Source organism: Serratia sp. 2C06 (genome assembly GCF_050037615.1).
Taxonomy (GTDB): Bacteria; Pseudomonadota; Gammaproteobacteria; order Enterobacterales; family Enterobacteriaceae; genus Serratia; species Serratia ureilytica.
In genome coordinates this window covers 4,253,754-4,309,384 of the sequence record NZ_CP188299.1, presented here as the reverse complement: position 1 = coordinate 4,309,384, position 55,631 = coordinate 4,253,754, and the positions used below count along the sequence as shown (strand labels likewise).

The window sequence follows — 55,631 nt, the reverse complement described above, 5'->3', positions numbered from 1 at the left end:
GCAGGTTGACCTGCTGGATGCGGCGGCGACGCGGGACGCGCTGCGTCCGCTGAGCGCGATTAGCCACGTTTTCTATGCCGCCTATCAAGATGCTCCGGATTGGGCGGGGCTGGTGGCGCCGAACCTGCAAATGTTGCAACACGTTGTCGAAGGGCTGGAGCCGATTGCGCCGGCGTTGGAACATATCAGCCTGATGCAGGGCTATAAAGTTTATGGCGCGCATTTGGGGCCGTTTAAAACGCCGGCGCGTGAAAGCGATGCCGGGCATATGCCGCCGGAGTTTAACGCGGCGCAGCAGCAGTATCTGGAGCAGCGCCAAACAGGCAAGCGCTGGCGTTGGAGCGCCATTCGCCCGAGCGTCGTGGGGGGCTTCTCGCTCGGCAACCCGATGAATCTGGCGTTAAGCATCGCGGTTTACGCCTCGATCAGTAAAGCGCTCGGGCTGCCGCTGCGCTTTCCCGGGAAGCCGGGCGCTTACCACAGCCTGTTGGAAATGACCGACGCCGGACTGCTGGCACGCGCCACGCTCTGGGCGGCGACCGAACCTGCGGCAGCCAATCAGGCGTTTAACATCAACAACGGCGATCTGTTTCGCTGGAGCGAAATGTGGCCGAAAATCGCCGCGTACTTCGGGCTGGAATGTGCGCCGCCGTTGCCGATGACGCTGGAAAACATGATGGCGGACAAAGCGCCGCTGTGGCGCGAGCTGGCGCAACGGCACTCCTTGACCGAGCCCGATTACCGGGCGGTGGCCGGCTGGCGTTTCGCCGATTTCGTCTTTTCCTGGGACTACGACATGTTCGCGGACGGCAGCAAGGCGCGGCGTTTCGGTTTCCATCAGTTTGTCGAAACCGAGGCCATGTTTTTCTCGCTGATCGATGCATTCCGCCGTCGCCGCATCATTCCCTGAATGCGGCATAAATTTCCCCACAGCCCCGCTGCGGGGAAAGGTCTCAGAACGTCAGCATGATTTTGCCGATGTGCTCGCTGGATTCCATCAGCGCATGCGCGGCGGCCGCCTCTTCAAGCGGGAAGGTTTTAAAGATTTGCGGTTTCAGCACGCCGCGCTCCAGCAGCGGCCAAACTTTCTCGTGCAGCTCGGCGGCAATCTGCGCTTTGTCCGCGACGCTGCGCGAACGCAGCGTCGAACCGGTATGGGTCAAGCGTTTCAAGAGCAGCGGCATCAGGTTGAGCTCTTTTACCACGCCGTTTTGCGTGCCGATTTGCACGATACGGCCTTCCATCGCTGCGGCCTGATAGTTCTTGGCCACATAGTCGCCGGCGATCAGATCGACGATCACGTCGGCGCCTTTGCCGTTAGTGGCGTCTTTGGTGCGGGCGACAAAGTCTTCGTTGCGGTAATTAATCGCCACGTCGGCGCCCAGCGCCAGGCTCGCCTGACGCTTCTCTTCTGAACCGACGGTGGTGATCACCTGGGCGCAGAAGGCTTTCGCCAGCATGGTGGCGACCGTGCCGATACCCGAGGTGCCGCCGTGGATCAACACGGTCTCGCCGGCTTTGAGGTGACCGCGCTGGAACACGTTGACCCAGACGGTAAAGAAGGTTTCCGGCAGCGCGGCGGCCTCGGTCAGGCTCAGGCCCGCCGGAACCGGCAGCGCATTGCTTTCATGCACGGCGCAGTATTGCGCATAGCCACCGCCGGCGATGAGGGCGCAAACCCGATCGCCGATTGCGAAGCGGGTCACGCCTTCACCGATGGCTACCACTTCGCCGGCAATTTCGAGGCCGGGAATATCCGAGGCGCCGGGCGGTGGCGCATAGTTCCCCTGACGTTGCAGCACGTCGGGGCGGTTAACGCCGGCGGCGGCGATTTTCATCAGAAGTTGGCCCGCTTGCGGAACCGGCACCGGACGTTCGGCGACGACCAGAACCTCGGGGGCGCCGGGTTGGCTGATCTCAATCGCTTTCATCGTGTCGGGCAGCGGTGCATTCGTTGACATGGTTACTCTCCTCATCGTGGCGGACGCGGTTATCAGGTGGCGCGTCCACAATAAAGTCTGCTGTTAGCTTAGCGAAATCGAATGAGGTGCGCGTGGTCGAATAGAGCGGTTTTGCGAGGAAGAGAAGGAGACGCCGCCGCGATGGGCGGCTGGGCATCAATCGTTAGGGGGGATGCGGAACCCTTTCAATGAAACGATAAAGTGTTCTTTTCCCTTGGAGATCTTGGCGCCTTTATCGCACCACAGGCTGGCAAGCTGGAAGAAATCGTCGCTGCCGATGTCGTAAGCCAGTTCGATTTTCTTGGCTGTGCCGGCGCGGATGAGCTTTTCTGCTTCCTGGTGGTTTGCAGCTTTAATTATGGTCATGGGCGAAATCCTTGGTGTTAAGCCAGAACGGATAATCGCTAATCATCATATGGCCATATTGTGACAGTTTTGTGATGAAAGGATGACGGTAACCGCAGGCGCGGCGTGCGGCGTGCCGCGCCTTCGCGGTGAAAATGCGTTGTCGGTTACCGATCGTGCGGGCGGACGAATGCACTTTTCTTCTGAGATTTGAAGTGTTTATAGAGCGCATAGCCCGCAATGCCGGCCAAGACGGCCAGGAGGGTAAGAGATCCTGTGGCCATGAACATCACCTCCGAATAAGAATGGCAAGGAGGCGTATTTGTGACATTCATCACTTTGCAGGGCAATGAGACCAATCTGTAATCGGGAAGGTGTGATGCGAGAAGGGCAAAAAAAAGCGCCTACTATAGGGAGGCGCATAAAGATTTGCAACACAGCTTGTCATGTTCAACACCAGGAGGGGTGGTGAACTGACGCCATTCTAAGCGGCCGTGATTGCGTGAGGTATAGGCATTCTCCGAAAGCGTCATTACCACTCATAGCCTAACTGAATGTTGTAATCGGGATCCTGGTTGGTGGAATAAGGATCGGATTGGCGGCGGCGATCGGTTTTCTTCACCGGGCCGTCATACGCGGGATAAGGTTTGGTGCGCGGCTTGCTGCAGCCCGGATGATCGCACTCGATGTCGACGCGAAAACCGTTTTTATCTCGCGCCTCTGCCCAAGTGATCGGCGGTTTCTCGGCCTTGGGCGCGGGCCCAGGCGACGTCGGCGGCTTGGGCGCAGGGGCGACGCTGGGATCGGGGGCTTGATAATTCAGCTCCAGCGCGCCAAGCGGAGCGCTGTAAGCGGCAAAGGCCAGCAGGGCGGCGGCGCTGGCGGCCGGTAATGTGAGCCATCTCGGCATGGTGGGTCTCCCTGGATGATTACGCCGGGCAACTATAAAACAGTAAAACGAGAATTACTATCATTTGACTGCGGCGTAATGGGGATTCAGCTGGCGATCCCGTAGGCAGACGGGGTCAAATCCTGTGCGTTTAGCCGAGATTAACGCCCCTGCACGGCGAAAAAGGTTGCTATTGCCGCTCGCTCGTGAGTTAATGATGTCGGCCTGTGGTACAGACCTATTTATGCACGACATTTTGAGTAAAGTAGTTCAAATTTAAAGCGTTATCCCGGATAGCCCTTCTCTGACGAATTTCCTTTCCAGTGCCTCCATAAGTAACTGATGACCGGCTATCTCGCCCATGGCGGCTAACATTATTATTGAAGGAAATTAGACATGTCCAACATGATCAAAGGTCAAGTGAAGTGGTTCAACGAAGCTAAAGGTTTTGGTTTCATCACCCCAGCAGACGGCAGCAAAGACGTATTCGTACACTTCTCTGCTATCCAGGATCAAGGCTTCAAGACCCTGGCTGAAGGCCAGAACGTACAGTTCTCTATCGAGAACGGTGCGAAAGGTCCATCTGCGGCTAACGTTACCGCTATCTAATTGGCGTCTACCGCTGATTGAATAAAACCCGCCGAGGCGGGTTTTTTTATGCCTGCAATTTGACGGCGCATAAAAAAAGCCCGCAAGTCTGCGGGCAAAAGTTCCTTGTTACTTCTTCATTTGCAAGCGCTTCTCTGGGGGGGAAACGCCTGAAGACAGGTTACGCGAGGCCGGCTTAAGATTCTGCGGTCAAACCGTTAAGAAAGTGAAAACCCAGGCGGCTGCTACGCTGATAGCAGAGACCGGCAGGGCTGGGGCGGTGTCCTTCACCCGGGGTTTTGTAATACACTGATGCCAATCGCAAAGAATGGGGAAGGGTATGCAGGTTAACGATCGAGTGACGGTAAAAACAGATGGTGGCCCACGGCGCGAAGGCGTCATTCTGGCCGTAGAGGTTTTCAACGAAGGTACCATGTATCTGGTGTCTCTTGAGGACTACCCGGCGGGCGTGTGGTTTTTTAATGAAATCGACAGCCGTGACGGCACTTTTGTGGAGCCTTGCGGCGCGCCCGGGCAGTAACTTCGAACAATCTCATTAATTTGCTAACGAAACTGTCTATTTTGAGATTATTTCAATACGGTAAGATTTTTTTTATCGACGACATAAAAATACCCGTTGCGCCAGCGGGGGATAACGCAGCAGGTATTCTTTTGGTTATCCCAGCGTTTGAGAACCGGATTACGTTATCACCGGAAATTAACGATGGGTAAACAAAGTGGGGGCGTTCTCTACGGTTCAGCGGCTATTGACGAATATTCCACTAGTCAATGTGTCGGTCAAACGGACAACGTGGTAAATGATCTGCTTGTTGTGCGTTTTTATTTTCCGCTTGATGTTTCCCTTGTGGGAAGAGACCGTTTTGGCCTTTATTTGCATCTGGTCTGATATCTGGATGGTGCCTTGCCCGGACATCCACATGCGTAACATGTTCGATTCAGTTTGGCTCAGCGTCACCGGCGTTTGATCCAGAGAGGATTTCTCCACCCGTAGGGATTTTTTCTCGAGATAATGACTAAGTAGCTGATTCATAGTCTCTGGTTTGATGGATTTTGACGATATGATGACGTTCTTGCGAACATATAAATAATCGTCGAAATGTACATTGGTAATAGCCATGAAGATGAAGAATAACGTATCCGGGTGCAGTGAAATCACCCGTTTTATTCGCTCCGTGGCGTTTGCTTCATGGATGAAGCAGTCCTCGTTAATAAACACCAGGCTAGGATTCAACTTACTGCATTTTTCATGCAGGCTGTCAATGTCCTCGATGGCATTAATATGGCGCTTCTTCACGCCATGCGAAGTCAGATAGTCGGTTAACCCCAATCTGGTATAGCTACATGAATCCATGATAATCGTTGGCATATCGCACCCCCACTTAAATCCGTTTTACTGCGGTAATATGAGAAAAAGCCTAAAAAGCCGAAAGGCAAAATGGAACAATAATTCAGTGTAGCGAGTGTTCTATCAATAAACACGACGGCACTCAATGATATTTTCATACTAAACTTATTAATCGCATGAATCTATAAGTTTGGCTTAAGTCAGAGCGATCCGCTACTCGCCCGGCGTCGGCATGATGGGCCTGATTCGCGCTTGGCGCCCGCGCCTGCCGGCATTGTCTGCTGATAATCTGTTCATCATGTCACGAAACAAAATTTTAGTTTGCTAGGAAAAGTCTTAAAAAAAATTCATGTGTCTTTTTTTTGAAGTCTTTTAGCGTGCTTTTTAAGTGCTCAAAAAGCACTCGCTCCTGGGTTCTTCTATTTTTAATCATAAAAATCATTGCGTTATGATTGTCTTGGCACCTTTCGCTAATGATAAGCGCTTCTGTTTTTATCATAACAACAAACAAAAGTTAACATTATTGCTGGAATGTGTAGCTTAATTGTTGCCATAAATCACCATTTTACAATAGGTTATGTGGATATTTATTTCATATGAAATCATTTGTGTGAATGTTTATCGGTGATTGAGTGATTTTTCTAAACTATCGTCTTGCCAGCCGGTCGGCAGGGGCGGCGGCAGGTCGGAGTTGTTTCTGACCCGTGCCGGTTTTAATTTGCTCTTGCACCTTTCAAAAACAGGAAGTCGCGGTGAGACAAAATCAATATGGGCAGCCGATAGGCGATGCCCTCCCTCATTGGCAGCCGGCAGGCATGCCCGGGCAAGCGTTACTGTCAGGGCGGTTTTGCCGCCTGGAACCGCTGAACCTCGCACGTTGGGGCGACGAGCTTTATCAGGCTTATCAAACCGCCTAGGACGACCGCGACTGGACCTATCTGTTTTGGGCGCGGCCGCAGACGCGCGAGGATTTTCAGCATTACCTGCAGGCCCTGGCGTCCAGCGCCGACAGGCGCACGATGGTGGTGATCGATCAGGCGAACGGGCGCGCGGTAGGAACCTGCGCTTTTTTGCGCATCGATCCCGCCAACGGTGCGGCTGAACTGGGCACCATCAACTGGTCCCCGCTGATGAAGCGCAGTGCGCTCGGCAGCGAGGCCATTTTCCTGATGCTGCGCCATTTGTTTGACGATCTGGGTTACCGGCGCTGCGAATGGAAATGCGATAGCCTCAATCTGCCTTCGCGTCAGGCCGCCGAGCGTTTTGGCTTTCGCTATGAGGGCACGTTCCGTCAGGCGGTCGTCGTCAAAGGACGCACGCGCGACACCGACTGGCTGTCGATCATCGATGGAGAATGGCCGGCGCTGCGCTCGGCGTTTGCCGCCTGGCTGTCGCCGGATAACATCGGCGACGACGGGCGGCAAGAACGGCGTTTGCAGGCCTTCCAGCCCGGGTGACGCGCCAGGCGTTTAGGCCGTCTCCGTCAGGCAATGGCGCAGCGAGTCCAGCGTCAGGCGAATGTCCTGTTCCTCCGTCATCCAGTTGACCAGCGCGGCGCGGATCCCCGGCTGGCCGTTATAACGCGTAGGGGTGCAACGCGCCACCCCATGCCGGCTAAGGCGTTCGAGAAAGCGATCGCGCGCCGCTTCGCTGTCGCCCTGTGGATGACTGAGGGCAAAGCACACCACGTTCATATTCACGGGCGCCAACAGATGGAAACCGTCCTCGGCCGCTAACGCCGCTCCCAGCGCCTGCGCCAGTTCGACATTGCGCTCGACGATATCTCGTATGCCGCTGCGGCCATAGGCTTTCAGCGTCAGCCAAAGCGGCAGGGCGCGGAAGCGGCGCGAATTTTCCGGCGTCAGATGCAGATAGTTGTCTGGCCGCAGCGTCGGTGCTTCCAGGTAGGCCGAATGGTTCTGAAATACCTGCATCTGCAGATCCAGATGGCGGGTAAATTGGATCGCGCTGTCATAAGGCACGTTCAGCCATTTGTGCGCATCGACGGTGATGGAATCGGCATGCTGCCAGCCCTCGAGCCTTGGGGCGTAGAGCGGCGAGCAGGCCGCCACGCCGCCGAATGCCGCATCGACATGCAGCCAAAATGGATAACGCTCTCGCAGCGCCAGCAGTTGCGGCAGATCGTCGAAAGCGACGGTATTGACCGTGCCGGCACTGGCCAGTACCAACGTTGGCTGGCCTGCGCTAGCGGCCAGCTGCCGCTCCAGCGCCGCCATATCCATGGCTTCAGACTCCGGCAGGCTGGCGACGATCGTCAATGCCTCGCGGCCGATACCGAGCATGCTGAGCGCCTTCACGCTGCTGGAATGCGGATTGGCTCCAAGAACCCGGATCGGGCCCAACGCCGCCAGGCCTTGTTGGGCGATATCCACGCCGCGCTGTTGCCCCAGCCACTGCCGACCAATGGCCAGCCCGGTGAAATTGGCCATGGTCGCGCCGCTGACCAGGCTGCCGCTGAACGTTTCTGGCAGGCCCAGCAGGGATTTCAATTGCGTCACGGCCGCCAGCTCGATCGTGGCTGCGATGGTATCATGGCTGAGCAGGCTATTTTGGTCTGTCACGCTAACCAGCCAGTCCGCTGCGACCGCCGCCGGGGTGCCGCCGCCGGTGACGAAGCCGAAATAACGCGGGCCGGCGCTGGCGGAAATGCCGGCCTGATAACGTTGCCAAAAGCGCTCCAGCGCCGCCAGGGCGCCTTCGCCGTTTTCGTCGAGCCGATCGTCGCCCGGTTGCAGCTGCTGATGCTCGAGCGGTGGGCAGACCGAGCGTTGCTGCAGCCCAGCCAGGAAATCTTCCGCCAGTTGGCGGGTGTGATCGAGGATCTGCGGAAACTGTGCGAGGTCCTGTTGTAAACGTGGGTGCATGGCGGCTCCGAAAGCGTCAGGGATGATGGGGTAAACATAGAACATTTGCCTGCCGGTCAAAATCGATGAAAAATAACCTTTTTGGATAGCCTGGTTAACCAATGATGAGTGAACGCATTCCCTTGCATGTCTTGCCGACCTTTGCGATCGCCGCCAGGTTGGAAAATTTGCGCGCTGCGGCGCAACAGGTGCATTTGACGCACGGCGCGGTCAGCCAGCAAATTCAGCTGTTGGAGCAGGCGGTCGGCTCTCCGCTGTTTGAACGGCGCGGGCGCGGTGTGCGCCTGAATGCCGCCGGGCGAGAGTTGCTGGCGGCGGTAGAGCCGGCGCTGCAGGCGCTGCAGCAGGGCGTCGCCCGCGCCCGGCGAGCGGCGGCAAGCCAGACGCTCCGCATCAGCGTGTTGCCGTCTTTTGCCCATTACTGGCTGCTGCCGCGTCTGTCGGCTTTTCATGAGGCCTGTGCCGATATTGCGCTGGATATCGATGCGTCGCTGGCGCTGCAGGATCTGTCGCAGCGGGGGTTCGATGCGGCGATCCGCATCGGCAGCGGTCAATGGGCGGGGCTGCAGGCGCAGCGCATCGCCTCGGGGGACGTGTTGCCTGTCGCTTCGCCGGATATGGCGCGAGAATGGGGGGCGGCTTTCGAGAACGGTGGCGATATTCCGTTGCTCGAGCACGACGTCAGTCCCTGGCGCGACTGGTTCAACGCGCAGGGGCGCCCGTTATGCGGGCGGCAACAGGCGTTGTTCAACGATGCCGGATTATTGATTCGCGCGGCGGAGCAAGGGTTTGGCATCGCGTTGGCGAAAAAGCTGCTGGTGCAGGATGCTCTCGACGCGGGGAGGCTGGTGGCCTTGGCCGCGCCCTGTCGCCTGAGCGATGACGACGTTTATCTGGCATGGCCGCAGACCGCCGGGTTGACGCCGGCGGTCACCCGCTTGCTGCAGTGGCTTCAGCAGCAGTTGGCGGCGATTTAGCGGCGTAGCCATTCCGGTTGCGAGGTGCCGAGCGTGGTCGCCGGCAGCGCCCATTGCAGCGCCGTGCCCTGCAGACTCAACGGCGCGCGCAGGCGTTGCGCGGCCCCCCAGTGAGTCAGTTCCGTTTCAGGGTTCTCGTCGGCGCTTCCGGCCGGTGTCAGCGGTTCCGGCCGATAATGCGTCGGGTAGGGATGCGCCAGCAGCAGCTGCGCCGTCCGCGCCAGCGACAAGCGCGCGCGATAGCCGGTGCCGCGGTACAGGCGCTGCGTCATACCGGTCAGCACCGCCGCCGCCATCAAATAGCCGGTGGCGTGATCCAGCGCCTGTACCGGCAGCGGCACCGGCAAACTGGCGCTGCGCCAAACCATGCCCGCCTCCGCCAGCCCGCAGCTCATCTGCACCAGACTGTCGAAACCGCGCCGGGTGCGCCACGGCCCGCTCCAGCCGTAGGCATTCAGGCAGACGTCGATCAGGCCCGGCGCCAGCGCGTGCCTTTCCTCCGCGCCATAGCCCAGTTTCTCCAGCGCGCCGGCGCGGTAGCCGTGCACGATCACGTCGGCGTTTCTCAGCAGGTGCTCAAACGTATGGCGATCGCGCGCATTGGTCAGATTGAGGCGCGCGCTGCGCTTGCCCAACATCACTTCGTGTTCGACCCCGGGCTCATCCCACCCGTAAGGGTCGATACGCAGCACGTCGGCGCCCAAGCCGGCGAGAAAACGCGTGGCGATCGGCCCGGCAAGAATGCGCGTCAGGTCCAGCACCCGCACGCCGTGCAGCGGCCGGGCGACGGGTAGCGTCCAGCCGGGCGATGGCGCTTCCGGCTGCAATGCGGTGTGGATCAGCGGTTCGAGCGCCACGCTTTTACCCTGAATATGTTGTCGCCACGCGGCCGCCGAACGCATTTGGGCTGCGCAGCCGCCGGCCGCGATCACCGCTTCCTCCAGCTCGCTTTTTTTCCAGGCCATCACACGTTCCGCCAGCGCGCCTTTCTTCGATGCCGGGCCCAGCACCTGTTCCACCGCTCGCCGATGGTGTGGCGCATTGGTATGCAGGCGTATCCAGCCGTCCGCCGTGGCGTAGTCGCCGGCCAGCGCGTCCCAGGCGGCGGGCAGCGTCCAACCCAGCGGGCGTAGCGTCCAGCCGAACCAAAGCGAGGCCAGGCGTTGATCGACCCAAACCTGCTGCGCGGCGGCGCCCTCGCGCCGCAGCAGCTCGGCGCAGGCTAAACCTGCGGCGCTCCAGGCGGCGGTGGCCAATTCGGTCACGGGAAAAGCCGAAGGCAATGCGCCGGTGCCGCTTACGGTGAGGCGATCGGCGGGGGCAGGGCATTGCCCGAGGCTTTGCCAAATCTCGTCGAGCAGAGTGTGGATCAGGGGAGTCATCGGCCGCTCCTTGTGGGTAAACGGAAATATAGCCTAGCGTAGCCCACTGTCGGCGGCCTTGCTAAGGTGCGACGTCGAGAGTGCGGCCGTCGGCCAGTTTGGCGCGTACGCTGTGGGGCGCCACGCCGCCGAAAGGTTGCGCGCTGAAATTGGCGGTCAGGGTCGATCCGTCGCTGAACGTCGTCTGTTGCACCCAGCCGTCCCGATCGAGCCAGCGGAAGTCGGTTAACGCTTTATCCCACAAGGCTTGATGCAGCGGCCGGAAGGCGGCATCGGCGCGTTTTATCGCCGGTAAGCGCGCCGCCAGAGTGGTGCGGCTCAGGTGGAACATCGGCGCGGTGTTGTACAGCTGGCTGAGCAGGCTGCGGGTGGTCTGAACGTCGCTGAACTTCAGATTGTCGTAATTCCAGTGGTGGCTGCTGACGATAGCATCGTGGAAAACGGCCTGATACAGCGGCAGGCGGTAACGCGGATCGAATTCGACGGTACGGTAGGGCTGTTTCACTTTGGCGGGGCGGAAGAAAAACGCCGGTTGGGCGTTGGGCCACCAAGCGCCGAGATAATAGGGCGAGGATTTATCCTGATTCATCTGTTTATCTCCCCAGCCGAATCCCCAGGTTTCCATGCCGTGGGCGAACATCAGGCTGCGCGCGGTCACTGCGTTGCCATCCTCTGAGCCCAGCGGCAACTTAAGGGTGGCGCTGAACCAGGCGAGCCGGGCGTTGCGGGCTTCGGCCATCTGCGCCGCGCCGGTTGGGTGGTCGGGCTGATAGTCGTCGGACACCATGCCGGTGCCGTCCACATCGAGAAACAGGCTGTTCAACCCGGCCAATTGCACCAGTTCGCGCATGCGCTGTTGAGAATAGGGCAGGACACAGCCTGGATTGAGGTAATAACCCTGTTTACCGAAGCCGGGTTTCCTGCTGCCGTCTGCACGCACGATGGCGCAGGATTCCCGCAGCGTCGTCGGCAACTGCGCGGTGAGCCAGCTGTCGTTGACGCCGCGCGCGATGGCGGTATCGTAGGAGTCGTAGCTGGCGATCAGATAACCGGCCGCTTTGGCGGCGGCTACCGCTTGCGGGTGCAGGAAGGCGGCGGTCCAGTTATCGGTGCCCAACCACAGGCGCGGCAAACCGGCCTGGCGCAGCGCGTCGATCAACGGTTTGGCCAACCCTTGCCCCCAACCGTCCGCTGGGGTTAACCAGCGTCCCAGCTCCCGTTGCGCCAGCGCCCGCACTGCGGCGGCCTGGCGCTGTTGCGCCTGCAGAAAGTTGGCGTCATCCGGCGTCGCGCCAAGCGCGAACTGCGCCGTCAACGCCCGGTTGATGCCGTCGATCAGGGGCTGTTGTTGCCAGCCCTCCGGCGTTTTTCCCGCCAGCCGCAGCAGCAAGCTTCTGCTCTCGGCGTCCATCTTCTGCCGCAGCGCTTCGGCGGCGGGAGAGGCGAAGTAGTGCAGTAATCCCGGCCAATCCTTGACATCTTCCGCCGCCAGCAATTGGTCGCCCCACAGATAGATATGGGTAGCGCCGATCAGCTTTTCGCCTTCGGGCGCCTGCTTGATCTTCTCGCGCAGGCTGCTGAACCGGCCGTTTTGTTGCAGATAGTCGCGGTAACGGCGGGCGCCGGACAGCGGGGCGTTGCCGACGTGCAGCAGCACCTCGAATGCCTGTTGTTGATTGAAGCGATTGAATTGGTGGCTGGCGCGCATCGCCAGCTTTTCCTGCGCGGTGGCGAAGGCTATCTGGTTACTGAACGGCGTCAACATCAGCCAGCTGTAGACCTTACCCTGGTGTTGCAGGCTCCACAGCGGCAGTTTCAGATCCCAGTTGGTATCCAGCGGCGTCATTTCCGTCGTCAGGTAATGACGCCAGACCGCGTTGTCCAGCGGGATGCGGCTGCCTTCGCCGATCGGCAACAGCAGCGTTTCCCCCTGCGGCATATGATACCAGTTCAGGGTTTGCGGCCGATCGCTGCTGAAGCTCAGGCGCAGATCGCCGCCTTCCAGACGGGCGCTGACGTTGATTGCGCGTTGCGGCCATCGCCAGCTGGCGCGTCGTGGCGTTGCGGTAAGATCCGTTACCTGCTGCGCAGGCTGCGCCAGATTGATCGGCACCGGGCCTGCGGCGATATGCAGCGTGGCAGGGTCGAGTTCAAATTGCACGTCGCCTTGCTGCAGCAGTAAGGCATCGGCGGGAAAACTGATGAGCAGCGCCAGCGCGAGCGGGGAAAACCGTTGTTTCATCAGGGGCGTCCTTGGAAGATGAAAGAGGGCAGTTTACCGATAAGCGCACTGTCGCCCAATGTCGCCATCTTCTATTTGTGACATCGAAATATAAACGCCGTATTCCAGTTTATTTTTCGTTTAATAAATTAGCCTTTACTTCATTACCCGACGTCACTATACTCAGCCAAAATTTCAGTGGAGAAACCCAATTGGACAGTTGTAGTTGTAATAAAACAAATAAGGCAAGCTGACCAATTCTCTTCTGATTTGTTGCTTGCCGTTATCGGCGGGCAGCACCCCTCTCCAGTTATTTCTGAGCTGTGCATACCCGAATAAGAAACGTTTCCTGATGCCTGACGGTTTCAGGTGAATTGAGTTGGACGTTATTATGGTATTCTGCAGCCACAGCCTTTTCCCTCCAGGCACAGCACGCTGATTCGCTGATTTATTTTCAGCGCGATTTCGCGTGTGCTAAACAGCACATGATTTTATCTCCTGCGGTTAATTAAGGGGACAGTCATGGCTATGACTCCTTTCGTTTTGAATTTATTGCTGGCGATGTGCCTGGGCGCGGTCATTGGCGCCGAACGCCAGTGGCGCCAACGCATGGCCGGCCTGCGCACCAATGCGCTGGTGGCGACCGGCGCGGCGGTCTTTATTCTCAGCTCCATGTCCACCGATCCGGCCAGCGCCGGCCGCGTGGCGGCGCAGATCGTATCCGGTATCGGCTTCCTCGGCGCCGGCGTGATCATGCGTGAAGGGCTTAATATTCGCGGCCTCAATACCGCCGCCACGCTGTGGTGTTCGGCGGGGATCGGCGTACTGTGCGGCCTGGGCCAGCATTGGGATGCGGTGGTCGCTACGCTGGTGATCCTGTGCGCCAATATCCTGCTGCGCGAAGCCGCGCAGCGCATCAATCTGCAGCCGCATCAGCAGGCGACCGATCTGGAACTGTGCTATCGCATTCAGGTGACCTGCGGCGAGCAGGACGAAATTCTGGTGCGCACCCTGATCCTGCAGGCGCTGAACGGCGTCGCCTTGCGGCTGCAATCCTTGCGCAGCGCCGATATTTCGAGCCCGGGGCAATTGGAAGTGTGCGCGGAAATTACCGCTACGCCGGCCGCGCAAAAAGAAATCGAAGGTATTGTCTGCCGCGTCAGTCTGGAAAAAAGCGTGAGTGCCGTTCGCTGGCGCGTCGCGTCCGAATTACCGGTCTGATTAATGATATAAATATTGATTAACTTGATTATATGTTCAGGTTTATTCATGCACGCCTTGAATAACGCTGAACATTAAGGAGGCGTTATGGACGATGACCCCGGAAGGAAAATGATCCCAGCGTGGCTGACAGGGTAATTCCGCCATTTAGTCACGCTAATAAAAAATTCCAAGCTGCGCATAGTCACCTGTTTATCGGGCGGGGCTTCGCTGTGCGCAGAACTAAAATAAGAGAATAGCGTTATGACTCAGATTAATGAAAGAACGCGTCGCCGTGATAAAGACGCGGTGACCTACGCCATTGCGCAAGAGGCCACCAACAGCATCGCTCAAACGCTGGCGAACCTGAAGTGCAACCGCAACGGCTTGACCCAGGACGACGCCGATGAGCGGCTGGAGCAGTTCGGCGCCAACCAGGTCGCCCATGACAAGGCGCCGCATGCCTTGATCCAGCTGATCAAGGCCTTCAACAACCCGTTTATCTTCGTGCTGATGGTGCTGGCTGCGATCAGTTTCTTTACCGATTATTGGCTGCCGCTCCAGAGCGGTGAAGAAACTGAACTCACCGGCGTCATTATCATCCTGACCATGGTCACGCTGAGCGGGCTGCTGCGTTTCTGGCAGGAATACCGCACCAACAAAGCGGCGGAAGCGCTGAAATCGATGGTGCGCACTACCGCCACGGTGCTGCGCCGCAGCAGCTACAGCGCGCATCCGCTGACGCTGGAAGTGCCGATCCGCGAACTGGTGCCGGGGGATATCATCCAGCTCTCCGCCGGTGACATGGTGCCGGCCGACGTGCGTCTTATCGCCTCGCGCGATCTGTTCATCAGCCAGGCGATTTTGACCGGCGAGGCGATCCCTATCGAGAAATACGATGCGATGGGCAACGTGGCGCAGAAGTCGAGCGAAGGGGAAGTGTCCAGCGAGAACGCGCTGCTTGAGCTCTCCAACATCTGTCTGATGGGCACCAACGTCGCCAGCGGTACCGCTACGGCGGTGGTGGTGGCGACCGGCGGGCGCACCTACTTCGGCTCGTTGGCCAAATCGATCGTCGGGACACGGGCGCAGACTGCGTTCGATCGCGGGGTGAACAGCGTCAGCTGGCTGTTGATTCGCTTCATGCTGGTGATGGTGCCGGTGGTGTTGCTGATCAACGGCTTCACCAAAGGCGACTGGAGCGAAGCGGCGCTGTTCGCGCTGGCGGTGGCGGTCGGCCTGACGCCGGAAATGCTGCCGATGATCGTCAGCTCCAACCTGGCGAAAGGGGCGATCGCCATGTCGCGTCGCAAGGTGGTGGTGAAGCGTCTGAACGCCATTCAGAACTTTGGCGCCATGGACGTGCTTTGCACCGACAAGACCGGCACGCTGACCCAGGACCGCATCATTCTCGAGCACCACATCGACGTCAACGGCGCCAGAGATAACGAGGTGCTGCACCTGGCCTGGTTGAACAGCTTCCATCAGAGCGGCATGAAGAACCTGATGGATCAGGCGGTGATCCGCTTTGGCCGCGGCAAACCGGGGATTGAAGCCCTGGGGCGTTTCAGCAAGGTGGATGAGCTGCCGTTCGATTTCGTGCGCCGCCGTTTGTCGATCGTGGTGGCGGATGAGAATGGTCGCCAGCAGCTGATCTGTAAGGGCGCGGTGGAGGAGATGCTGGAGATCGCCACCCACGTGCGCGAAGGCGATCAGACGCTGGTGCTGGACGACGCGCGCCGTGCGGCGCTGCAGGCGCTGGCCCGCGAATATAACGAAGACGGTTTCCGCGTGCTGGTGCTGGCGACGCGCGAGCTGGACGCGCAACGCCCGGCCGAACCGCTGAGCGTGGCCGACGAGCGCGACATGGTGGTGCAAGGGCTGCTGACCTTCCTCGACCCGCCGAAGGAGAGCGCACAGCAGGCGATCGCCGCGCTGCAGGAAAACGGTGTGACGGTGAAGGTGTTGACCGGCGATAACCCGGTGATCACCTGTAAGATTTGTCGCGACGTTGGTCTGGAGCCGGGTGAACCGCTCTCCGGGCTGCAGATTGAACAGATGGATGACGAAGAGCTGGCGCGCGAAGTGGAACAGCGCACGGTCTTCACCAAGCTGACGCCGTTGCAAAAATCGCGGGTGCTGAAAATGCTGCAGGCCAACGGCCATACCGTCGGCTTCCTCGGCGACGGCATCAACGATGCGCCGGCGCTGCGCGACGCCGACGTCGGCATCTCGGTCGACACCGGTACCGATATCGCCAAGGAGTCGGCGGACATCATCCTGTTGGAAAAGAACCTGATGGTGCTGGAAGAGGGGGTAATCAAAGGGCGCGAGACCTTCGGCAATATCATCAAGTACCTGAACATGACCGCCAGCTCCAACTTCGGCAACGTGTTCTCGGTGCTGGTGGCCAGCGCCTTCATCCCGTTCCTGCCGATGCTGGCGATCCACCTGTTGATTCAGAACCTGATGTACGACATTTCTCAGCTGTCGCTGCCGTGGGACAAGATGGACAAAGAGTTTCTGCGCAAACCGCGCAAGTGGGACTCCAAAAACATCGGGCGCTTTATGCTGTGGATTGGGCCGACCTCGTCAATCTTCGATATCACGACGTATGCGCTGATGTGGTACGTGTTCGCCGCCAACAGCGTGGAACACCAGGCGCTGTTCCAGTCCGGCTGGTTCATTGAGGGGCTGCTGTCGCAAACGCTGGTGGTGCATATGTTGCGCACCCAGAAGATCCCGTTCATTCAGAGCACGGCGGCGCTGCCGGTCTTGCTGACCACCGGGTTGGTGATGGCGCTCGGCATCTACATTCCGTTCTCGCCGCTCGGCGCCCTGGTTGGCTTGCAGCCGCTGCCGTGGGAATACTTCCCGTGGTTGGCCGCTACGCTGGTCAGCTACTGCGTGGTCGCACAGTTGATGAAGCGTTTCTATATCCGCCGCTTCGGCGAGTGGCTCTAAGCCGCCTCGGCGTTCACTTCGGGGGCGAAATTCTTCGCCCCCGCACCGCTACAGCAGTTTGTTGACCAGCAGGCCGAGCATGATGGTCAGCGTGAAGGAAAACAGCGTGCCGAGCAGCACATACTCGGTACGCATCTTATCGTCACTTTGGCGCAGATCGCCGAAACGGAAGATAGATTTGGCCGCCAGCAAAAAACCGATCGCCGGAATTTGCCCCAGCAGCACAAAGGTCAGGATCAGCGTTCTTTCCAGATAGCCAATCTGTTTGCCCGCGCGCAGCAGCGAATCGTTGTCGGCCTTGGCCGAAGGCGGCATTTGCGGCGTCCAGCGCGCCAGCAGTTGCCCAATCAGCAGGCTCATCGGCAGATAAATCAGGCTGTAGGCCACCAGCACCAGGCCGGTTTGCCAACTCCCCAGTTGCCGTCCCAACGCCGCGAGCAGTTCACCGGCATTCGGCGTCAGCCCCAGCCACAGCAAGGCGATCACCGCCAGATGCAATCCCTGATCGAGCAGAAAGCTGCGGGCCGGGCTCAGGCGGATCATGGCGGTGACTTTCAGCAAATCGATCAGGTAGTGGCTGACGGCGATAACCAGCAGGCTGACCAGCACCTGCAGTGAAGACAGTCCGCCGTGCAGCAGGCCGAAACCGGCCACCACCCAGGCGGCCAGCACCCCATGCAGCAACGCGTGCAACAGCAGAAAACGCGAACGCGCGCGATGTTGGATTTTATCTTCCACCCAACTCAGCGGCTGCAGTGGAAAATCCGCCAGCAGATGGACGATCAACAGCCAGGCCAGTAAAGGCGCATAGGTCAGATCCATAGTCAGACGATCCTGTTAATGGCGTGAATAAACCGCATGATCTCCTCATAGGCTGCGCGTTTGAGCGTGGCGGAGACCGTGGAAGCGGCTTTTTGCAGCTGCTCGGCTACGGCCGCGCCGCTGTCGGCGAACATTCTCGCCTGGACGATGCGCGCTTCGGTCTGCGACAAGCGGCCAATGACATGATCTAACATCGGCAGCAGATCGCTGACAATGGCGTTTGTCCGATCGTTGTCGGTTTTCAGAGCCAGGCGGCAATTTTTCGTCATGGCGTCCAGCGCGCTGCCGGAGTTGATAAAGGCGCTGCCGTAACCGGCGGCGTCGGGCCGTTGGCTACCCAGCCCGACGGCGATGCGCGCATCCCAGTGCGCGGCGCCCATCGCCCGTAGCGCAGTGCGAATATACACCGCCAGCAACAGCCCGTCCTCCGGCGCGGCCTGCGCCTGGAAGGCATCGCCGCGAAAGATTTCCACCTGGCGCAGCCGCCCGTCGCGCTGCAGCCGATCGAGCAGGCTGTGCAGCCCGTTGAGGTAGTTGACGGTGTCTGACCGGCGAGAATCGACCAGATCGCCGCTGATTACGCTGATTGGCGTCGGCATGGCGTGATCCGTTGTGGATGGAGGATGACTATAAATTCGCACCTGAATACGAATATGTCAATAATTCGTCTCTAAAGGCGAATTTTCTGGGTTTTGGTCGGTGGAGGCGAAACGTCGGGGGCGAAGAGAAAGGGAGAGAGACGGCCGGGAATGCGCGGACCTGTCAGGCCCGCCACCGGCGGCGTAGACGGAAAGAGGCCGGCGACCGGCCGTTCAGAAGCTTTTGACCAGCACGTCACGCGGCATTTCACTGCCGTGTTTCAGCAGGTGCTCAAACGATCTTTCGCTGCTTTTCAACTGCTGCAAAAACTCCTGCGGCGACAGATCGTGCTTTTTGCCGCTCATGTAAGCCAGCGCCAGTTCTTTTGCCTGATAGCGGGAGAAATTGTACATAGTGTCCTCGATACGGTGAATGTCAGTGCTCACGATTGTAGCGAAAGAGCACATAATGAACAGCCGCTTTGGCGTATGGAATCGATAGCCGAAACTTAACTTGCCGGTTGCAACAGCTCATCGCACAGGCGTTTGATGACCTGGGTTTGCGGCAGGCCGTTGTGCAACATCTGGCGGATATGCTCCGCATCGCTGATGCCCCGGCGCACATGGCGCTCGACCGCCTGCAGCACGGCCCGATCCTCCTGCCGCTCGGCGAAGCCGCTCAGCGAGTCGAGGGTGTGCAGGATATGTGCGGTCAGGCTGCAGCGGCGCAGCGTGGCGGGATCGACATATTCGGCGGCGAAACCGCTGCGATAGGCGTTGATCTTGTTGTAGTTGGTGAAGGCATCGTACTCCGGCGCGATCGGTGTGCGGTGTTGCAACAGAAAATCGGCCAGCAGACGGCAGTAACCGACCAGCAGCGTGGCGTGCGCGAGGCGCAGCGGCGTATCGCAGATGCGGATCTCTACCGTGCCCAGCTCCGGTTTCGGCCGCGCATCCCAGTAAATATCCTTGACGCTGTCGATGACGCCGGCGGCATGCAGCCGGTCATAGTAGGCGTTGAATTCGCGCCAGCTGTAGATGTGTTCCAGGCAGCCGTAATTGGGGAAAGAATTCTGTGCGCTGAAACGGGAGCTGGCAAAGCGCGTATCGACGCCCTGGTACAGCGGTGACGAAGCGCTGAGCGCGATCAGCTGCGGAAAATAGGGCGTCAGCGCATGGCACAGGTACATCGCCTCGTCTCCGTCGTTGACGCCGAGGTGGATGTGTTGGCCGAATACGCAGGCCAGCTTGGAGAGATAGCCAAAACGGCTGGCCAGCTGCCTGTAGCGCGCGTTGTCGCTGATGACCTGCTTGCGCCAGTCGTTGCTCAGGTGGCGGCCGCCGCCGCAGACGTCACAGCCCAGGCTCCGTGCGCTGCGCCGGACGGTATCGGTCAGGGCGCGCAGCTCGGCGTGCAGCGCATCGAGATCGCGGTGCACCGAGCTGTTCAGTTCCACCATCGACTTGGTGAGCTCATGTTTGACGCGTCGGCGGTCGCCGACCGCGCTGACCACCCGGTCAGCCCGATCCGTAAGATCGTAGTGCTCGTCATCGACCAGCTGCAGCTCTATTTCGGTGCCGATGGAGAGTCTTTCCGACGGTTTGAATGTGAGCGGCATGGCGCCTCCTTCCCATAAAAACAGCGTAAGATAAGTATAAGTTGTTGGGCTGGGGATAACGCCTTGCGTTTTATATTTGCTTTTTCGAATATGAAGGTGATATTTTCACGAGCGATTTGTCGAGCAGATAAAGGTTAACGGGAGTGCGACATGACGTCATTGACGCCGCTGAAGCTGTTTAAAAACTTGTCGGGTGAGACGCGTCTGACGCTGGTGCTGGTGCTGCGCCACGCCGGCGAGCTGTGCGTGTGCGAGCTGTCGGGCGCACTGGCGCTGCCGCAGCCAAAAATATCAAGACATCTGGCGATGCTGCGTGAAAGCGGGCTGTTGCTCGATCGGCGCGATGGCAAGTGGATACATTATCGCCTGTCGCCGCATATGCCGGCCTGGGCGGCGGCTATTATTGAGCAGGCTTATCAGTGCCGATCAGAACAGATGATGGAATTGGCGCAACGCGCGGCGAAAGGTTGCCCGTAACGATAAAAAATTTGCCTTAACATATCCGGAAAAACATATATGTAAACTTGAAGAAGCAGCGAGGCGACGATGATAGTGGCAGGGACAATCTTTATTCTGACGTTGATTTTGGTGATTTGGCAACCGAAAGGGCTGGGCATCGGTTGGAGTGCGTCGATCGGGGCGGGATTGGCATTAGTGAGCGGCGTGGTGCACGTCGGTGATATTCCCGTGGTGTGGCAGATAGTCTGGAATGCGACCGCGACCTTCATCGCCGTCATCATCATTAGCCTGCTGCTGGATGAAAGCGGCTTCTTCACCTGGACCGCCTTGCATGTCGCACGTTGGGGCAACGGCAAAGGTCGATGGCTGTTTACCTACATGTTGCTGCTAGGGGCTGTAGTGGCAGCGTTGTTCGCGAACGACGGCGCCGCGTTGATTCTGACGCCGATCGTGATCGCCATGCTGTCGGCGCTCGGTTTTCGTCCTGCTGCCGTGCTGGCTTTCGTCATGGCGGCGGGCTTTATCGCCGATACTGCCAGCCTGCCGCTGGTGGTGTCCAACCTGGTAAATATCGTTTCAGCGGATTTCTTCCGGCTGGGCTTTACGGAGTATGCGGCGGTGATGGTGCCGGTCAACCTTGCCGCCGTCGCGGCGACGCTGGTGATGTTGCATCTGTTCTTCCGCAAGGATATTCCGCAGCGCTACGCATTGACGCGTTTACCGGTGCCACGGGAAGCGATTCGCGATCGCACGACGTTTCGGACCGGCTGGGCCGTATTGGCGCTGTTGTTGATGGGTTTTTTCGCCCTGGAGCCGCTCGGCGTGCCCGTCAGTTTGGTCGCCGCTTGCGGCGCCCTGGTTTTGCTGGCGGTGGCGAAACGCGGGCGAGCGATCGATACCGGTAAAGTGTTGCGCGGGGCGCCCTGGCAGATCGTCATTTTCTCACTGGGCATGTATCTGGTGATCTACGGGTTGCGCAACGCCGGTTTGACCGATTGGCTTTCCGGTGTGCTGGACGCGTTGGCACGGCAGGGGCTGTGGGCGGCGACGTTTGGCACCGGTTTCCTGAGCGCATTTCTCTCTTCCATCATGAATAACATGCCGACGGTATTGGTGGGGGCGTTGTCTATCGACGGCAGCAGTGCGGAAGGCGTCATCAAACAGGCGATGATTTACGCTAACGTTATCGGCAGCGATCTCGGCCCCAAAATTACCCCGATTGGCAGCCTGGCGACGTTACTGTGGCTGCATGTGTTGGCACAAAAGAACATCGTCATTACCTGGGGCTATTATTTCCGCGTGGGGCTGGTGATGACGTTACCGATTTTGTTTGTCACCCTGGCCGCGCTGGCATTGCGGTTGTCCGTTTTGCCCTGACCGGAGAAACCGTCATGAGCGACATCAAGATTTACCATAACCCGGCCTGCGGCACGTCGCGCAATACGTTGGCGTTGATCCGCAACAGCGGCGTTGAGCCAGAGGTGGTTTTGTATCTGGAAACGCCGCCAAGCCGCGAACGATTGATTGCGTTGCTGGACGAAATGGGCATGACGCCGCGCGCGTTGCTGCGCAAAAACGTCGAGCCTTACGCCGAGCTGAAGCTGGACGAAGCCGGCTGGCGCGATGATCAACTGATCGATTTCATGCTGCAACAGCCGATCCTGATCAACCGCCCCATTGTGGTGACCCCGCTCGGCACGCGTTTGTGCCGTCCGTCGGAGGTGGTGTTGGAGATTCTGCCGGATCCGCAGCGCGGCGCCTTCAGCAAAGAGGACGGGGAGCCGGTGATTGATGCGCAGGGCCACAGGATAACCAACGGCTAATCGCTGCGGCCCCGCATTTCATCCAATCAGTGCAGTTCGGCGCCGCTGCGATCGGCCAGCGCTTCCAGCAGCGGGGCAGAAGGCACGAAGAACAGGGTGCCGGTCACCGCGTGGCTAAAATCGAGCAGCCGATCGTAGTTGCCGGCCGGGCGGCCGATAAACATGTTTTCCAGCATCTGCTCGATCGGCTGCGGGGAGCGCGCATAGCCGATAAAGTAGGTGCCGAACTCGCGCAGGCCGGGGCGGCCGAACGGCATGTTGTCGCGCAGAATTTTCACCTCGTTGCCTTGCTCGTCGGTGATGGTGGTCAACGAACTGTGCGACGACGACGGTTTGACCGCTTCATCCAGCTCGATGTTGGACTGTTTATGGCGGCCGATGATCTTCTCCTGCGTTTCCACGCTGAGCGAATTCCAGCCCTGCATATCGTGCAGGTATTTCTGCACCAGCACATAGCTGCCGCCGCTGAACGCCGCGTCTTCGTCGCCGATCACCGTGTAGTCGAAGGCTTCGTGCCCCTCCGGGTTCTCCGTACCGTCGACGAAGCCGATCATGGCGCGCTGATCGAAATAACGGAAGCCGTGCACCTCCTCGATCACCGTCACGGCGTCGCCGAGCTTGGCGGTCAACTGAGAGGCCAGTTCAAAACACAGATCCATTTCATCGGCGCGGATGTGCAGCAGGATGTCGCCAGGCGTGGCGACCGCAACGCGCTCCCCGCTGCCGATCGGGCTGAACGGATGCAGCTGGCGAGGGCGCGGCGCGCCGAACAGCGTATCCCAGGCCTCGGAGCCGAAGCCGCAGACGCAGGTGAGATTGCCCGCCGGCGCGCGTTTGCCGACCGAACGTACCACGGCGGCGATATCGCCGCACCAGGCGCGCACCGCCGCCAGATGGGCGGGAACGGGCGACAGGGTGGCGACGATGAAAATGGCATGGCGCGTGACCGGCGTGAATACGGCTTGCGGCGGGGTGTTATTTGCATTCATTGCATTCGGCTCCAGTGTGTTCGGGTGAAATAGATCAGATCAAATTAAAGTGCTCGTCGGGTTTCATCGGCGGTGGCAGCGGGCTTTGGTCGTTCATTTCCAGCAGGTTGCGCTCGATGGTGTTGCAAATGGCGTTTAACGGCAGATGGTTGGCCGACACGCCGAACGGATCCTCCAGCTCTTCGGCCAGTGAGTCCCAGGATAAGAAGGTATAGGAAATGAACACCGAAACAAACGGTGTCATGTAATGCAGATCGGTCACCAGGGCAAAAGGCAACAGGCTGCAGAACAGGTAAACGGTGCGCTGCAGGATCAGGGTATAGGCGAACGGCACCGGGGTGCTGGCGAGCCGTTCGCAGCCGCCGAGGGTGTGAGACAGTTCGCTCAGCTTATCGTCGATCAGCCCGAAGGTGATGTCGCTCAGCAGGCCCTGACGGCGCAATTTGCCGATTTCCTGGCCCAGCATCAGCAGGATGCGGTTGGTCGGCATCGGGCTGGCGATCACCTCGGCCAGCTCGTTGCCGGTGAGATTGTGGTACAGATCGGCGGTGGGGTCGGTGCCGCGCAGCTGATGCTTCAGGCTCCAGCTAAAAGCGATCAGCAGCTTGGCGACCTTTTGCTGCACCGCCGGTTCGTCCGGCAGCAGGCTTTTGATCTGGCGCAGCAGGGTGCGTTCGGTAATCAGCAGCGAGCCCCACAGGTTGCGCGCTTCGACAAAGCGGCTGTAGCCGGCGTTATTGCGAAAGCCGAGAAAAATGGCGATGGCGATGCCCAACAGGCTGAACGGCGCGATGGTCAAATGCACGCCGAGCTGTTCGTACCATTGGTAGCTGATCACCGCCACTATCGACATCAGCACGTTCAGCGACAGGCGAAAGGTAATTTTTGACAGCACGGAACCGTGCCAGGCGAACAGGCGAAAAAACCAGTTCTGGTGCGGGCGAATTATCATAACGTGGGTGCTTCCTGGTGTCCTGCTATTGAGAATAGTCGATTCTTATCCGGCGGCGCTATGCCGCCGTTGTCGATTGCCAGAGCCGTTGCGGGTGCGTATAGACGGTGGCGCGCCCCGGTTTGCTGAAGCCCACCAGCGTCAGGTTGCTGCGCTCGGCCACTTCCACCGCCAGACGGGTGGCGGCGGAGACGGCGAACAGGATCTCGACGCCGCACATGGCGGACTTTTGCACCATTTCATAGCTTGCGCGGCTCGAGACCAGCGCCGCCCCTTGCGACCAGGCCTGTTGGCTGCGGTAACCCAGCAGTTTGTCGAGCGCCACATGGCGGCCGACGTCTTCACATCCGCCGCTGAGTGCGCCGTCCGGCTGGATCCAGGCCGCCGCATGGGTGCAGCCGGTCAGTTTTCCCACCGTTTGCACTTCCTGCAGTTGAGCCAACGCCCGGTCGAGTTGGGCCAAATCGAAACGTTGGGTGAAGGGCAGCGGTGCGATGGGCTGAGCAACCTCCTGCAGCTGCTCGACCCCGCAGACGCCGCAGCCGGTGCGGCCGGCCAGGCTGCGGCGCTTCTCTTTCAGCTGCATAAAGCGGCGGCTCGAGAGCTCTACATGCACTTCAATGCCGTTGCAGGCCGGTTGTTGACGGATGTCGTAGATATCGTCGGGAGAGGTGATGATGCCTTCGGACAGCGAAAAACCGATGGCGAAGGCCGCCAGATCTTTTGGCGTCGCCATCATCACCACGTGGGAAATGCCGTTGTACACCAGTGCGACCGGCACTTCTTCCGCCAGCCAATCCTGCTGCGCCTGAGCCAGATCGGTGCGCTGCCAGACCGCATGGCGAGACAGGCAGGCCTGTTCGATGTCGTCGGTTTCTGCGAGGAGTAGGTGCTTGTTCATAACGTTCTCGTGACCGTCGGTGACGAGGCGCCGACGAGGATGAATTCTTATTAGCAGGTGTGGGGATTATACAGGATTCTGATCCCGCTCGCGTAGGGAATCACGCCCTGCAGGTTATCCACAGTTTTGGTGGATAACGTGTGTGCAAGGGGCAGTGAAACACTTAGCAGGCGTAAAAAAAAATCGCTCAGAAAATTATTATATTACGCGACAAAGCGCGATCCGCAGGGGGATAGGGGGTTGCACGCGTTCGCGTTTTGTTTATGCTTTACTGTATAAATATACAGTTTGGTTATGATTATGCTGAGCAATTCAAGGTTGTATGCTTTTTCACCAGGTGAGCCCCTGACGTTACCGCTGTTTGCCGATCGCGTGGCCTGCGGTTTTCCCTCCTCGGCGCAGGACTATGTCGAGAGCCGGCTGGATATCGGCAAACTGCTGGTGCGGCATCCTAATGCCACTTATTCGTGCGCGCCAGCGGTGAGATGGAGCGAGCAGGATGGATCAGGCACTACCGACAGATTAAGAAACTGAGCATCCGAGAAACAGCAGACGCGACAGGCTACAGTACTTCCCAAGTTTGTCGCATTCAGGCCTTCTATAAAGAAGTTGAGACTGATTAAAAAGCAGCCTTAATGTACAATAATTTTCGATATCCAAACTGACCCCATGAACAATCAATGAGTTAGAGGTGAAAGATGATTTCATACAAAAAAATCATACCTGCTCTTGTCATATTCGCTTTATCTAATGCTGTGGCATATGCGAATGATTTCGACAAATCAAATGAAGCGATGGCAATTTCAGCAATAGGTTTTTCTGGCTCAAATGCTCGTGTTGCACATGATGTTTGCGGGGCAACCAATGAGAAAATTGATAAATATAAAAAACAAATAAAAGACTCATTAACTAGAACATTAAAGTATGAACAGTCAGGATTCGATACGCATTGGGATAATGGTTGGAAAAATGCTGATTTTTTGGTTAAGTCATTAAGTAATGATGAAGCTTATAAAAAAGAATATTGCCGAGAGATTTTAGATGGAATTAATAATCCTGAAATGAATTAAGGATTATTCCTTATTCGGGGTTCTACGCCGGAACCCCAGATTTTTCCGTCCGCTAAAATTATCCCCGGTTGAGCAGCTTTATACCGTCAGCTCGCAGTGGACCATCAGGGGAAATGTGGCGGTACAGCGTTTGTCGGGTTATCCCAAGCTCCTGGCATAACGTACTGACTTTCGTCTCTGGCCGTCCCATTGATGCCATTGCCAGTCGCAATTTTATTGGCGTCATTTTGTAAGGCCGTCCGCCGTTCCTCCCGTGGGCTCTTGCTGAGGCAAGGCCTGCCGCTGTTCTTTGCGGCGCTGTACGCAGCAGAGACCGACGGCCGCGCGCGACTGGCTCGACTCCCGCTTAGTCCCGCCCTCTGGTCAAATGCAGGCTGACGTGTACAGCCTGCAGGCAGAGGATTTCGTCTGGCAACCGGTATCGCCCGCCGTCGGCGCCGTTCGCAATGACAATCCCTCACTCATCCTGCCCATCGATACGCCAACGGTCTGAGTGCCGCATTATCCACAGTTTTGGTGGATATCATGTGTGCAAACACACGTGAAGAACGCCAAAAGCTGCAGGAAAAATCGCTCAGAAAATTATTATATTACGCGGGAAAGCGCGATCCGCAGGGGGATTGGGGGTTGCACGCGTTCGCGTTTTGTTTATGCTTAACTGTATAAATATACAGTTTGGTTATGATTATGCTGAGCAATTCAAGGTTGTATGCTTTTTCACCAGGTGAACCCCTAACGTTACCGCTGTTTGCCGATCGCGTGGCCTGCGGCTTTCCTTCCCCGGCGCAGGACTATGTCGAAGGCCGGCTGGACATCGGCAAGCTGCTGGTGCGGCACCCCAACGCCACCTATTTCGTGCGCGCCAGCGGCGAATCGATGATCGACGGCAACATTCGGGACGGCGATCTGCTGATTGTCGACAGCGCCCTGACGCCGGAGCATGGCAATATCGTGATCGCTGCGGTGGACGGTGAATTCACCGTCAAAAAGCTGCAGTGCCACCCCGACGTGCGGCTGTTGCCGATGAATCCCGCCTACGCGCCCATCGTGTTCGACGACGAAGCGCAGCTGGAGATTTTCGGCGTGGTGACCTTTATCGTCTACGCGGCGCTGTAGCCATGTTCGCCCTGGTAGACGTCAACAGCTTCTACGCTTCCTGCGAGACCATTTTCCGGCCCGACCTGCGGGGGCGGCCGGTGATTGTGTTGTCCAACAACGACGGCTGCGTGATCGCCCGCAGCGCCGAGGCGAAGGCGCTGGGCGTGCCGATGGGCGCGCCTTATTTCAAGATCAAAGAGGAGATGCGCCGTCGCAACGTCGCGGTGTTCTCCTCCAACTACGCGCTGTACGCCGATATGTCCCGCCGGGTGATGGACACGCTGGAGGAGATGGCGCCGGCGGTGGAGATCTATTCACTGGACGAAGCCTTTCTGCGGCTGGACGGCGTGGCGCGCTGCGAGGCGCTGGAACCGTTCGGCCAGCGGGTGCGCGATCGCATCCGGCGCGAGCTGCATTTGACGGTCGGGGTCGGCATTGCGCCGAGCAAAACGCTGGCCAAGCTGGCTAACTTCGCGGCCAAGAAATGGCGCGGCACCGGCGGCGTGGTGGATTTATCCGATCCGGCGCGCCAGCGCAAACTGCTGGCGTTGCTTCCGGTGGAAGAAGTGTGGGGCGTGGGCCGCCGCCTGACGCGCCAGCTGCAGGCGATGGGCATTCACACCGCGCTGCAGCTGGCGGACTGCGATACCCGGCTGGCGCGTAAAACCTTCAGCGTGGTGCTGGAGCGCACGATACGTGAGCTGCGCGGCGAGTCATGCCTGCAATGGGAAGATGAGGCGGCGGCGAAAGAGCAGATCATCTGTTCCCGCTCGTTCGGCCAGCGGTTGACGCACTACCCGCACATGCGCGAGGCGATCTGCAGCTATGCCGAACGCGCCGCCGAAAAGCTGCGACAGGAAAAGCGCTATTGCCGCAACGTGTCGGTGTTTATCAAAACCAGCCCGCATTCGGCGGGCGAAGGCTATTACAGCAATATGGGCACCGCCCGGCTGCAAACGCCGAGCAACGACAGCCGCGACATCATCGCCATGGCGGTACGTGCGCTGGAGAGCATTTGGCAGGAGGGGCGGCGTTATCTGAAGGGCGGCGTGATGCTGGGGGATTTCAGCGCCGCCGCCATGGCGCAGATCGACCTGTTCGACGACTGCCCGCCGCGCCGCAACAGCGAGCGCCTGATGGCGACCCTCGATCGCCTGAATCAGGAAGGGCGCGGGCGCGTGTGGTTCGCCGGGCAGGGGATCGTCAAGCCGTGGCAAATGAAGCGCGACATGCTGTCGCCGGCTTACACCACCCGGCTGGCGGACATTCCCGTGGTGCGGCTGGGGGAGCGGGCGCCGCGCGCTGCCGAATCGAAGGAAGAAAAACGCCGCGGGTGATAACCGGCGGCGTGGGTAGGCTATGCGTTACTTCGCCGCCGCCGGATCCGGCTTATTGGGGGCGATGCCGTACAGCGCCATGGCGCGGTTGACCTCGCTGCGGGCGATACGGCCTTCGTCTGCCAGCAGTTTCAACGCGGCGAGCGCGATGAAATGGCGGTTGACCTCGAAGAACTCACGCAGCGCCTCGCGGGTGTCCGAGCGGCCAAAGCCGTCGGTGCCCAAGGCGATAAAGGTGCGGTCGGGCAAGAACGGTTTGATCTGATCGCCGACGATCTTCATATAGTCCGTCGCTACCACCACCGGGCCGGGATGCGCCGCCAGCAGGCTTTGGATATAAGGGACTTTCGGCGGATCTTCCGGATGCAGCAGGTTCCAGCGTTCGGCCGCCATGCCGTTGCGGCGCAGCTCGCTCAGGCTGGTGGCGCTCCAGATATCGCTGGCGACGCCAAAGTCCACGGCCAACAGCTCCGCCGCCGCCAGCGCCTCGCGCATGATGGCGCCGCTGGCGACCAGCTGAGCGCGCGGGCTCTCTTGGGTTGTCGCTGCGCTCTGTTTGAGCAAATACGCCCCCTGGATAATCCCGTCCTCTACGCCCGCCGGCATCGGCGGCTGCGGGTATCCCTCATTGAGCAAGGTGATGTAGTAGTAAATATCCTCTTGCTCAACGAACATCCTGCGCATGCCGCTCTGAACAATCACTGCGAGTTCATAGGCATAGGTCGGATCGTAGGAGACGCAGCTGGGGATCACGGAAGACAGCACGTGGCTGTGGCCGTCGTCATGCTGCAAGCCTTCGCCCATCAGGGTGGTTCTGCCGGAGGTGGCGCCGAGCAGGAAACCCTTGGTGCGCGCGTCGGCCGCCGCCCAGGCGAGATCGCCCACCCGCTGCAGCCCGAACATGGAGTAGAAGATATAGAACGGGATCGTCGCGACATCGTGGTTGCTGTAGGCGGTGCCGGCGGCGATCCAGGTCGATATCGCGCCGGATTCGTTGATGCCTTCCTGCAAAATCTGGCCGTCTTTGGCCTCTTTATAGTAGCTGAGCTGCCCGGCATCCTGCGGGGTATATAGCTGGCCGAGCCAGGAATGGATGCCAATCTGGCGGAACAGGCCTTCCATGCCGAACGTGCGCGACTCGTCCGGCACGATGGGCACGATCAGTTTGCCGATGTTGGGGTCTTTGAGCAGCGCACCGAGGATATTGACGAAGGCCATGGTGGTTGACATGTTGCGCTCGCCGCTGCCCTTAAGGAGACTGTCGAAGCGCGATAACGCCGGTATCGCCAGCGGGGTGGATTGGCCGAAGCGGGCGGGGATGTAGCCGCCCAGCGCGGTGCGCGTCGCGGTGATGTACTTCGCCGCCGCGCTGTCGGGCTCGGGCTTCAGATAAGGGATCGCTTCCAGCTGCGCATCGGGGAGCGTCAACCCCAAACGATCGCGGAAGGCTTTCACCGCATCCTGGCTCATTTTTTTCAGCTGATGGTTGATGTTCTGCCCTTCACCGGCTTCTCCCATGCCGAACCCTTTGACCGTTTTGGCCAATACCACCGTCGGCCTGCCCGGGGTATGCATCGCCTGATGGTAGGCGGCGTACACCTTTTGCGGATCGTGGCCGCCGCGGTGCAGCGCCCAGATCTCATCGTCGCTCAGATCGGCGACCAGCGCGAGCAACTCCGGGTACTTGCCGAAGAAATGCTCCCGCACATAGGCGCCGCTTTGCGACTTGAAGGTCTGGTAATCGCCGTCGACGCACTCCATCATGCGCTGCATCAGCAGCCCGGAGCGATCTTTTTGCAGGAGTTTGTCCCAGCCACTGCCCCAGATCACCTTGATCACCTGCCAGCCGGCGGCTTTGAAGGTGCCTTCCAGTTCCTGAATGATCTTGCCGTTGCCGCGCACGGGACCATCCAGCCGCTGCAGATTGCAGTTCACGACGAAGATCAGGTTATCGAGCTTTTCTCGCCCGCCCAGCGCAATTGCCGCCAGCGATTCCGGTTGATCCATCTCGCCGTCGCCGAGAAACGCCCACACCTTTCTCCCCTGATGCGGTTTCAACCCGCGGTATTCCAGATAGCGCATATAGCGTGCCTGATAGGCGGCGGTCAGCGGCCCCAGCCCCATCGAAACGGTGGGATATTGCCAGAAATCCGGCATCAGCCTGGGGTGCGGATAGGAAGAAAGGCCGCGGCGCGCGGATTCGCGGCGAAAGTTGTCGAGCAGCTCCTCGTCGATGCGGCCTTCGAGATAGGCGCGGCCGTAAATGCCGGGGGCGGAGTGACCCTGGATATACACCATGTCACCGGCAAACTCATCGGTGCGTCCGCGGAAAAAGTGCGTGAATCCCACGTCGTAAAGCACCGCGGCCGACTGGTAGGTGGCGATGTGTCCGCCGACGTTGGAATGTTTGCCGGCGCGCAGCACCATCGCCATGGCGTTCCAGCGAATAAACGCATTGATGCGCGCTTCCGCGGCCAGATCGCCGGGATACGTCGGCTGCTTATAGACCGGGATCGTATTCACGTACGGCGTGGTGACCATGCTGAAGAAATCGCCGTGTTTTCGCTGATCGGCTTCGGCCATTCTTTCCAACAAAAAATGCGCGCGTTCACGGCCGTCGATGTCGGCGACGCCTTCAAATGCCTCAAGCCATTCAGCCGTCTCTTGTGGGTCAAGATCTGCTTTTACCGCGGGTTGGTTCATAAAAGCTCCAAATGTACTTACCTGATAAGGCGCTGAGCGATACAGGAATTTATTGAATTGCATATGCAAGAGTTGCAAATGCAATAATGGTGAAAGCCACTCTATCCCTTTACAATTGCAATTGCAACTCACCGCTTTTGACGAGAAAACTGACATGACAGATAAACAACCCGACCTGTGGTTCTCCTTCGTGCGCGCGCACCGGGCAATCATCAAAAAGATAGAAACGCAATTGTCGGAGGCGGGGCTGCCGGCGTACGCCTGGTATGACGTGTTATGGGGATTGGAAAGCGGGGAAAACGGCACGCGCCGCATGCATGAACTGGCGGACGTGTTGGTGATTGAGCGTTATAACCTGACCCGCCTGATGGATCGCCTGGAAAAAGAGCGGCTGGTCACGCGTTTTCGTTCGGATGACGACCGTCGGGCCTCCTTCGCCACCATCACCGAGGAAGGCAAGGCCCTGCGGAAAAAAATGTGGGAGATCTACCGTGCGGTGGTCAAAACCCACTTTCTCAATCAGTTCAGCGAAGAAGAGATCGCACGCTTCTCCGACGCGTTGGACAACGCGATGCAGCTGGCCAGAGCGTGATCAGGCATCGGGCGTGATGTGCAGAACGCGCAGCGCATCGGCGATCAGCGTCGAGGGAATTTTCTGCTCGTCGGCCAGCAGTTTGAGGGCGCATAGCGCAATCCATTCCGCCTGCGGATAGTGAATTTCGCCCCGGGTGCGAGAATCCGAACCCACCGCGGCAAAGCGTGCGGGAATGAACCGCTTGAGCTGGTTGGCGAGCAGATGCGAATAGTCGGTGACGGCGACGACGGGGGCATTCCCGGCGCCCAGACACGTTTTCAGATGGCATTCGCCACCGCTGTCCTGGCGCTGCATGTCGGCGAGTTCGGCATCCTGCGCCAACCGCGTGTAGCTGGGGCAGCTCCAGATTTCGGCCGCGATGCCCCAATTTTTCAACACCTCAGCCGCCTGCTGAACGCGGGCGAGCGCTCTGCCTGCGCCGCACAGGCGAACCTGCAACGGCGAGTCCGCCGCCGTCGCGACACGATACATCCCCTTGAACGCCTGCTCTGCGACAAACGGCTCACCGGAAGCGGGGGCATCATTGTCTGCGTTGGTCGCGAGATACACCATCTTTCTCGTTCCCTCCAGATAGAGCGCGTGCAGGGCGTGATGGAGTATCGCGCCGGTTTCCCGGGCATTGGCCGGATCGAAAGGCAGCCAGTCCGGCATGGCGGTGAGCTGGAGCGGGAACCAGGCCTGCACGCCTTTCGGCAAGTCGGTACTGCCGGTATCCGCATCGCTGATGAAAATCCCCTTGCGATTGGTTTCCGGCTCAAGCCCGCGGAGCATGTCCACCGAAGGGGTGTTGACGACGTAAAACAACGGTTTCTCATAACGTTCTGATTGATGGCCAAACCAGAGCGGCCAGGCGGTGGCGTAGCGGGAGCTCGGCGGTTCGGCGCGCCTTCTGCCGTCGATGAGCCAGATGTTGCCACTGGCGTTTAGTTCGCTCAAGGCTTCCGCCGTCCAGGCGGTGGAAGAGGGAAGCGCCGCGCCGGCGTTCTGGCTGACGGAGGCCATCTTGCGGATACAGGCTTCGGCCAGGGTTCTGGTCCTGGCGGAGGCGGCAGGCATTGTTATACGTTGAGGCGACATGCGGAGCATTCCCTTTAAGTTGCAAGTGCGATGATTGTAATTGCAATTCATGGCGTGTGCCAATGACTTCTGAACAGGTCGCAGCCATCCAGGCGTGACCCGCGGCGATATATTCAGGTTATGCAGACGCGATCCTATTTGTTTCACCGACCAGACAGCCGCCATCCGTTGTCCTTATTTCTGCGGTTTTTTATAAATGACGGGCAGCTAAAAACGGTTTGCCGATAGGGATAATGCGCGTGTCAATCCGCGTTAAACGAGAATATCGGCATCTTAAAAATAAAACGAAATAAGGATGAAAGCATATGCCTGGATTTAATTATGGTGGTAAAGGAGATGGGACTAACTGGAGTTCTGAACGCGGTACGGGCCCTGAGCCGGGGGGCGGCGATAAAGGCCATTCCGGCGATCGCGATCGCGGCGGCGCCGGCGTTGGCAACAGCCCGGAACAGCAACAGATAGCGGCGATCCAAAACGATCCGGCGCTGCGCATGAAGCTGGAGGCGGTGATTAAGGCGGCGCGCAGAATTAACCCGGATGCGAAATTGCATATTGAAAGTGTCAGCCCATCCGGCACGCTGAGCCTTTCCGCCACCGGTTTGACGGCCGATCAGGCGAAGCACATTGGCCTGGGGGGGCTGGTGATGGGGGTCAACGCCAAGGGGGTGACAGTGGCGATCGGGGATATCGAAACCGGCCATGCGCGCAAACCCTCACCCCCTGGCAAAGGCGGCAACAATGGCCTGAATGCCGGGCAGATCGGCGCCTCTTCGTTAGGCAGTTTCGTGACAGACTCGCATCGCGATCGGCCCGTCAGCGGCTGGCATGGCAACGGCAAAACCGGCGAATTCTCGACGACCCGCACGACCGGGAGTTACTACGGTTTTCATCATTTGAAGGTGGAAAAGCAAGACGGAGTGGCGACCTACAACCTCTACTATAAGGCCAATAAGAACCGGCCCGCGTTTATCGCCGTGGTGAGAGGGGATAACCTGAATGCCATGGAGGTGAAATATGCCAACGGCAAGCCGGTAAAATCGCCCGGCTCGGTAAAAACGATCGTTAAGGAATTCGTCGAATATCAAAATGCGGAATTAAAAGCCATCAAGGATGGCGTCAGCCTGGCCGCAGGTATCAATAAAGATATCGCGGAAAAGATCGGCGCGAAATACGCCAAACTCGCCAAGGATTTGGAAGCGGGAATTCAAGGAAAATATATCCGCAACGTGCAAGATGCGGAGAAAACCTACGAGCAATTGACGAAGGGCCTGAATAAAAAGCTCAAGGCGCAGGACAAAGCGGCGATTGTCGCCTGGCTGAAAATGATCGATGCGGAACAGTATGCCCGCAATGCGCGGGTATTGGGCAAGGTCTTCACCGGGGTGGACTGGGCGCTCAAGGGCGCGGATCTGGTAAACGCCGCGATTGAAGGTTTCTCAACCGGCAACTGGAAAGCGTTCCGCAACCAGCTCGAAGCGCTCGGGTTGTCGATCGGCGCAGGGTATACGCTCTCCGCTATCGCCGCGTTTTTCGCGCCGACGCTGGTGTCGTCGACGGTGGGCATTTTCGCCTTCGCTTACCTGTTTGGCTGGGCCACCAGTTATATCGATGCGGAACGTGCGGGGGAGCTGGAGAAGTGGGTCGCTGACCTGTAACGGCATGAGGGGGCTGGCCCCCTCATTTTATCCCTCACACCCTCTACCTCTTTCACACCACCGGCGCCACCGTCAGCAGCAGATTGGCGAAGCGGCGCCGTTCGCCGGAGGCGATCACCAGCAGCGTCCGATCCGATTTGACCGCGGCGTAAAACGCCTCGCGCGGCAGGTGCTCGATCGGGCAATGTTCTGGCAGCAGTTGCCGGTATTCGGCTTCGATAGTGTTGGTGAAGTCCGGCGGGCAGGCCATCAGCGCCGCGCTTTCCACGTTGATGCAGGCCAGCAGTTTTTCCAGGATTGGCGGGGCGGCGAGCGTGCCGGGCGCCAGGTTCAGATAGACCACGGTGGCGTCTTTCGGCGCGTGCGTCACGCAGGCGTAATTGCCGTCGGCGATCAGCACCTGGGTTTTATGCCCGCATTGCGCCAGCGCGGCGAGCAGCGGCGGGTGAGTGATGGCGGATTTGATCATAAAGCGATTCCTGAATAGGGGGCGGCTGTGCCGCCCGCAGCTGAACTACATGCGGAAGATGCCGCCGTTGATGTCGAGAGTGGCGCCGGAGATGAAGCCGTCGTATTCCGCCGCCAGGAAGGCGATGGCGCGGGCCACGTCGTCCGGCGTGCCTGCGCGGCCCAGCGGGATGCTGCGAACGGTTTCCTCCGCCGATGCCTGGGTGGTATGGCGATTATGAAAGCGGGTGCCGAGGATCAGGCCGGGCGCCACCGCGTTCACCCGGATGCCGTGCTCGCCCAGCTCCGCCGCCAGCGAGCGCGTCCAGGTGAGCACCGCGCCCTTGGTGGCGGAATAGACCAGCGAGCCGGCGTGCCCGCCGGCGCGGCCGGCCAGCGAGGCCAGGTTGATGATGCTGGCGCCGTTCGGCGCCGCCTTCAGGTGCGGCAGCGCGCTCTGGGTCACGTTCAGCATGGTGGTCATGTTTACGTCGATCACGGTTTGCCAGAAGGCGCGATCGATCTCGCCCAGCCATTTGCGCCCGACGATGCCGCCGACGTTATTGATCAGAATATCGATGCCGCCGAGAAACTCGGCGCCGGCCGAGACGCAGCGCAGCGTTTCGTCGGTGTCGATGAGATCGGCGTAGCCGTAGGCGGCCTTTTGTCCGAGTGAATGGGCCAGCGCCACCAGCGCCTTGGGGCCGCTTTCGTCGCTGTGGTAGTGAAAATAGATGTCGCACCCGGCCTTGATCAGCCGCTCTGCGGTGGCGCGGCCGATGCCCTGTTCCGCCCCGGTGATAAAGACCTTTTTGCCCGCAAGATCGCCCATGATTGACTCCTTATTGGTTCGTTAAGAATTGATGACGCCTTCACGCTGTTTGGCGCAGTAGAAAATGCAGATCAAACCGGTCGCCAGCAGGCACGAGGCCAGGAAAAACAGCCCCGGCGCGCTGCTGCCGGTCAGATCGTTCAGCACGCCCACCGCATAGGGGGCGACGAAACCGCCGATATTGCCGATGCAGCTCACCACCGCCAGCCCGGCGGCCGCGGCCGCGCCGGTGGAGATATTGGCGGGCATGGATAAGAACGGCGGCACGGCGGTGTAGATGCCGATGGCGGCAATGCACAGGAATGACAGCGCGACGAACGGGTCGTATTTAAAAAATGTCACCGCGCCCATCAGGCCGATGGCGGCGATCACCATGCTGAGGCCGGCGAACACGCCGAGCTTTTTGGTTTTGCTGGCCCACAGGCTCCACGGATACACCAGCAGCGCGGCCAGGCCGTAGGGAATGAGCGCCAGCAGGCTGACGCGAAAGATATCGCTGCCGGAAATGGCGCTGATGATCGACGGCAGCCAGGTGCCGAAGCCGTAAATGCCGCATACCATGCCGAAGTTGAGCAGCGCGTAGAGCAGGTACTTTCTGTTTTTAATGCCCTTGAGGAAGTCGCCCAGCGTGATTTTTGAGCCGGATTTGGAGCGGCCGGCGTTGCTCATCAGCCAGGCTTTTTCCTCCACGTTCAGATAACCGACGTCCTTGGGCGAGTTCTTGATCAGGAAGGGGATCAGCAGGCCGATGACGATCGGCGGCAGCCCTTCGAGGATGAACAGCAGCTGCCAGGGGGCGAAGCCGAACCAGTCATGCTGAATATTGAGAATAAAGCCGGAAATCGGCGAGCCGACCGCGTTAGACAGCGGCTGGACGATGATGAACATGCCGAGAATTTTGGTGCGGTATTTTTCCGGGAAGAAGACCGTGAAGTAATACACCACCGAGGGAAAGAAACCGGCCTCGCACACGCCCAGCATAAAACGGCAAATATACAGCTCCAGCGGCGTGCGCACAAAACCGAGCAGGGTCGCGAAGATGCCCCAGGAAATTAATATTCTGGCGAACCAGATGCGCGGGCCGAATTTAATGGTGCCGGCGTTGCTGGGTATTTCAAACAGGAAATAGCCGATAAAGAAAATTCCGGAAGCGAAGCCGAAAGCCGAGGCGGTCAATCCCAGATTATCTTCCAACGCTTTGGCGGCGTAGGCCATATTGTTGCGGTCGAGAAAGGCCAGGAAATACAACAAGATCATTAGGGGGACAATATGCAGCGTCAATTTCCTGATGGCACTGCGTTCAATATCCTTTGGCATTGTTTTTTTCATCATGGTTTTTCCCATGTGGTTAATCGGAATAATAGCGGCCCGGCCCAAAGTCATGAGCGGCATGCTGAATAACGACGTTGCGTGCATAAAGCGTCGCGCCGTTTATTTAGTGCGACGACGCTGTTTTTTCTGATTTTGGCTGCGGCGAGCCGGACGATGCTATCTGCGCATCGCCTGGGTAAGCCGTTTTTACCGAATTAACCGGCGGTTTTGACGGAACGCCGGCTGATGACCGTCGGCGGGAAGAGAAACTCGCCGGGCGGTTGTGAATCATTGTTGATGCGGCCGATCAGGCGTTCGACCATCAGCTGCGCCATCTCGGCCAGCGGCGGGCCGATCGACGTCAACCCCGGTTCGGCCAGGCCGGCAAGCGCGATATTGTCGATGCCGACCACCGAAATCTCTGCTGGCACCTGGACGCCGGCGGCGCGCAGCCCCACCATCAGCCCGATGCCCAGCGCATCGTTAATCGCCACGATGCCGTCCGGGCGCGGCGTCAGCGCGAGGATGCGGGATGCCAGCGTCAGCCCCAATTCGAACATCTCCGTGTCGCCGTAGGCGCTGGTGGCTTTGCCTTCGATCACCCGTTGGCGTTCGCTCAAGTTGTGCCCCAGCGCACTCAGAAAACCGTCGATCTTGTGGCTGCGCCCCACGGTCAGCGCCGCTTCGGTGGCGAACACGATATGTCGGCAGCCGCGTTCGAGCAGGTGCTGCGCGGCCAGACGCCCGGCGGCGAGATTGTCCATCGACACGCTGTCGAACAACCGGCTGTCGGCGGCCATCGGCTCGGCGAACGGGCTGTCATAGCTGACGATCTTCATGCCCCGCTCGGCCGCCCGGACAAAATGGGTCTGGCGGATGTCGCTCGCCGCCACGATGATGCCGCGCACGCCATGCAGAAACATATCGTCGATAAACGCGGCTTCCTCCTGTTCCTGCCTGTAGGCGTTGCCGAGCAAGACGCGGTAGCGGTGAGCGCGCGCCGCGCTGTCGACGGCGTGCGCCAGCGCCGAAAAACTCGGGTTAACGATCGACGGCAGCAGCAGGCCGATGATCTTCGCCTGTGGCGCGAGGTTCACTGCGGTGCGCGCCGGACGATAGCCCAGGGTGTCCATCGCCTGTTCGATGCGCTGACGGGTCTGTGCGCTCATCTGGTGGCTGCGATTATTCAGCAGGTTCGACACGCTGCTGATGGACACGCCGGCCAACCGCGCGACATCACGAATATTTGCCATTTGCCGATCCCTTGCTGCCTGCCGTTAGCCTGCAATCTATAAGGGAAGGCGGGCGCAGGCAAGCCGCAACCGGGGCGAAACCCGCACGGGATCGCGCATTTGTGAGAGTCGTCAGGCGCAGGGCTGGTTGTTTACTAAACAGCAAAGGGCGGCGGCCATGGGGTGACGCGGATGAGTGAGATCTGCGAAGCATCTCTCGTTTATCGCACTTCGGGGCGGCGGGTTCTGTACTATTGTTTTCTCTTTGCGGCACGTTCCAGGCCGATGGGGCGCTGGGCGCAACGGAGATCACAGATGAACAAACGGGAATTAGAAAGCGCGATTGTCACCGATTTTTCCAAACGCATGAGCTATGGCGACTACCTGTGCCTGGACCAACTGCTGGACTGCCAGCACCCGCTCTCCAACCCGGCGCATCATGACGAAATGCTGTTCGTGATACAGCACCAAACCTCCGAACTGTGGATGAAGCTGATGCTGCACGAGCTACAGGCGGCGCTGCGGCTGGTGCAGCAGGACAAACTCAGCCACTGTTTCAAAATTCTCGCGCGCGTCAAACAGATCCAGCGGCTGCTGTTCGAACAGTGGGCGGTGCTGGAAACGCTGACGCCGTCGGAATACGTCGAGTTTCGCGATGTGTTGGGCAGTTCGTCGGGCTTCCAGTCGCATCAATACCGTTCGATCGAGTTTCTGCTCGGCAACAAGAACGCCGCCATGCTGGCGGTGTTCAGCAGCGATGCGGAAAAACACGCGGCGCTGAAGGCGATCCTCGAAGCGCCGAGCCTGTACGACGAATACTTGCTGTACCTGGCGCGCCACGGTTTGCCGATCCCGCAGGAGTGCCTCAAGCGCGACTGGACGCAGCCCTATCAGCGCAACCCGGATCTGCTGCCGGCGTTCAAAGTGATCTACGACAACCCGCAGACCTATTGGGAAGCGTATGAAATGGCGGAGAAGCTGGTGGATATCGAAGAGAGTTTCCATCTGTGGCGCTTCCGCCATATGAAAACGGTGGAGCGGATCATCGGCTTTAAGTCGGGCACCGGCGGTTCCAGCGGCGTCAGTTTCCTGAAAAAGGCGTTGGATCTGACCTTTTTCCCCGAACTGCTGGACGTGCGTACCGAAATCGGTGCCTGAGACACTGTGAGGGGGAAGGGCGATGAGCGTGAGGATTATCGATAAGGCGGCGGAGAAGGTGGTGGGGGTAAGAGTGGTGGGGCCGTATCCACAGACCATCCCGCAGGGTTCGCAGCAACTGCTGGCATGGCGGCAGCGTCACGACGTGCCGTTCGGCAAATGGCTGGTGTTGTACTGGGACGATCCGGCAGAAGTGGCGCCGGAAAAGCTGCGCGCCGACGTGGTGATGAGCGTGGCGGACGATTTCGCGCTGCCGACGGGCAGCGCGGGTATGACCGTGCAGACGCTGCCCGCTGGGCAGTACGCGGTTTACCGCGTACGCATCAGCGATGGCGATTTCGAACGGGTATGGGGCGAGTTTTACCAGAAGCTGCTGCCGGCCAGCGGCTATCAGCCGGTTGAGGGGGTGAGCTATGAACACTATCTCAACGATTGCGAGGCCGACGGCTATTTCGACCTCGAGATTTACCAGACGGTGAAAAAGTGGTGAAGGGGAAATGATAAAGAAGGCTGAATCGATAGGGGATATCGATTCAGCCCGTTGTGTTGGCTTAACGTCAGTGATTTTGCCGCCAGCCTATTAATCTCCTTGCCAAAAGGGGTTACAGCGGACGGCATTTTTGCCGGTACTGCCGCCCGAGGGGCGGCGTTAACCGGCTTTCCCGGCGAACAAATTACCTACTCTTTAGGGAACAGCTGATCGACGGCGCTCTGGATTGCCGCCTGATGGCCACCGCCCGGTGCGGCGGTGCGTGCGGCGCCGCCAGGCTGGTTGAGATCCAGCTGGCCGCCGGTGTTGATCGCGCCATCCTCTTTTACCGTGATATTGAAACTGGTGCCGGTGATGTTGATTTGGCCGTCCGCCAGCAGTTCGATCACGCTTTCGCCGCACTCGAGCCGCAGCGATTCGCCGGAGCCGAGGGTAAAGGCATTGACCACGGCGTCGCTGCGCGTTTTGCCGGTCAGCGCGGAGGATTCACCTTTGACGCCGGTCGCCTGATTGAGCACCACCCGTTTGATCTGGTTACCGCCCACCAGATGCGTGTGATCGTTAGCGATGGTGTGGCTTTCATCGTTTTTCACCTGGGTGTCCATGTTGCGCTCCGCCTGGATCCACACCTGTTCGGCGCCGGCCTTGTCTTCGAAACGCAGGGCGTTGGCGTTGTCGGCGGTGCCGTCCTTGGTGCGGCTCATAAAGCCCATCTGGGTGGCGGCGGCCGGCAGCGCCCACGGCGGCATGCTGGCTTCGTTATAGACGCGCCCGGTGACGATCGGCCGATCCGGATCGCCGTTGATAAAGTCCACCACCACTTCGTCGTTCACGCGCGGGATCTGCACGCCGCCGTAGCCTTGGCCGGCCCAGGCGCTGGAGACGCGCACCCAGCAGGAGCTGCCGTCGTCTTTCGGCCCGAAGCGATCCCAGTGGAACTTCACCTTGATACGGCCGTATTTGTCGGTCCAAATCGATTCGCCGGCCGGGCCGACCACCCGGGCGGTCTGCGGTCCGTGGGTTTTCGGCCAGGTGGCCTGCTGCGGCGGGTGCCAGGGCACGTCCGCCGGCAGGACGATGAAGTCGATGCGGTGTTCGCTGCTCTGATCGTCGCCGCTGGCGTAGCGATTCTCTTTCAGATGGTAGCTGGCCTGCAGCGTCAGATATTCGCGATTGTCGTCGGCATGCGGGGCGTTATACAGCGTGAAGGTACTGCCGGGGGCGATGCCCATGGCGGTGGCGGTACCTCGGATCTGTTGATGCTCGGCCTGCCAGGCTTCCTGGCGCACGCGGGCGTAGAACTCCCCCTGCTGATGCTCGGTATAGCGGCCCGGCCAGTCGTAAACGTCGATTTGTCCCGGCGTCGGCGAGACCGGGTTTTGCCGCGCCTGGAACAGCCAGGCGTTCGGTTTGCGGAAATCGTAGTCGTCCAGGCTGTAGATGCCCGGCGTGACGCGATCGGACAACGTCCACTGGCTGATACCTTCCTCGCTGGTGCTGCCGCCCGACGGCGTCAGGTGGTAGGGGATCATCTCATAGCCGGGATAGGGCTGGTGATGGTGGGGGGCGTCCCCGAGCACCAGCGTGTGTTTGCCCATTTCATGTTTGAAATAGTAATAGATGCCCTCCTGCTCCATCAGGCGGCTGATGAAGTTGAAGCTGCTTTCGTTGTACTGCACGCAGTAGCCCCACAGGCGATAGTCGCCGGTCAGCTGATCTTCCAACTGCACGTTGTGCTCCGCCAGCAGGGTCTTGACGATCTGCGGCACCGTCTGTTCCTGGAAGATGCGGAAATTGCGGTCTTTGGTCATCGGCCACAGATCCGGCTGCACGTGCAGGTTGTACACCGCGTAGCGCGTGCCGCCGATCTCTTCGCTGCTGACGGCGATGGCGGTGATCTTACCGTTCAGGTAACGCGGGGCGCTGAGAAAGCCCTGGGTCGGAATTTCCAGCGTCAGCGGTTGGCCGAGCAGCGCTTTGCGATCGAGGCGCGCGTCGGTGCTCAGCAATTCAATAGAGAAGTCGAAAGGAGTGGAAAGCGCTTCGATACCGTCCAGCGAGCGAAACAGCAGTTGCTCCTGGCCCAGCGGCGTGTGCGCAATAATGCGATCCAACATGAGAACGTCCTCTGTGATTGACGTCATGCCCTGCATACTCCGGCGTTGCAGCGGCCTTGCCGCGCGGCCAATGAGGGGGCAGTTGCTCGTCAGTCTCATGAAATAGGGGAAACCCCGCCGAGGCGGAGTTTCAGAACGGGATTAGCCGGCAGTGGCCGGGTTGACCAGCCAGGTGCCGGCGGTGTCGATGCTGAGCTGCTGGCGGCGGAGCCGATCGTTGTGACGGATCTCCAGCTGATAGCGGCCCGGCGCCAGGTTCAGGCTGGCGAAGCCGTTTTCGCCCGGCGTCACCTGCTGCGGCTTGCCGTCGAGGCTGACCTGCTCACCCGGTTGCAGTTTGAAGTACACCAACGCCACCGGTTGCGCCGGCGGCGCCGCTTTTTCAGGTTCCGCCGCCGCAGGCTGCGCGGTTTGCGGCGCGCTCGGCTGCTGCGTCAGGGTTTTCTGCGCCGGTGACGCCTCGCTGTTTTGAGCGACGGCCTGGGCATCGTCCTTGCCGCCGCTCAGCCAGGCGATCGCGCCGATCACCAGCAGCGCGGCGACGCCGGCGCCGGCCATCATCGGGCGCGAGAATTGGGTGCCGCGCGCGGTAACGGTGCCGGCTGCGGCCGCAGCGGCGGCCGGGTTGGCGGCGACCAGCAAGTTCTCCGGCGCGGCGGCCGGGGTGCTGATGATTTCGTTTTCATCGGCGATCGGCAGATGCAACAGCTCGGCCATTTCGTCGATGGTCTGCGGGCGGTCTTCCGGCTTCAGCGCCAGCGCGCGATCGACGGTGCGCAGCAGCTCCGGCGAGTAGCCGGCGGGGCGGCGCTCGGTCAGCGGCTGGTAGCTGTCTTCGATGCTGCGCACCACGCTGACCGGCGGCGGCGAACCGACGATCAGCGTGTGCAGCACGGCGCCGAGCGCGTAGATATCGGTCCACGGCCCTTGTTCGCCGTCGCTGTTCTCGGTGTACTGCTCGATCGGCGCGAAGCCCGGCTTGAGCATGATCTCCGTTTCGTCCGACAGGTTGCCGATCTCTTTGCGCGCCGACCCGAAGTCCAGCAGCACCGGCAGCTGGCTCTCCTGGATCTGGATGTTATCCAGCGAAATGTCGCGGTGCAGATAGCCTTCCTGATGGATGGTGTTGATGGCGCTGAACAGCGGCGGCAGCAGCCGACGGATCCACGCCTCGTCGATTTTCTCCGGCTGCTGCGCCTGCAGGTTTTTCAGCGTGGTCCCGCTGTAAAACTGGGTGCCCATATAGGCGGTGCCGTTCTCTTCCCAGAAGCGCAACACGTGCAGCAGACCGGGATGCGAGAAGCGCGCCAGCAGACGCGCCTCCTGGATAAAGCTGTTCAGCCCGGCCTGGAAAGTTTTGCCGAAGCGTTCGCCGCGCAGCCCGATGCTGAGATCGTCGTTGCGTTTCGCCAGCGAGGTTGGCATGTACTCCTTGATGGCGATGGTACGTTCCAGTTGGTGATCGTAGGCGCGGTAGACGATGCCGAAGCCGCCTTCGCCGATCGCTTCCTGGATCTCGAATTCATTGAATCGATAGCCGCTCGGCAGGCTGTTCGAATTCGGTTTGGTTATCCCGGTTCCCGACATAGTGATGACTCTCTGTGTTCAAAGGGCCGCCGTCTCGGCGGCCGCGGCGTTATGCCTGAAATTGACAAATGAATTCGTTGTTCTGCAGCGCGATATGCAGCTGGCGATAGCGCTGGTCGTTGGCGCTGCCGGTCAGCAGGGTGTGGCTGATCTGCGGCAGCAGGGTGTTGGTCAGGATAGCGTCGACCATGCGGCCGCCGGACTCCACCTCGGTGCAGCGGCTGACGATCTGCTCGATAACCGCGTCGTCGAAGGTGCAGACGATGTCGTGATTCTCCGCCAGGCGACGCTGAATGCGGCCCAATTGCAGGCGCACGATGTTGCCCAGCGTGGCGTCGGTCAGCGGGTAATACGGCACCACCAGCAGGCGGCCGAGCAAGGCGGCCGGGAACACCGACAGCAGCGGTTGGCGCAGCGCACCGCTCAGCGCCTCCGGCTCCGGCAGCAGCTCCGGATCGCTGCACAACCCGGCGATCAGATCGGTGCCGACGTTGGAGGTCAGGATGATGATGGTGTTGCGGAAATCGATATGACGGCCTTCGCCGTCCTCCATCCAGCCCTTGTCGAACACCTGGAAGAAGATTTCATGTACGTCCGGGTGCGCCTTTTCGATCTCGTCCAACAGCACCACGCTGTAAGGACGGCGGCGAACCGCCTCGGTCAACACGCCGCCCTCGCCGTAGCCGACATAGCCGGGCGGCGCGCCTTTCAGCGTCGAAACGGTGTGCGACTCCTGGAATTCGCTCATGTTGATGGTGATGACGTTCTGCTCGCCGCCGTACAGGGTTTCCGCCAGCGCCAGCGCGGTTTCGGTTTTGCCGACGCCGGAGGGCCCGGCCAGCAGGAATACCCCGACCGGTTTGTTCGGATCGTCCAGCCGCGCTCGTGAGGTGCGCACCCGGCGGGCGATCAGATCCAGCGCATGGCGTTGGCCGATGACGCGCTGATTCAGGGTGTCGGAGAGCTGCAGCACCGCTTCAATCTCGTTTTTCACCATGCGGCCCAGCGGGATGCCGGTCCAGTCGGCCACCACCGCCGCCACGATGTTGGCGTCGACGGCGGCGAAGATCAGCGGCGCTTCGCCCTGCAGCGCGCTCAGCTGCTGCTGCAGTTCGCCCAATTGGGCGCGCAGCGCGTCGGCATCAGGGCGCGTTTGCGTCTCTTCGTCGGTGCTCGCCTCTTCTTGGGCGTGCAGTTGGGCGCGCAGCGTGATGATCTGCTGGATCAGCGCCAGCTCCTGCTGCCAACGCTCGGTCAACTGTTCGAGTTCCTGGCGCAGCGCGGTCAATTGGGCTTCAATCTCCTGCGGGCGCAGGGGATCGCCGATGCCGACCTTGGCCTCGCGACGGGCGATATCCAACTCTATCTGCAGCGCATCGATGCGGTGGCGGCAGTCTTCGACCTGGGCGGGCTCGGCATGTTGGCTGACCGCCACGCGCGCGCAGGCGGTATCCAGCAGCGCCACCGCCTTGTCCGGCAACTGGCGGGCCGGAATATAGCGATGGGACAGCCGCACCGCGGCGTCCACCGCTTCATCCAGCAGCAGCACGCGGTGGTGTTGCTCCAGCGGGCTGACGGTGCTGCGCAGCATCAGCAGCGCTTTGTCTTCGCTCGGTTCGTGCACCTGCACCACCTGGAAACGGCGGGTGAGCGCGGGATCCTTCTCGATGTATTTCTTGTATTCCGACCAGGTGGTGGCGCCGATGGTGCGCAGTTGGCCGCGCGCCAATGCCGGTTTCAGCAGGTTGGCGGCGTCGCCGGTGCCCTGGGCGCCGCCGGCGCCGATCAGGGTGTGAATTTCGTCGATAAACAGGATGATCGGCGTCGGGCTGGATTGCACTTCGTCGATCACCGCCTGCAGCCGTTTTTCAAACTCGCCCTTGACGCCGGCGCCGGCCTGCAGCATGCCGATGTCCAGCAGGCACAGCTTCACGTCGCGCAGCTGCGGCGGCACGTCGCCGGCCACGATGCGCAGCGCCAGGCCTTCCACCACGGCGGTTTTGCCGACGCCGGCCTCGCCGGTCAGCAGCGGGTTGTTCTGGCGGCGGCGCATCAGAATATCGACGATTTGCCGGATCTCTTCATCGCGGCCGGCCACCGGGTCGATCTCGCCGTTGCGCGCTCTGGCGGTCAGATCCTGGGCATACTGCTCCAGCACGCTTTCACCGCTGCGCGCCGCGCCGGGCAGGGGCTCGGCGCCGCTTTGCGCCGCCGCATCCTGGGCGTTTTCCGCCGAGTGAGCGGTAATGGCGGCGAACTGTTCCATCAGCAGATCGGCGTTGATGCGCTCGAACTGCGGGGAAATGGCCTTCAGCAGGTGGCGCAGGCTGTAGGTTTTCAGAATGCCGAGCAGCAGGTGGCCGCCGCGGATGCGCGCCGCGCCGAACTTCAATGAGCCATAGACCCAGGCGCGTTCTACCGCGCTGTCGATGTGCTCGGACAGATCGGAGATGGCGCTGGCGCCGCGTGGCAGGCGATCGAGCGCCTCGACGATGTCGCGCGCCAGCTGCGCCTCGTCCAGCGCGAAGTGGCGAACGATCTGCTGCAGATCGCCGTCCGGCGATTGCATCAGCTGATGCAGCCAGTGCGCCAATTCGACGTAGGGGTTACCGCGCAGCTTGCAAAACGCCGTCGCACTTTCCAGAGAGGTGAATAACAGGCTATCCAGTTTGCCGAATAATACCGAGCGGCTGATTTCAGACATGGTTTTCCTCAGGTCTCAGAGTGGCCTGACGCCGCAGGGCGCCGGCCGAAATAGGGTCAGAACGGGTTTTCCAGCGGTTCAGGGCTGAAGATCAGATCGTCGAGATCGCGCTGTCGCCGATGGTCGGCCAGCCAACTGCTCAGGCCCAATCGCTGCGCGCCGCCGAGCTGGATGCCGTGCGCCTGTTCCTTCGCCAGGATCAGGCGCACTTCCCAGACGAACTCGATGCCCAGGTATTGGCGCACCCAGTCGCGCAGTTGCCGGCACAGATCGGCGCCGGGCAGAAAGCGGTCATAGTCCTGCTGCGGCATCGGCCCCAGCTCGATGCGGAACTTGTGCTGGATATCCCGCACCGCGATGCCGAGAAAGGCCGACTCGCCGAGCCGCGGCGCGCCGCGTCCGGCCTTGAGCCGCGCCTGCTCGCGCGGCTCCACCCGCAGCCAGTGCGGCACGTTTTCGACGATGCGCACCGGCACCTTGAAATACTGCTGCAAAATTTTGCTCAGGCCTTCCGGATCGCGGCTGTGGCGAATCAGATGACCGGCCATAAAATGTTTAGCGTGGGCGTTGATGCTGTCGCGCTCTTGCTGCGCCGGCTGGCCGATGCCGATCAGGCTCGACAGGTACTCGTCGAAGCGCCGGTTGTCGGGGCGATCCAGCGACACCGTAGGTTGCGCGTCGGCCCAGGCGCGGTAAAACAGCAGCGTCAGCCGGTGATGGAACAGATTGGTGAACGCCAGCAGGGTGGTGTCCTGATGGTGATACACCCGTTCGCGCACGTATTCGGTCAGGTGCAGCGGCAGCGGCCCGTTGGGGCCGAACAGGCCGAAGCTGAAGATCGATACGTCGTGCAGCGGGCTGTTGGCGCGCGGCGTCACCTGCGCCAGCGTGGACGGCGCGAACGACAGCGAAGGTTCCTGGCCCAGGCGCAGCATCTCGTGGCGCGGCAGCGGCGCGCGCCCCAGCAGGTAGGGTTGGCCGCCCTGGGCGTCGATGCGCCGCAGCAGTTGAAACAGATCGTGCTTGTAAGGCGCGCTGCGCAGCCGCGGCCAGAAGTCGTCCGGCAGGCGATACAGCGCGTTGATCTGCGGCGGCGCCAGTTCGGTGGCGATCATCTCCGCGTTCATATCAGCGTCCTTTTGCCCATGCGCGCCTGCCAGTGGGCGATCTCGCCGCGCTGCTGGCTGGAGAGCGTCATCTCGGTGAAGGTGTTCATCGCCACCAGGCGCGAGAACAGGCGCTCCAGCACGCTGCCGAGCAGGTAAGGACTGTTGCCGGAGAACGCCTGCTCATCGACCGTCAGATCGATGGCGATGCCGCGCGCGAACACGATGGGGCCGGGTTCAGGCACTCGCCGATAGACCGGCCGCAGGTTGCAGTGGCGCACGCCCTGGATCTGTTTGGCGATCGCCGGCTCGCTCAGGTTGCCGTACAGCCCCAGCAGCTGGCGCAGGCTGGCGGCGCCCTGTTCCGGATCGCCGTCCATCATGCTGAGGTAATTCAGCTGCAGCTGACTGATCAACCGCCAGGTGATCATCCCTTCGGCCAGCGCCGGACGCGGCGGCGTAGGGCCTTTGCGCAGCGAGACCTGCTTGATCGGGATTGAATCGGGCATCACGAAATTGCCCTGATCCTGCTGCAACAGCATCAACGGCAGGTCGCGGCTGGTGCACAGCACGTCGGCGGTGAGGTATTTCAGATCGCTGTGCCACGGCGACTGCCGTTCGTCCACCAGCGATACGAACACTTCCGAACCGGCATAGCCGGTGCGGGTGCCGTAGCGGCGGGCGTGTTCCGACAGCGTGCGCTGTTCGCGCCGCAGCGAGAAGTAGGCGCCATAGTTGCCGTCGTCCGCGCTCAGGGTGCTGTAAAACGGCCGAAACTCTTGCTCGTAGCGTTTTTCGCTGGCGCTACCGCCGAGCCGCTGCACCGAAAACACTTCGTAATCCAGCGGCCGGATATTGTCGACCACCAGATGGTATTCGTGGTTCTTTTCGTTGATCGCGATGCGTTCGGCCACTTTCGGAAACAGGTTGATCACCGGCGTGCAGTGCAGCGCCAAATGGGCAACGTCGACCACTCGTTCCAGCGCGGCGTCGTGCCTATCGAGCAGCACCACGATTTCGAACTGGCGCAGCGCCTTTTTCCCTTCGCGCACGCTTTGCAACAGCGGACGCAGGCCGTTGACGCTGAAGAACTGGAAGCGCGCCGGGAAGGCGAAATATTCTTGCAGCAGCCGGTAGCCTTCGAAGTTGCGCAGATCGTTGGGCAGCAGCGCCTGATCGGCGGCAAAGCCTTCCTGTCGCAGCCCATCCAACGCCAGCGCCCGCCGCTGCGGCTGAGCCTCCACCGTTTGGCAGACAAGCCCGACGCTGTGCTGCATCAGCAACTCCAGCAGCTGCTGCGCCTGCATGTCCGGCCCGGCCAGGTAAAACATCAATTGGTCCAGCTGCAGGTTGTTGAGCGTCACGCTTTCGTAGCACTCGAGCCGAATGCGCAGCGCGCTGACGCAGCCGCAGTGCTGCAGCCCCAGCGAGGCCAGCGGAATATCGGCCGGAATGCCGCCCAGCTCGACGCCGGCGATGCGCACCGGCTGCAGCGTGACGTCATGCGCCGTGGTGTAACTGCAGGTAATGCCGCTTTTCTTCAGCGTCTGGCTGTCCATCATGGTGCCGCGCGGCACCACGAAGCCGTTGCTGATATCGCCTTTACTGCTGTCCGGCTGCAGCTCGGCGATCGCCATCGACGGCGTCGGCGACAGGTAGTTGGGGTAGATGATCTCCAGCAAGCGCTGAGAAAAGCGCGGGAACTCGGCGTCCATTTTCAGCTGCACGCGCGAGGTGAGGAAGGCGAAGCCCTCCATCAGACGCTCGATATAAGGGTCCGCCACGTCGATGCCGCGCATGCCGAGACGGCCCGCGACCTTCGGGTACTGTTCGGCGAACTCGGCGCCCATCTCACGCAGATAGGCCAGTTCGCGGTTGTAATAATCTAACAGTTTACTGTCCATCGCCTTACCCTATGTCTTTCAGATCGAAGTGGCCGTTTTCCAGATCCACGTCGGTACGGAACAGAAACTCCAGCGGATAGGGCACGCACCACAGGCGGCCCTTGATTTCGATCGACAGCACGTTGTGCAGCTCCAGCGAGCCGGTGTCCGAAATGCAGCGCACCTGCAACCCGTCGGGCAGAATGCGCGGCTCGAAATGGAGGATGGAATCGGTCAGCGCGCGCTGAATGTCCAGCCATTCGATGTCCGACATGCGCTTGCCCGCCAGCGAGGCGATGCCGTAATTCAGGGTGGAACGCCGCACCTGCGGAAAATCGCCGAGATCCAGATTGGATTCGCTGTTGACGCAGTTGAACAGCCACTGCAAATCGCGCAATACCCGGCGGCGCAGCTCGCTGTGCGACACCAGGTTGCGCACCTGCGCCTCCTGCTTTTTCTGCGGTTCGTCGTCGGTCAGCATGTCGAGCAGCACCGGCTGCATTTTGTCGCGTGAAGTCAGGCGTTCGCTGTCCTGACGAGAGCGATAGCCCTGGCGGCGCAGATCGCCGCCGTCATAGTGGGGTGGGCGCTTGTCGTTCATGGTCAGGCGCTCGCGTCGAAGCTCAACTGCCGCAGGCTGTGCAGCGGGAATTCGTCGCTTTCGCTGAGCCAGGTCTTCAGGCCCAGCCCCGCATAGTGGGCGCCGTCGCCCAGCGGTTGCCATTCGGTGCGTTTGCCGAGCAGCAGCGCGTCGTCGCTGCCTTCGGGCAGCGGGTAACGGGCGGGCAGTTGGCATACCTGTTCGCGGCCGTCGGTCAGGCGCACCAGCGCATGGCTCCACACCAGATCGATGGCGCTCTGTGGCGCCTGGAACTGGATAGCGGCGATGTCGGCAAACGGCACCCAGTAGTAAACGCCGTTGAGCGCCAGCTCGCACACCGGCCCGAGGCGGCCGTCACCGTCGGTCAGCCAGTCGAAACTCAGCTGCCGCTCTTGGTCGCCTTCGGCCAGCATTAACCGCCCGGCGCCGGCCGGGGCGGCCTCCAGCGCCTCATCGCGCAGCGTCTGGGCCTGCTCGGCCGCCCCTTGCGCATCCTGATGCAGCGCCTGCACCATCAGTTTCAGCCAGGGATGCGCCTGCCGCAGCAGCGTCGGCGCGGCCGTGCCGGCGAATACCGCCTGGCGTTGCAGCTCGGCGTTGACCGACTGCATCAGCAGCAAGGTGGTTGGTTGGGCGATCGGTTTCAGCGCCTGCCAGGATTTCAACTGCGCGTTGGCGCGCGTCCAGTTACCGCTCAGACACAGCAGTTGCACCAGCGCGGCGCGCAGGTCGGCATCCGCCGGTTTTGCCTTGATATCGTTCTCGACGGCGGTGATGGCCGCGGCGATCGACTGGCCTTGCAGCATGCTTGCTAATGATTTCACAGGCTTTCCTTATAATCAGTGAGTGGCGCCGTTAACCGACAGGTAGCTGCCGCTGGCGGGATCGACCCGGTCTGCGGCCAACTGTTCCACCAGCTTGAAGGTCAGCGGGGCGGAGGCGCTCAGCAGCGGCTGCCAGGCGGTTTGCGCCTGCTGCACGCGCTGTGTGATCTTGGTCTCGTCGGCGGCGTCGACACGCGGCATTTCAACGATCGCTTCACCGTTGAACGCCCAGGCATGCAACTGCGGTTCGAAGGTCAGCAGCAGGAAGCTGCCCGGCGCCTGCGGGTTGCCGCCCAAAATGAGCCGTTGGGCGTTGGCGCTGACGACGGTCAGCGCGCGATCGCCGCCGTTAATCTTCGCCAGCGGGTAACCTTGCAGGAACCACAGCGTCGGCGAGAGGGTTTGCCCGCCGTGTTGCAGCGTGACCGCGCCGCTGCCTTGCAGCCAGCCGTCCTCGCCGCAGCGCAGCGCGTCGCCGGCGGGAATGAACAGCGCGCCGCCGGTGGCTTCGTCACCCCAGAAGGTGCGGAAGTGGCAGCCCTGCGGCAGGCTAAAACGCTGTGGCGGCGCGGTGTCCGCCTGCGCAGAGGTGACGGCCACCGCCGCAGGAATGGTCGGCGGCGGCGGGGTTTGCGGCTGCTCGGCGGTCTCTTGCTTGACCACCGGTTTCCAGCCGCGCGCTTTGGCGGCTTCGCCGGTCGCCAGCTTCTCACCGCGCTTGTCGGTCAGCGTCCAGGGCAGATGACCGGCTTTTGGGCACTGCTTTTCCAGCAGATTGCCGACGCGGGGCAGAAAGTCGTTCAACACGGCCGGATCTTTGCCTTGCGCCGAGACGATGCGCAGCGGGATGCTTTTGCCGCACCAGCTTTCCGGATTGCTGTTCTTGACGTCATCAATAAACACTTCCAGCTTCTGGCTGGGGGAGTAAACCAGGCGATAGTTCATCGCCTGCGCGGTCGGTACCGCCATCAGGGCGACGAGCCCCGGCATCCAGTATTTCATAGTGAACCTTGCTGTGAATGTGCGCCGACTCAGTCGCGGATGAGAAACCGTTCCGCATCCGCCAGCGAATGCAGCAGGGTGGTTTCCTGCGGTGAGCCAATCCAGACGGCGATAGCGCTGTAGTTATCGCTGTTATTGTTTTTCTTCCATGCCTGCTGCATCAGGGCGATCCACTCGCTGGGGGAGTTGACCATGTGCAGCGACTGTTCCAGTTCGGCCTGGCTGAAGCTGTGCCAGAAGCCGTCGGTGCACAGCAGGAAAACGTCGCCGTCTTCCAGCTGCAGCACGTCGCTGTAGGTGGCGTCGCGCTCTTCGTTGAGCCCCAGCGCGAAATACAGCAGGTTGCTGTTGATGCCGTTGGTCTGATAACCGGCGTCCTGCATCTGTTGGATCAGGCTGTGGTCGGTGGTGACGGCATGCAGGTAGCCGCGGCGGAACAGGTACAGGCGGCTGTCGCCGGCGTGCGCCCAGTAGGCCAGCTGGTAATCGCGATCGATAAACAGACTGACCAGCGTGGTGCCCATCTTGCTGTATTCGTCCGACTGCCGCTGCTGCTGGTGGATGGCGGCATTGGCGCGCGTAATGTGCTGACGAATGCTCTGGGCGTTCAGGTGCTTTTCGCCGTCGAAGTTTTGCAAAATGGTGTCGCGCGCCAGTTTGGCGGCGATATCGCCGCCCGGAAAACCGGCGATGCCGTCGCACACCACGAAGCAGGCGGCGCGGTTGCCGAGCACCTCGCCGGTCTGATCCTGGTTGGAGGCGCGGCCGCCCTGATTGGAGGTAGAGGCTATGGTGATATTCATTACGCGTCCGGTTTGGTCTGTGAGTCTTTGTATTGATTCACTTCAACGTCATAGGCGTGCAGGAAGGCTTCGCCGAACAGGGTGTGGAAATCGTCCTCGATCTCGCCGGAGGTTTGCTGATAGTTCTTCACAAAGTAGTCCCACAGCGCGGCCTTGCGGTTGGCGGGCAGCGACAGACGCGGCGCCACGCCTTCCTTGCGCGCTTCCTCTTCGAGGCGCTCCGGGTTGAAGGACTGCAGCATGGCGGCGATGATGGCGCGAATGCCGGCGATCATCCCCAGCTGGTGTGCCTGCAGGTCGATCAGCGCATCGCGCACCGCCTGTTCCGGCGGCATAAAGCCCGGCATCTGGCTGCCGAACATCTGCATCAGCACCGTTTTCCCCGAAGGCAGCAGTTTGAACGGGTTGTTGGCCTCGTCGAGGATCATGGTCATCTCGGCCTTCACGCCGCGCTTGAGGATCGAGCGGGATGAGAGCAGGGCGACGGTGCCTTGCGAGAACAGGCTCAGCAGGCGGCCGGCCTGGCGGATCTGTTGTTCGTCGAAATGCGGCTGCGGCTGCAGATCGTCGAGACCGATGCCTTGCAACAGCGCCGTCAGCAGCGGCCCCTCCAAGGTGTCACCATTCGGCGCGGCGGCGTGCTGCCGCTGGGCGGACTGGTAGGCGACCGGATCGATGCCCAGGCGGTTGCCCTGGCGCGGGCGCGGAGGTTGCGCAGGCGGTTCCTGCTGGCTGAACTGCGGCGCAGGTTGGGGTTGCGGCTCGGGCGTCTGCACGGGCGGCGGCGTCGGCTGTGGGCGCGGCGCTTGCGGTTGTGCGGCGATCGGCGGCGCGGGCGGCTGTACCAGTTCCTCCGGCTGAGCCAGCGGCACGGCGCCGCCCATCAACAGCCCCAGCGGGTCGTTGCTGTTTAACGTCTCTGGCGAAGCGGGCGCGGATGAACCGCCGAACAGCGCCAGCGGATCCAGCTCTTGTTCCGGTTGCTGCGCATTCTGGACGGGGGGAGCCGGGCGCGGTGGCGCAGCCTGCTCCGCCAGCAGCGCGCTGGGGGTGGTGTCGGCCAGGATATGCTCACGCTCAAAAGTGGAGTCGGTGTTGAATAGGGCGGCCGGATCGGTTTGCTGTTGCTGCAATTGGCGCAGATCGACATCGCCCGCCAGCTGCGCCAGCGGATCGGCCGGGTTCAGCTCGCGAGCGGGGGTATCCAGCAGCGGATGGCTGTCTGGATTGGCTACCGGCGGCGGTGTGACGGCGGCCGACGCATTCGGCGTAAATTCTTCCACCAGGCTGTCCCAGATTTCGTTGGGGATCGGCGCGGCGGATTTTTCTTTGGCGGCGGCTGCAGGGGCCGCAGCAGCGGCAACGGCCTTGGCCACCGGTTGAGCCTGCGGCGCGGCGTGCTGTTGCAGCGCGCTGACTTCAATCTGGTAATCGTCGATGCCGAGCACGTCGCCATCCTGCAGTTCAACCTGGCGGCCACGCTCCAGCGGAATATCGTTCAGCAGCACGCGGGTGACGTTGCCGCGATTGGTGATGCGGCATTCGCCGTCAGAGGAAATGTGCACGATCGCCTGCAGACGGGAAATGGCGCGCTCTTCGTCCGGCAGCACCAGGTTGTTGTCCACGCTACGGCCGATGGTGCCGCCCGGCGGCAGAAAATCGCAACTGCTTTGCGGCGGAACCTGGCCGCTTTTATTTTTTACAATGGAAAATCGCATAAGGCATTCCTGCTGATGGGGATTTTAGACTGCTTTGGGCGTATGTTGATTTAGTCATCTAATCAGATGGCTAACTTCGATTCTTTTCTTCTTTGTAATAGGTGTTTTTTGGTAGTTGAGTTAAGTAGATAAAGGTGAACATCAAACTGCCGTAGTGAATAGAGTCATAGTTATCGTTGCCTATTGGGTAGAAAAGATTAAGAAAATCATTTCCATATGCAAAAATTGAGAGCTGTAGGACTCCCATAACAACAACAATGAGACAGTTGAAAACAAACAATGGATAATTGTGTTTGCGTGCCGATATTTTTTTTAAGTAATATAATGCCACTAAAATTATGAGTGACAATGAAAAGTAGGAAAATAAGAATCCATATGAGTAAGTTGATAGCGTGACGTCTGGAGTCATTTTCTTTGGTTGTCCTTTATGAGTTCGTACATCCCGCTGCCGGTTGTTAAATCTGATATAACCTCAATCGTCAAACCTGTTCGGCCCATCTCTTGCCAACCACGAATAAAGTCGCTATTGATATTCCTATATAATCTCCAGGCATCTGGTTTTAATGTTTTCCTGATCATTCCATATCCAGATAGGCTAAGATCTACAGTGCCATAAATTGTATCCGCAGCATCCTGACTATATCCTAGTGCTTTTGCAGTATATCGATAGGCATTTCTGACACTGCCTGATTTATCTTTTCGGAAAAGTAAATAGTAACCGTTTTCATAAATATTGTTAGTACCTTGAGCAATCAGCGGTAAGCCAAAACCGCCACACGCCATACCGAGAGTCGCTGCACAAGTACCGACTCCGGCGAATATTTGTGTTCCTCCACCGACAAAACCTATCTGCTTCAAAATAAGGTTGGTGGTGTTGTTACTCTTCTTTTTTTCTATTGATATATAGAGCGTATTTCTTCCTGCGTCGATAGCAAAAGCTTGGCGTTTAAGATGATTAGTCTCGTCTTCAATGTCCCTGATTGCCCCAGAGTAGGATGTGCAGTGTATACTGATATCCCTTTGTGCAAACTGAATAAGTTGGTCTATTTCCAGTGAGAAATTAGCTCTTGATTCGTTGGTGTATAGATACTGTCGTGAAAACGTTCTTGATAGTTTTTTTAGTTCATCGACAGATCTATCCAGATCTGCTTTTGTTTTGTATTGCATCAGGATTCCTTTCCTATTTTTCTAAACTAACATTTATTATATGTAAGGATGCGTATTTATTATCAGTTGTCGTCTTTCCCTTGGTACTTCTTGATGATGGCTTGTAACGCTTGGCTATGTACAAGATCGATGCACTTGGCCATCGTCATCGGCTCCCCAGACATGCTGTCATAGGGCTTTGCCAGAAATTCTT

General features: G+C 59.9%; 48 protein-coding genes and 4 pseudogenes (2 of these 52 cut by a window edge). 20 read left to right on the top strand and 32 right to left on the bottom strand.

Going from position 1 to position 55,631, the window contains the following annotated elements:
- Nucleotides 1–910, top strand: partial view of an SDR family oxidoreductase gene (locus ACP3TA_RS21165; RefSeq protein ID WP_426784422.1) — the 3' portion only. Its footprint begins 143 nt before the window's first position; the window shows 910 of its 1,053 coding nt (coding positions 144–1,053); the start codon falls outside the window, past its left edge; its stop codon occupies nucleotides 908–910.
- A 43-nt stretch (nucleotides 911–953) separates the two neighbouring features.
- Here ACP3TA_RS21165 and ACP3TA_RS21160 read toward each other — a convergent pair whose 3' ends face one another.
- The 3 genes from ACP3TA_RS21160 to ACP3TA_RS21150 form a co-directional block, all read right to left on the bottom strand.
- A complete protein-coding gene (locus ACP3TA_RS21160) occupies nucleotides 954–1,961 on the bottom strand; it encodes an NAD(P)H-quinone oxidoreductase (protein WP_426784421.1) in 1,008 nt (335 codons plus the stop codon).
- Nucleotides 1,962–2,117: 156 nt separating this feature from the next.
- Nucleotides 2,118–2,327 carry a hypothetical protein gene (locus tag ACP3TA_RS21155; RefSeq protein ID WP_004935132.1) on the bottom strand — a complete coding sequence of 70 codons (210 nt, stop codon included), beginning with the start codon at nucleotides 2,325–2,327 and terminating at the stop codon, nucleotides 2,118–2,120.
- Nucleotides 2,328–2,838: 511 nt separating this feature from the next.
- A complete protein-coding gene (locus ACP3TA_RS21150) occupies nucleotides 2,839–3,216 on the bottom strand; it encodes a hypothetical protein (protein ID WP_033643595.1) in 378 nt (125 codons plus the stop codon).
- A 375-nt stretch (nucleotides 3,217–3,591) separates the two neighbouring features.
- Between ACP3TA_RS21150 and cspE the strand changes: the two genes are divergently transcribed.
- Complete coding sequence (gene cspE, locus ACP3TA_RS21145; protein WP_004935122.1) at nucleotides 3,592–3,804, top strand: transcription antiterminator/RNA stability regulator CspE; 213 nt, start codon at nucleotides 3,592–3,594, stop codon at nucleotides 3,802–3,804.
- A 319-nt stretch (nucleotides 3,805–4,123) separates the two neighbouring features.
- The gene (gene dsrB, locus ACP3TA_RS21140; protein WP_033643594.1) at nucleotides 4,124–4,324 is read left to right on the top strand and encodes a protein DsrB; all 201 of its coding nucleotides are present in this window, start codon (nucleotides 4,124–4,126) and stop codon (nucleotides 4,322–4,324) included.
- A 216-nt stretch (nucleotides 4,325–4,540) separates the two neighbouring features.
- Here dsrB and rcsA read toward each other — a convergent pair whose 3' ends face one another.
- On the bottom strand, nucleotides 4,541–5,170 hold the full coding sequence (rcsA, locus tag ACP3TA_RS21135; RefSeq protein WP_019453510.1) for a transcriptional regulator RcsA: 630 nt from the start codon (nucleotides 5,168–5,170) through the stop codon (nucleotides 4,541–4,543).
- Between the two features lie 794 nt (nucleotides 5,171–5,964).
- On the opposite strand from rcsA, the pseudogene ACP3TA_RS21130 reads away from it, so the two are divergent.
- A pseudogene (locus tag ACP3TA_RS21130) lies at nucleotides 5,965–6,606 on the top strand (GNAT family N-acetyltransferase).
- A 12-nt stretch (nucleotides 6,607–6,618) separates the two neighbouring features.
- Here ACP3TA_RS21130 and ACP3TA_RS21125 read toward each other — a convergent pair.
- Nucleotides 6,619–8,034: a pyridoxal phosphate-dependent decarboxylase family protein gene (locus tag ACP3TA_RS21125; protein WP_206196311.1), complete on the bottom strand. Its 1,416-nt coding sequence runs from the start codon at nucleotides 8,032–8,034 to the stop codon at nucleotides 6,619–6,621.
- 101 nt (nucleotides 8,035–8,135) lie between these two features.
- On the opposite strand from ACP3TA_RS21125, the gene ACP3TA_RS21120 reads away from it, so the two are divergent.
- On the top strand, nucleotides 8,136–9,011 hold the full coding sequence (locus ACP3TA_RS21120) for a LysR substrate-binding domain-containing protein (protein WP_033643592.1): 876 nt from the start codon (nucleotides 8,136–8,138) through the stop codon (nucleotides 9,009–9,011).
- Here ACP3TA_RS21120 and ACP3TA_RS21115 read toward each other — a convergent pair.
- Complete coding sequence (locus tag ACP3TA_RS21115; protein WP_206196312.1) at nucleotides 9,008–10,393, bottom strand: CoA transferase; 1,386 nt, start codon at nucleotides 10,391–10,393, stop codon at nucleotides 9,008–9,010. The two genes, ACP3TA_RS21120 and ACP3TA_RS21115, sit on opposite strands and share 4 nt — an antisense overlap.
- Before the next feature lie 61 nt (nucleotides 10,394–10,454).
- Nucleotides 10,455–12,635 carry a glycoside hydrolase gene (locus ACP3TA_RS21110; protein ID WP_206196313.1) on the bottom strand — a complete coding sequence of 727 codons (2,181 nt, stop codon included), beginning with the start codon at nucleotides 12,633–12,635 and terminating at the stop codon, nucleotides 10,455–10,457.
- A 501-nt stretch (nucleotides 12,636–13,136) separates the two neighbouring features.
- On the opposite strand from ACP3TA_RS21110, the gene ACP3TA_RS21105 reads away from it, so the two are divergent.
- The gene (locus ACP3TA_RS21105; RefSeq protein WP_025303346.1) at nucleotides 13,137–13,835 is read left to right on the top strand and encodes an MgtC family protein; all 699 of its coding nucleotides are present in this window, start codon (nucleotides 13,137–13,139) and stop codon (nucleotides 13,833–13,835) included.
- 243 nt (nucleotides 13,836–14,078) lie between these two features.
- Nucleotides 14,079–16,778, top strand: a complete 2,700-nt coding sequence (gene mgtA / locus ACP3TA_RS21100; RefSeq protein WP_122003951.1) for a magnesium-translocating P-type ATPase — start codon at nucleotides 14,079–14,081, stop codon at nucleotides 16,776–16,778.
- A 48-nt stretch (nucleotides 16,779–16,826) separates the two neighbouring features.
- Here the strand turns inward: mgtA and ACP3TA_RS21095 are convergent, their stop codons facing one another.
- The 4 genes from ACP3TA_RS21095 to ACP3TA_RS21080 all read right to left on the bottom strand — a co-directional run bounded on the left by ACP3TA_RS21095 (nucleotide 16,827) and on the right by ACP3TA_RS21080 (nucleotide 19,797).
- On the bottom strand, nucleotides 16,827–17,600 hold the full coding sequence (locus ACP3TA_RS21095) for a DUF3307 domain-containing protein (protein ID WP_033650823.1): 774 nt from the start codon (nucleotides 17,598–17,600) through the stop codon (nucleotides 16,827–16,829).
- Between the two features lie 2 nt (nucleotides 17,601–17,602).
- Nucleotides 17,603–18,199, bottom strand: a complete 597-nt coding sequence (locus tag ACP3TA_RS21090; RefSeq protein WP_046687361.1) for a hypothetical protein — start codon at nucleotides 18,197–18,199, stop codon at nucleotides 17,603–17,605.
- Nucleotides 18,200–18,412: 213 nt separating this feature from the next.
- Nucleotides 18,413–18,592 (bottom strand): hypothetical protein, encoded by a 180-nt coding sequence (locus tag ACP3TA_RS21085; protein ID WP_004935085.1) that lies wholly within the window; start codon nucleotides 18,590–18,592, stop codon nucleotides 18,413–18,415.
- A gap of 95 nt (nucleotides 18,593–18,687) precedes the next feature.
- Nucleotides 18,688–19,797, bottom strand: coding sequence for a YbdK family carboxylate-amine ligase (locus ACP3TA_RS21080; RefSeq protein WP_206196314.1), 1,110 nt, complete (start codon nucleotides 19,795–19,797; stop codon nucleotides 18,688–18,690).
- Between the two features lie 150 nt (nucleotides 19,798–19,947).
- On the opposite strand from ACP3TA_RS21080, the gene ACP3TA_RS21075 reads away from it, so the two are divergent.
- From ACP3TA_RS21075 to arsC, 3 genes are all read left to right on the top strand, one after another.
- Nucleotides 19,948–20,274 (top strand): metalloregulator ArsR/SmtB family transcription factor, encoded by a 327-nt coding sequence (locus ACP3TA_RS21075; RefSeq protein ID WP_122016279.1) that lies wholly within the window; start codon nucleotides 19,948–19,950, stop codon nucleotides 20,272–20,274.
- A gap of 69 nt (nucleotides 20,275–20,343) precedes the next feature.
- Nucleotides 20,344–21,633: an arsenic transporter gene (locus ACP3TA_RS21070; protein ID WP_042784908.1), complete on the top strand. Its 1,290-nt coding sequence runs from the start codon at nucleotides 20,344–20,346 to the stop codon at nucleotides 21,631–21,633.
- A 14-nt stretch (nucleotides 21,634–21,647) separates the two neighbouring features.
- A complete protein-coding gene (gene arsC / locus ACP3TA_RS21065) occupies nucleotides 21,648–22,079 on the top strand; it encodes a glutaredoxin-dependent arsenate reductase (RefSeq protein ID WP_069100616.1) in 432 nt (143 codons plus the stop codon).
- A 26-nt stretch (nucleotides 22,080–22,105) separates the two neighbouring features.
- On the opposite strand, the gene ACP3TA_RS21060 is transcribed toward arsC, so the two are convergent.
- Genes ACP3TA_RS21060 through fdhD form a run of 3 tightly spaced genes read right to left on the bottom strand, consistent with a single transcriptional unit; the run spans nucleotide 22,106 to nucleotide 24,921 of the window.
- Complete coding sequence (locus tag ACP3TA_RS21060) at nucleotides 22,106–23,068, bottom strand: Dyp-type peroxidase (RefSeq protein WP_033643584.1); 963 nt, start codon at nucleotides 23,066–23,068, stop codon at nucleotides 22,106–22,108.
- Nucleotides 23,069–23,102: 34 nt separating this feature from the next.
- Complete coding sequence (locus ACP3TA_RS21055) at nucleotides 23,103–24,020, bottom strand: bestrophin family protein (RefSeq protein ID WP_033643582.1); 918 nt, start codon at nucleotides 24,018–24,020, stop codon at nucleotides 23,103–23,105.
- 58 nt (nucleotides 24,021–24,078) lie between these two features.
- Nucleotides 24,079–24,921, bottom strand: coding sequence for a formate dehydrogenase accessory sulfurtransferase FdhD (gene fdhD / locus ACP3TA_RS21050; protein ID WP_033650829.1), 843 nt, complete (start codon nucleotides 24,919–24,921; stop codon nucleotides 24,079–24,081).
- Nucleotides 24,922–25,215: 294 nt separating this feature from the next.
- On the opposite strand from fdhD, the pseudogene ACP3TA_RS21045 reads away from it, so the two are divergent.
- The 6 genes and pseudogenes from ACP3TA_RS21045 to umuC form a co-directional block, all read left to right on the top strand.
- Nucleotides 25,216–25,406: pseudogene (locus tag ACP3TA_RS21045) on the top strand (DNA polymerase V); the annotation flags it as partial.
- A 24-nt stretch (nucleotides 25,407–25,430) separates the two neighbouring features.
- Nucleotides 25,431–25,544, top strand: a pseudogene (locus tag ACP3TA_RS21040) (resolvase); the annotation flags it as partial.
- Between the two features lie 75 nt (nucleotides 25,545–25,619).
- Complete coding sequence (locus ACP3TA_RS21035; RefSeq protein ID WP_206196315.1) at nucleotides 25,620–25,991, top strand: hypothetical protein; 372 nt, start codon at nucleotides 25,620–25,622, stop codon at nucleotides 25,989–25,991.
- A gap of 313 nt (nucleotides 25,992–26,304) precedes the next feature.
- Nucleotides 26,305–26,484, top strand: a pseudogene (locus tag ACP3TA_RS21030) (SOS response-associated peptidase family protein); the annotation flags it as partial.
- 188 nt (nucleotides 26,485–26,672) lie between these two features.
- Nucleotides 26,673–27,107: a translesion error-prone DNA polymerase V autoproteolytic subunit gene (gene umuD, locus ACP3TA_RS21025; protein WP_033643579.1), complete on the top strand. Its 435-nt coding sequence runs from the start codon at nucleotides 26,673–26,675 to the stop codon at nucleotides 27,105–27,107.
- Nucleotides 27,108–27,109: 2 nt separating this feature from the next.
- Nucleotides 27,110–28,426: a translesion error-prone DNA polymerase V subunit UmuC gene (umuC, locus tag ACP3TA_RS21020; protein WP_033643578.1), complete on the top strand. Its 1,317-nt coding sequence runs from the start codon at nucleotides 27,110–27,112 to the stop codon at nucleotides 28,424–28,426.
- A gap of 27 nt (nucleotides 28,427–28,453) precedes the next feature.
- Here the strand turns inward: umuC and aceE are convergent, their stop codons facing one another.
- Nucleotides 28,454–31,129: a pyruvate dehydrogenase (acetyl-transferring), homodimeric type gene (gene aceE / locus ACP3TA_RS21015; RefSeq protein WP_101452873.1), complete on the bottom strand. Its 2,676-nt coding sequence runs from the start codon at nucleotides 31,127–31,129 to the stop codon at nucleotides 28,454–28,456.
- A 154-nt stretch (nucleotides 31,130–31,283) separates the two neighbouring features.
- Here aceE and ACP3TA_RS21010 point away from each other — a divergent pair, with 154 nt between their 5' ends.
- Nucleotides 31,284–31,721 carry a MarR family winged helix-turn-helix transcriptional regulator gene (locus ACP3TA_RS21010; RefSeq protein ID WP_033643576.1) on the top strand — a complete coding sequence of 146 codons (438 nt, stop codon included), beginning with the start codon at nucleotides 31,284–31,286 and terminating at the stop codon, nucleotides 31,719–31,721.
- Here the strand turns inward: ACP3TA_RS21010 and ACP3TA_RS21005 are convergent, their stop codons facing one another.
- Nucleotides 31,722–32,801 (bottom strand): transketolase-like TK C-terminal-containing protein, encoded by a 1,080-nt coding sequence (locus ACP3TA_RS21005; protein WP_089191954.1) that lies wholly within the window; start codon nucleotides 32,799–32,801, stop codon nucleotides 31,722–31,724. It lies immediately after the preceding gene.
- 305 nt (nucleotides 32,802–33,106) lie between these two features.
- Here ACP3TA_RS21005 and ACP3TA_RS21000 point away from each other — a divergent pair, with 305 nt between their 5' ends.
- A complete protein-coding gene (locus ACP3TA_RS21000) occupies nucleotides 33,107–34,456 on the top strand; it encodes a colicin-like pore-forming protein (protein ID WP_060660564.1) in 1,350 nt (449 codons plus the stop codon).
- A 52-nt stretch (nucleotides 34,457–34,508) separates the two neighbouring features.
- On the opposite strand, the gene ACP3TA_RS20995 is transcribed toward ACP3TA_RS21000, so the two are convergent.
- From ACP3TA_RS20995 to ACP3TA_RS20980, 4 genes are all read right to left on the bottom strand, one after another.
- Nucleotides 34,509–34,925 (bottom strand): RbsD/FucU domain-containing protein, encoded by a 417-nt coding sequence (locus ACP3TA_RS20995; protein WP_033643572.1) that lies wholly within the window; start codon nucleotides 34,923–34,925, stop codon nucleotides 34,509–34,511.
- A gap of 45 nt (nucleotides 34,926–34,970) precedes the next feature.
- Nucleotides 34,971–35,735 carry an SDR family NAD(P)-dependent oxidoreductase gene (locus ACP3TA_RS20990; protein ID WP_033643571.1) on the bottom strand — a complete coding sequence of 255 codons (765 nt, stop codon included), beginning with the start codon at nucleotides 35,733–35,735 and terminating at the stop codon, nucleotides 34,971–34,973.
- A gap of 21 nt (nucleotides 35,736–35,756) precedes the next feature.
- Complete coding sequence (locus ACP3TA_RS20985) at nucleotides 35,757–36,992, bottom strand: MFS transporter (protein WP_226772921.1); 1,236 nt, start codon at nucleotides 36,990–36,992, stop codon at nucleotides 35,757–35,759.
- Nucleotides 36,993–37,261: 269 nt separating this feature from the next.
- The gene (locus ACP3TA_RS20980; RefSeq protein ID WP_033643570.1) at nucleotides 37,262–38,299 is read right to left on the bottom strand and encodes a LacI family DNA-binding transcriptional regulator; all 1,038 of its coding nucleotides are present in this window, start codon (nucleotides 38,297–38,299) and stop codon (nucleotides 37,262–37,264) included.
- A 294-nt stretch (nucleotides 38,300–38,593) separates the two neighbouring features.
- On the opposite strand from ACP3TA_RS20980, the gene kynA reads away from it, so the two are divergent.
- Nucleotides 38,594–39,436, top strand: a complete 843-nt coding sequence (gene kynA / locus ACP3TA_RS20975; protein WP_046687354.1) for a tryptophan 2,3-dioxygenase — start codon at nucleotides 38,594–38,596, stop codon at nucleotides 39,434–39,436.
- Nucleotides 39,437–39,458: 22 nt separating this feature from the next.
- Nucleotides 39,459–39,926 (top strand): DNA gyrase inhibitor SbmC, encoded by a 468-nt coding sequence (gene sbmC / locus ACP3TA_RS20970; RefSeq protein WP_033643568.1) that lies wholly within the window; start codon nucleotides 39,459–39,461, stop codon nucleotides 39,924–39,926.
- A 188-nt stretch (nucleotides 39,927–40,114) separates the two neighbouring features.
- Here the strand turns inward: sbmC and ACP3TA_RS20965 are convergent, their stop codons facing one another.
- The 12 genes from ACP3TA_RS20965 to ACP3TA_RS20910 all read right to left on the bottom strand — a co-directional run.
- Nucleotides 40,115–42,043, bottom strand: a complete 1,929-nt coding sequence (locus tag ACP3TA_RS20965; protein ID WP_042784895.1) for a type VI secretion system Vgr family protein — start codon at nucleotides 42,041–42,043, stop codon at nucleotides 40,115–40,117.
- Between the two features lie 141 nt (nucleotides 42,044–42,184).
- Nucleotides 42,185–43,630, bottom strand: a complete 1,446-nt coding sequence (locus tag ACP3TA_RS20960) for a serine/threonine protein kinase (protein ID WP_033643565.1) — start codon at nucleotides 43,628–43,630, stop codon at nucleotides 42,185–42,187.
- Nucleotides 43,631–43,679: 49 nt separating this feature from the next.
- Nucleotides 43,680–46,334 (bottom strand): type VI secretion system ATPase TssH, encoded by a 2,655-nt coding sequence (tssH, locus tag ACP3TA_RS20955; protein WP_089194899.1) that lies wholly within the window; start codon nucleotides 46,332–46,334, stop codon nucleotides 43,680–43,682.
- 56 nt (nucleotides 46,335–46,390) lie between these two features.
- Nucleotides 46,391–47,461, bottom strand: a complete 1,071-nt coding sequence (tssG, locus tag ACP3TA_RS20950; RefSeq protein ID WP_060660567.1) for a type VI secretion system baseplate subunit TssG — start codon at nucleotides 47,459–47,461, stop codon at nucleotides 46,391–46,393.
- Nucleotides 47,458–49,344, bottom strand: a complete 1,887-nt coding sequence (tssF, locus tag ACP3TA_RS20945; protein ID WP_426784420.1) for a type VI secretion system baseplate subunit TssF — start codon at nucleotides 49,342–49,344, stop codon at nucleotides 47,458–47,460. Before tssF ends, tssG begins: the two co-directional genes overlap by 4 nt.
- 4 nt (nucleotides 49,345–49,348) lie before the next feature.
- Complete coding sequence (locus tag ACP3TA_RS20940) at nucleotides 49,349–49,924, bottom strand: type VI secretion system baseplate subunit TssE (RefSeq protein ID WP_033643562.1); 576 nt, start codon at nucleotides 49,922–49,924, stop codon at nucleotides 49,349–49,351.
- Between the two features lie 2 nt (nucleotides 49,925–49,926).
- Entirely contained in the window at nucleotides 49,927–50,748 is an 822-nt protein-coding gene (locus tag ACP3TA_RS20935) for a type VI secretion system accessory protein TagJ (protein WP_033643561.1), read from the bottom strand.
- Between the two features lie 15 nt (nucleotides 50,749–50,763).
- Nucleotides 50,764–51,750 carry a hypothetical protein gene (locus ACP3TA_RS20930; protein WP_047025438.1) on the bottom strand — a complete coding sequence of 329 codons (987 nt, stop codon included), beginning with the start codon at nucleotides 51,748–51,750 and terminating at the stop codon, nucleotides 50,764–50,766.
- 29 nt (nucleotides 51,751–51,779) lie between these two features.
- Nucleotides 51,780–52,553, bottom strand: a complete 774-nt coding sequence (locus tag ACP3TA_RS20925) for a PP2C family protein-serine/threonine phosphatase (RefSeq protein ID WP_033643559.1) — start codon at nucleotides 52,551–52,553, stop codon at nucleotides 51,780–51,782.
- Nucleotides 52,553–54,271 (bottom strand): type VI secretion system-associated FHA domain protein TagH, encoded by a 1,719-nt coding sequence (tagH, locus tag ACP3TA_RS20920; RefSeq protein ID WP_426784419.1) that lies wholly within the window; start codon nucleotides 54,269–54,271, stop codon nucleotides 52,553–52,555. Before tagH ends, ACP3TA_RS20925 begins: the two co-directional genes overlap by 1 nt.
- 405 nt (nucleotides 54,272–54,676) lie before the next feature.
- Nucleotides 54,677–55,438, bottom strand: a complete 762-nt coding sequence (locus ACP3TA_RS20915; RefSeq protein ID WP_197816306.1) for a DUF4225 domain-containing protein — start codon at nucleotides 55,436–55,438, stop codon at nucleotides 54,677–54,679.
- 62 nt (nucleotides 55,439–55,500) lie between these two features.
- Nucleotides 55,501–55,631: the 3' end of a T6SS amidase immunity protein Tai4 family protein gene (locus tag ACP3TA_RS20910; protein WP_050594451.1), read on the bottom strand. The gene runs 223 nt beyond the window's last position; only the last 131 of its 354 coding nucleotides appear in the window; the start codon falls outside the window, past its right edge — the gene reads right to left on this strand; it ends in the stop codon at nucleotides 55,501–55,503.

What these genes read in the sequence shown, in the direction of transcription:
- ACP3TA_RS21105 (WP_025303346.1), top strand. Translation starts at nt 13,137, where the DNA reads ATGGCTATGACTCCTTTCGTTTTGAATTTATTGCTGGCGATGTGCCTG.
- ACP3TA_RS20915 (WP_197816306.1), bottom strand. Translation starts at nt 55,438, where the DNA reads ATGCAATACAAAACAAAAGCAGATCTGGATAGATCTGTCGATGAACTA.
- ACP3TA_RS20960 (WP_033643565.1), bottom strand. Translation starts at nt 43,630, where the DNA reads ATGTCGGGAACCGGGATAACCAAACCGAATTCGAACAGCCTGCCGAGC.
- dsrB (WP_033643594.1), top strand. Translation starts at nt 4,124, where the DNA reads ATGCAGGTTAACGATCGAGTGACGGTAAAAACAGATGGTGGCCCACGG.
- ACP3TA_RS20980 (WP_033643570.1), bottom strand. Translation starts at nt 38,299, where the DNA reads ATGGCAAATATTCGTGATGTCGCGCGGTTGGCCGGCGTGTCCATCAGC.
- fdhD (WP_033650829.1), bottom strand. Translation starts at nt 24,921, where the DNA reads ATGAACAAGCACCTACTCCTCGCAGAAACCGACGACATCGAACAGGCC.
- ACP3TA_RS20990 (WP_033643571.1), bottom strand. Translation starts at nt 35,735, where the DNA reads ATGGGCGATCTTGCGGGCAAAAAGGTCTTTATCACCGGGGCGGAACAG.
- ACP3TA_RS21095 (WP_033650823.1), bottom strand. Translation starts at nt 17,600, where the DNA reads ATGGATCTGACCTATGCGCCTTTACTGGCCTGGCTGTTGATCGTCCAT.
- sbmC (WP_033643568.1), top strand. Translation starts at nt 39,459, where the DNA reads ATGAGCGTGAGGATTATCGATAAGGCGGCGGAGAAGGTGGTGGGGGTA.
- ACP3TA_RS21085 (WP_004935085.1), bottom strand. Translation starts at nt 18,592, where the DNA reads ATGTACAATTTCTCCCGCTATCAGGCAAAAGAACTGGCGCTGGCTTAC.
- ACP3TA_RS20930 (WP_047025438.1), bottom strand. Translation starts at nt 51,750, where the DNA reads ATGAAATACTGGATGCCGGGGCTCGTCGCCCTGATGGCGGTACCGACC.
- ACP3TA_RS21155 (WP_004935132.1), bottom strand. Translation starts at nt 2,327, where the DNA reads ATGACCATAATTAAAGCTGCAAACCACCAGGAAGCAGAAAAGCTCATC.
- ACP3TA_RS21115 (WP_206196312.1), bottom strand. Translation starts at nt 10,393, where the DNA reads ATGACTCCCCTGATCCACACTCTGCTCGACGAGATTTGGCAAAGCCTC.
- ACP3TA_RS21000 (WP_060660564.1), top strand. Translation starts at nt 33,107, where the DNA reads ATGCCTGGATTTAATTATGGTGGTAAAGGAGATGGGACTAACTGGAGT.
- ACP3TA_RS21080 (WP_206196314.1), bottom strand. Translation starts at nt 19,797, where the DNA reads ATGCCGCTCACATTCAAACCGTCGGAAAGACTCTCCATCGGCACCGAA.
- ACP3TA_RS21075 (WP_122016279.1), top strand. Translation starts at nt 19,948, where the DNA reads ATGACGTCATTGACGCCGCTGAAGCTGTTTAAAAACTTGTCGGGTGAG.
- arsC (WP_069100616.1), top strand. Translation starts at nt 21,648, where the DNA reads ATGAGCGACATCAAGATTTACCATAACCCGGCCTGCGGCACGTCGCGC.
- ACP3TA_RS20995 (WP_033643572.1), bottom strand. Translation starts at nt 34,925, where the DNA reads ATGATCAAATCCGCCATCACTCACCCGCCGCTGCTCGCCGCGCTGGCG.
- tssF (WP_426784420.1), bottom strand. Translation starts at nt 49,344, where the DNA reads ATGGACAGTAAACTGTTAGATTATTACAACCGCGAACTGGCCTATCTG.
- rcsA (WP_019453510.1), bottom strand. Translation starts at nt 5,170, where the DNA reads ATGCCAACGATTATCATGGATTCATGTAGCTATACCAGATTGGGGTTA.
- tssH (WP_089194899.1), bottom strand. Translation starts at nt 46,334, where the DNA reads ATGTCTGAAATCAGCCGCTCGGTATTATTCGGCAAACTGGATAGCCTG.
- ACP3TA_RS20925 (WP_033643559.1), bottom strand. Translation starts at nt 52,553, where the DNA reads ATGAATATCACCATAGCCTCTACCTCCAATCAGGGCGGCCGCGCCTCC.
- cspE (WP_004935122.1), top strand. Translation starts at nt 3,592, where the DNA reads ATGTCCAACATGATCAAAGGTCAAGTGAAGTGGTTCAACGAAGCTAAA.
- ACP3TA_RS21055 (WP_033643582.1), bottom strand. Translation starts at nt 24,020, where the DNA reads ATGATAATTCGCCCGCACCAGAACTGGTTTTTTCGCCTGTTCGCCTGG.
- tssG (WP_060660567.1), bottom strand. Translation starts at nt 47,461, where the DNA reads ATGAACGCGGAGATGATCGCCACCGAACTGGCGCCGCCGCAGATCAAC.
- tagH (WP_426784419.1), bottom strand. Translation starts at nt 54,271, where the DNA reads ATGCGATTTTCCATTGTAAAAAATAAAAGCGGCCAGGTTCCGCCGCAA.
- umuD (WP_033643579.1), top strand. Translation starts at nt 26,673, where the DNA reads ATGATTATGCTGAGCAATTCAAGGTTGTATGCTTTTTCACCAGGTGAA.
- ACP3TA_RS20985 (WP_226772921.1), bottom strand. Translation starts at nt 36,992, where the DNA reads ATGATCTTGTTGTATTTCCTGGCCTTTCTCGACCGCAACAATATGGCC.
- ACP3TA_RS21005 (WP_089191954.1), bottom strand. Translation starts at nt 32,801, where the DNA reads ATGTCGCCTCAACGTATAACAATGCCTGCCGCCTCCGCCAGGACCAGA.
- ACP3TA_RS20940 (WP_033643562.1), bottom strand. Translation starts at nt 49,924, where the DNA reads ATGAACGACAAGCGCCCACCCCACTATGACGGCGGCGATCTGCGCCGC.
- umuC (WP_033643578.1), top strand. Translation starts at nt 27,110, where the DNA reads ATGTTCGCCCTGGTAGACGTCAACAGCTTCTACGCTTCCTGCGAGACC.
- ACP3TA_RS21120 (WP_033643592.1), top strand. Translation starts at nt 8,136, where the DNA reads ATGATGAGTGAACGCATTCCCTTGCATGTCTTGCCGACCTTTGCGATC.
- ACP3TA_RS21150 (WP_033643595.1), bottom strand. Translation starts at nt 3,216, where the DNA reads ATGCCGAGATGGCTCACATTACCGGCCGCCAGCGCCGCCGCCCTGCTG.
- ACP3TA_RS21125 (WP_206196311.1), bottom strand. Translation starts at nt 8,034, where the DNA reads ATGCACCCACGTTTACAACAGGACCTCGCACAGTTTCCGCAGATCCTC.
- aceE (WP_101452873.1), bottom strand. Translation starts at nt 31,129, where the DNA reads ATGAACCAACCCGCGGTAAAAGCAGATCTTGACCCACAAGAGACGGCT.
- ACP3TA_RS21010 (WP_033643576.1), top strand. Translation starts at nt 31,284, where the DNA reads ATGACAGATAAACAACCCGACCTGTGGTTCTCCTTCGTGCGCGCGCAC.
- ACP3TA_RS21110 (WP_206196313.1), bottom strand. Translation starts at nt 12,635, where the DNA reads ATGAAACAACGGTTTTCCCCGCTCGCGCTGGCGCTGCTCATCAGTTTT.
- mgtA (WP_122003951.1), top strand. Translation starts at nt 14,079, where the DNA reads ATGACTCAGATTAATGAAAGAACGCGTCGCCGTGATAAAGACGCGGTG.
- ACP3TA_RS21070 (WP_042784908.1), top strand. Translation starts at nt 20,344, where the DNA reads ATGATAGTGGCAGGGACAATCTTTATTCTGACGTTGATTTTGGTGATT.
- ACP3TA_RS21035 (WP_206196315.1), top strand. Translation starts at nt 25,620, where the DNA reads ATGATTTCATACAAAAAAATCATACCTGCTCTTGTCATATTCGCTTTA.
- ACP3TA_RS21160 (WP_426784421.1), bottom strand. Translation starts at nt 1,961, where the DNA reads ATGTCAACGAATGCACCGCTGCCCGACACGATGAAAGCGATTGAGATC.
- kynA (WP_046687354.1), top strand. Translation starts at nt 38,594, where the DNA reads ATGAACAAACGGGAATTAGAAAGCGCGATTGTCACCGATTTTTCCAAA.
- ACP3TA_RS21060 (WP_033643584.1), bottom strand. Translation starts at nt 23,068, where the DNA reads ATGAATGCAAATAACACCCCGCCGCAAGCCGTATTCACGCCGGTCACG.
- ACP3TA_RS20965 (WP_042784895.1), bottom strand. Translation starts at nt 42,043, where the DNA reads ATGTTGGATCGCATTATTGCGCACACGCCGCTGGGCCAGGAGCAACTG.
- ACP3TA_RS21090 (WP_046687361.1), bottom strand. Translation starts at nt 18,199, where the DNA reads ATGCCGACGCCAATCAGCGTAATCAGCGGCGATCTGGTCGATTCTCGC.